Annotated in this window: 58 protein-coding genes, 1 other RNA gene and 1 riboswitch (1 of these 60 only partly in view); of the genes, 29 read left to right on the top strand and 30 right to left on the bottom strand. The window is 60.2% G+C overall.

Annotated features, from left to right (window positions below; all coding sequences use genetic code 11):
* From ispH to TM5383_RS00275, 4 genes are all read left to right on the top strand, one after another.
* A protein-coding gene (ispH, locus tag TM5383_RS00290; RefSeq protein ID WP_058317051.1) for a 4-hydroxy-3-methylbut-2-enyl diphosphate reductase crosses the window boundary here: on the top strand, positions 1-811 show its 3' portion. It extends 140 nt beyond the left edge of the window; the window shows 811 of its 951 coding nt (coding positions 141-951); the start codon falls outside the window, past its left edge; its stop codon occupies positions 809-811.
* Between the two features lie 91 nt (positions 812-902).
* A complete protein-coding gene (locus TM5383_RS00285) occupies positions 903-1,349 on the top strand; it encodes a DUF3429 domain-containing protein (RefSeq protein ID WP_076400105.1) in 447 nt (148 codons plus the stop codon).
* Positions 1,350-1,380: 31 nt separating this feature from the next.
* Positions 1,381-1,833, top strand: coding sequence for a ribonuclease HI (rnhA, locus tag TM5383_RS00280; protein ID WP_058317049.1), 453 nt, complete (start codon positions 1,381-1,383; stop codon positions 1,831-1,833).
* A gap of 16 nt (positions 1,834-1,849) precedes the next feature.
* The gene (locus TM5383_RS00275; RefSeq protein WP_058317246.1) at positions 1,850-2,473 is read left to right on the top strand and encodes a trimeric intracellular cation channel family protein; all 624 of its coding nucleotides are present in this window, start codon (positions 1,850-1,852) and stop codon (positions 2,471-2,473) included.
* A gap of 10 nt (positions 2,474-2,483) precedes the next feature.
* Here TM5383_RS00275 and TM5383_RS00270 read toward each other — a convergent pair whose 3' ends face one another.
* Genes TM5383_RS00270 through def (TM5383_RS00245) form a run of 6 tightly spaced genes read right to left on the bottom strand, consistent with a single transcriptional unit; the run spans position 2,484 to position 5,434 of the window.
* Positions 2,484-2,717 carry a GlsB/YeaQ/YmgE family stress response membrane protein gene (locus TM5383_RS00270; RefSeq protein WP_058317048.1) on the bottom strand — a complete coding sequence of 78 codons (234 nt, stop codon included), beginning with the start codon at positions 2,715-2,717 and terminating at the stop codon, positions 2,484-2,486.
* A 12-nt stretch (positions 2,718-2,729) separates the two neighbouring features.
* The gene (locus TM5383_RS00265; RefSeq protein WP_058317047.1) at positions 2,730-2,966 is read right to left on the bottom strand and encodes a hypothetical protein; all 237 of its coding nucleotides are present in this window, start codon (positions 2,964-2,966) and stop codon (positions 2,730-2,732) included.
* A gap of 16 nt (positions 2,967-2,982) precedes the next feature.
* Positions 2,983-3,888 (bottom strand): methionyl-tRNA formyltransferase, encoded by a 906-nt coding sequence (gene fmt, locus TM5383_RS00260; RefSeq protein ID WP_058317046.1) that lies wholly within the window; start codon positions 3,886-3,888, stop codon positions 2,983-2,985.
* A gap of 36 nt (positions 3,889-3,924) precedes the next feature.
* Entirely contained in the window at positions 3,925-4,419 is a 495-nt protein-coding gene (def, locus tag TM5383_RS00255; protein ID WP_058317045.1) for a peptide deformylase, read from the bottom strand.
* Complete coding sequence (gene def / locus TM5383_RS00250) at positions 4,416-4,916, bottom strand: peptide deformylase (RefSeq protein ID WP_058317044.1); 501 nt, start codon at positions 4,914-4,916, stop codon at positions 4,416-4,418. Before def (TM5383_RS00250) ends, def (TM5383_RS00255) begins: the two co-directional genes overlap by 4 nt.
* A 2-nt stretch (positions 4,917-4,918) precedes the next feature.
* Positions 4,919-5,434, bottom strand: a complete 516-nt coding sequence (def, locus tag TM5383_RS00245) for a peptide deformylase (protein WP_058317245.1) — start codon at positions 5,432-5,434, stop codon at positions 4,919-4,921.
* Between the two features lie 253 nt (positions 5,435-5,687).
* Here def (TM5383_RS00245) and TM5383_RS00240 point away from each other — a divergent pair, with 253 nt between their 5' ends.
* A complete protein-coding gene (locus TM5383_RS00240) occupies positions 5,688-6,857 on the top strand; it encodes a MalY/PatB family protein (protein ID WP_058317043.1) in 1,170 nt (389 codons plus the stop codon).
* A gap of 35 nt (positions 6,858-6,892) precedes the next feature.
* Here TM5383_RS00240 and TM5383_RS00235 read toward each other — a convergent pair whose 3' ends face one another.
* Positions 6,893-7,816 (bottom strand): AraC family transcriptional regulator, encoded by a 924-nt coding sequence (locus TM5383_RS00235; protein WP_058317042.1) that lies wholly within the window; start codon positions 7,814-7,816, stop codon positions 6,893-6,895.
* Between the two features lie 110 nt (positions 7,817-7,926).
* On the opposite strand from TM5383_RS00235, the gene TM5383_RS00230 reads away from it, so the two are divergent.
* On the top strand, positions 7,927-8,778 hold the full coding sequence (locus TM5383_RS00230; protein ID WP_058317041.1) for a cysteine hydrolase family protein: 852 nt from the start codon (positions 7,927-7,929) through the stop codon (positions 8,776-8,778).
* A gap of 178 nt (positions 8,779-8,956) precedes the next feature.
* On the opposite strand, the gene TM5383_RS00225 is transcribed toward TM5383_RS00230, so the two are convergent.
* The 8 genes from TM5383_RS00225 to TM5383_RS00190 all read right to left on the bottom strand — a co-directional run bounded on the left by TM5383_RS00225 (position 8,957) and on the right by TM5383_RS00190 (position 16,242).
* Positions 8,957-9,313, bottom strand: coding sequence for a hypothetical protein (locus TM5383_RS00225; RefSeq protein WP_058317040.1), 357 nt, complete (start codon positions 9,311-9,313; stop codon positions 8,957-8,959).
* A gap of 109 nt (positions 9,314-9,422) precedes the next feature.
* Positions 9,423-10,214 carry a precorrin-4 C(11)-methyltransferase gene (cobM, locus tag TM5383_RS00220; RefSeq protein ID WP_058317039.1) on the bottom strand — a complete coding sequence of 264 codons (792 nt, stop codon included), beginning with the start codon at positions 10,212-10,214 and terminating at the stop codon, positions 9,423-9,425.
* Between the two features lie 34 nt (positions 10,215-10,248).
* Positions 10,249-12,102, bottom strand: coding sequence for a precorrin-3B C(17)-methyltransferase (cobJ, locus tag TM5383_RS00215; RefSeq protein WP_058317038.1), 1,854 nt, complete (start codon positions 12,100-12,102; stop codon positions 10,249-10,251).
* Entirely contained in the window at positions 12,093-12,806 is a 714-nt protein-coding gene (gene cobI, locus TM5383_RS00210) for a precorrin-2 C(20)-methyltransferase (protein ID WP_058317037.1), read from the bottom strand. Before cobI ends, cobJ begins: the two co-directional genes overlap by 10 nt.
* Entirely contained in the window at positions 12,803-14,017 is a 1,215-nt protein-coding gene (locus TM5383_RS00205; protein WP_058317036.1) for a bifunctional cobalt-precorrin-7 (C(5))-methyltransferase/cobalt-precorrin-6B (C(15))-methyltransferase, read from the bottom strand. The genes cobI and TM5383_RS00205 overlap by 4 nt, the downstream gene beginning before the upstream one ends.
* Positions 14,017-14,655, bottom strand: a complete 639-nt coding sequence (locus tag TM5383_RS00200) for a precorrin-8X methylmutase (protein ID WP_058317035.1) — start codon at positions 14,653-14,655, stop codon at positions 14,017-14,019. The genes TM5383_RS00205 and TM5383_RS00200 overlap by 1 nt, the downstream gene beginning before the upstream one ends.
* A gap of 74 nt (positions 14,656-14,729) precedes the next feature.
* Positions 14,730-16,004, bottom strand: coding sequence for a sirohydrochlorin chelatase (locus tag TM5383_RS00195; RefSeq protein ID WP_058317034.1), 1,275 nt, complete (start codon positions 16,002-16,004; stop codon positions 14,730-14,732).
* Between the two features lie 4 nt (positions 16,005-16,008).
* On the bottom strand, positions 16,009-16,242 hold the full coding sequence (locus tag TM5383_RS00190) for a DUF6732 family protein (protein WP_058317033.1): 234 nt from the start codon (positions 16,240-16,242) through the stop codon (positions 16,009-16,011).
* A 373-nt stretch (positions 16,243-16,615) separates the two neighbouring features.
* On the opposite strand from TM5383_RS00190, the gene TM5383_RS00185 reads away from it, so the two are divergent.
* The 5 genes from TM5383_RS00185 (at position 16,616) to TM5383_RS00165 (ending at position 21,128) form a co-directional block, all read left to right on the top strand.
* Complete coding sequence (locus tag TM5383_RS00185) at positions 16,616-17,599, top strand: glutathione S-transferase family protein (protein WP_058317032.1); 984 nt, start codon at positions 16,616-16,618, stop codon at positions 17,597-17,599.
* Between the two features lie 61 nt (positions 17,600-17,660).
* On the top strand, positions 17,661-18,041 hold the full coding sequence (locus TM5383_RS00180; protein ID WP_058317031.1) for a DUF1636 family protein: 381 nt from the start codon (positions 17,661-17,663) through the stop codon (positions 18,039-18,041).
* Positions 18,042-18,980, top strand: coding sequence for a threonine-phosphate decarboxylase (locus TM5383_RS00175; protein ID WP_058317030.1), 939 nt, complete (start codon positions 18,042-18,044; stop codon positions 18,978-18,980).
* Positions 18,977-19,885: an adenosylcobinamide-phosphate synthase CbiB gene (cbiB, locus tag TM5383_RS00170; protein WP_058317029.1), complete on the top strand. Its 909-nt coding sequence runs from the start codon at positions 18,977-18,979 to the stop codon at positions 19,883-19,885. Before TM5383_RS00175 ends, cbiB begins: the two co-directional genes overlap by 4 nt.
* 67 nt (positions 19,886-19,952) lie before the next feature.
* Positions 19,953-21,128: a lytic murein transglycosylase gene (locus TM5383_RS00165; protein WP_058317028.1), complete on the top strand. Its 1,176-nt coding sequence runs from the start codon at positions 19,953-19,955 to the stop codon at positions 21,126-21,128.
* A gap of 73 nt (positions 21,129-21,201) precedes the next feature.
* Here the strand turns inward: TM5383_RS00165 and TM5383_RS00160 are convergent, their stop codons facing one another.
* Positions 21,202-22,416 (bottom strand): TsoY family (seleno)protein, encoded by a 1,215-nt coding sequence (locus TM5383_RS00160; RefSeq protein ID WP_058317027.1) that lies wholly within the window; start codon positions 22,414-22,416, stop codon positions 21,202-21,204.
* 608 nt (positions 22,417-23,024) lie between these two features.
* Positions 23,025-26,726, bottom strand: a complete 3,702-nt coding sequence (gene cobN / locus TM5383_RS00150) for a cobaltochelatase subunit CobN (protein ID WP_058317025.1) — start codon at positions 26,724-26,726, stop codon at positions 23,025-23,027.
* Positions 26,727-26,798: 72 nt separating this feature from the next.
* Here cobN and TM5383_RS16790 point away from each other — a divergent pair, with 72 nt between their 5' ends.
* Positions 26,799-26,969 (top strand): hypothetical protein, encoded by a 171-nt coding sequence (locus TM5383_RS16790; RefSeq protein ID WP_197407344.1) that lies wholly within the window; start codon positions 26,799-26,801, stop codon positions 26,967-26,969.
* Between the two features lie 57 nt (positions 26,970-27,026).
* Here TM5383_RS16790 and TM5383_RS00145 read toward each other — a convergent pair whose 3' ends face one another.
* Both TM5383_RS00145 and cobW read right to left on the bottom strand, forming a co-directional pair.
* Positions 27,027-27,494, bottom strand: a complete 468-nt coding sequence (locus TM5383_RS00145; RefSeq protein ID WP_058317024.1) for a GNAT family N-acetyltransferase — start codon at positions 27,492-27,494, stop codon at positions 27,027-27,029.
* Complete coding sequence (gene cobW, locus TM5383_RS00140; protein ID WP_058317023.1) at positions 27,491-28,585, bottom strand: cobalamin biosynthesis protein CobW; 1,095 nt, start codon at positions 28,583-28,585, stop codon at positions 27,491-27,493. Before cobW ends, TM5383_RS00145 begins: the two co-directional genes overlap by 4 nt.
* A 175-nt stretch (positions 28,586-28,760) precedes the next feature.
* A riboswitch (cobalamin riboswitch) is annotated at positions 28,761-28,976 on the bottom strand.
* A gap of 218 nt (positions 28,977-29,194) precedes the next feature.
* Here cobW and TM5383_RS00135 point away from each other — a divergent pair.
* The 4 genes from TM5383_RS00135 to TM5383_RS00120 all read left to right on the top strand — a co-directional run bounded on the left by TM5383_RS00135 (position 29,195) and on the right by TM5383_RS00120 (position 34,715).
* Positions 29,195-32,650, top strand: a complete 3,456-nt coding sequence (locus TM5383_RS00135) for a chromosome segregation SMC family protein (protein ID WP_058317022.1) — start codon at positions 29,195-29,197, stop codon at positions 32,648-32,650.
* 93 nt (positions 32,651-32,743) lie between these two features.
* Positions 32,744-33,121, top strand: coding sequence for a hypothetical protein (locus TM5383_RS00130; protein WP_058317021.1), 378 nt, complete (start codon positions 32,744-32,746; stop codon positions 33,119-33,121).
* A gap of 98 nt (positions 33,122-33,219) precedes the next feature.
* Positions 33,220-33,828 (top strand): cob(I)yrinic acid a,c-diamide adenosyltransferase, encoded by a 609-nt coding sequence (cobO, locus tag TM5383_RS00125; protein WP_058317020.1) that lies wholly within the window; start codon positions 33,220-33,222, stop codon positions 33,826-33,828.
* Between the two features lie 119 nt (positions 33,829-33,947).
* Positions 33,948-34,715, top strand: coding sequence for a FadR/GntR family transcriptional regulator (locus TM5383_RS00120; protein WP_058317019.1), 768 nt, complete (start codon positions 33,948-33,950; stop codon positions 34,713-34,715).
* A 58-nt stretch (positions 34,716-34,773) separates the two neighbouring features.
* Here TM5383_RS00120 and TM5383_RS00115 read toward each other — a convergent pair whose 3' ends face one another.
* Positions 34,774-35,241: an SRPBCC family protein gene (locus tag TM5383_RS00115; protein WP_058317018.1), complete on the bottom strand. Its 468-nt coding sequence runs from the start codon at positions 35,239-35,241 to the stop codon at positions 34,774-34,776.
* Positions 35,242-35,295: 54 nt separating this feature from the next.
* Positions 35,296-36,258 carry an NAD(+) diphosphatase gene (gene nudC, locus TM5383_RS00110; RefSeq protein ID WP_058317017.1) on the bottom strand — a complete coding sequence of 321 codons (963 nt, stop codon included), beginning with the start codon at positions 36,256-36,258 and terminating at the stop codon, positions 35,296-35,298.
* A gap of 244 nt (positions 36,259-36,502) precedes the next feature.
* On the opposite strand from nudC, the gene TM5383_RS00105 reads away from it, so the two are divergent.
* The 3 genes from TM5383_RS00105 to rsgA all read left to right on the top strand — a co-directional run bounded on the left by TM5383_RS00105 (position 36,503) and on the right by rsgA (position 39,778).
* Positions 36,503-38,332 (top strand): bifunctional metallophosphatase/5'-nucleotidase, encoded by a 1,830-nt coding sequence (locus TM5383_RS00105; RefSeq protein WP_058317016.1) that lies wholly within the window; start codon positions 36,503-36,505, stop codon positions 38,330-38,332.
* Positions 38,333-38,423: 91 nt separating this feature from the next.
* Positions 38,424-38,522, top strand: an RNA gene (ffs, locus tag TM5383_RS16470) — signal recognition particle sRNA small type.
* Between the two features lie 119 nt (positions 38,523-38,641).
* On the top strand, positions 38,642-39,778 hold the full coding sequence (rsgA, locus tag TM5383_RS00100; protein ID WP_231724971.1) for a ribosome small subunit-dependent GTPase A: 1,137 nt from the start codon (positions 38,642-38,644) through the stop codon (positions 39,776-39,778).
* 3 nt (positions 39,779-39,781) lie between these two features.
* Here the strand turns inward: rsgA and TM5383_RS00095 are convergent, their stop codons facing one another.
* Positions 39,782-40,282, bottom strand: a complete 501-nt coding sequence (locus tag TM5383_RS00095) for a phosphatase domain-containing protein (protein WP_058317015.1) — start codon at positions 40,280-40,282, stop codon at positions 39,782-39,784.
* Between the two features lie 213 nt (positions 40,283-40,495).
* On the opposite strand from TM5383_RS00095, the gene TM5383_RS00090 reads away from it, so the two are divergent.
* From TM5383_RS00090 to recR, 4 genes are all read left to right on the top strand, one after another.
* Positions 40,496-42,298, top strand: coding sequence for a DNA polymerase III subunit gamma/tau (locus TM5383_RS00090; protein ID WP_058317014.1), 1,803 nt, complete (start codon positions 40,496-40,498; stop codon positions 42,296-42,298).
* A gap of 7 nt (positions 42,299-42,305) precedes the next feature.
* A complete protein-coding gene (locus TM5383_RS00085) occupies positions 42,306-43,154 on the top strand; it encodes a PhzF family phenazine biosynthesis protein (protein WP_058317013.1) in 849 nt (282 codons plus the stop codon).
* 92 nt (positions 43,155-43,246) lie between these two features.
* Positions 43,247-43,591 (top strand): YbaB/EbfC family nucleoid-associated protein, encoded by a 345-nt coding sequence (locus TM5383_RS00080; protein ID WP_058317012.1) that lies wholly within the window; start codon positions 43,247-43,249, stop codon positions 43,589-43,591.
* A 106-nt stretch (positions 43,592-43,697) separates the two neighbouring features.
* Entirely contained in the window at positions 43,698-44,297 is a 600-nt protein-coding gene (recR, locus tag TM5383_RS00075; RefSeq protein ID WP_058317011.1) for a recombination mediator RecR, read from the top strand.
* A gap of 87 nt (positions 44,298-44,384) precedes the next feature.
* Here recR and TM5383_RS00070 read toward each other — a convergent pair whose 3' ends face one another.
* Complete coding sequence (locus TM5383_RS00070; protein WP_058317010.1) at positions 44,385-45,131, bottom strand: DUF1013 domain-containing protein; 747 nt, start codon at positions 45,129-45,131, stop codon at positions 44,385-44,387.
* Between the two features lie 215 nt (positions 45,132-45,346).
* On the opposite strand from TM5383_RS00070, the gene TM5383_RS00065 reads away from it, so the two are divergent.
* Entirely contained in the window at positions 45,347-45,934 is a 588-nt protein-coding gene (locus TM5383_RS00065; protein WP_231724984.1) for a ribonuclease T2 family protein, read from the top strand.
* A gap of 60 nt (positions 45,935-45,994) precedes the next feature.
* Here the strand turns inward: TM5383_RS00065 and TM5383_RS00060 are convergent, their stop codons facing one another.
* Both TM5383_RS00060 and TM5383_RS00055 read right to left on the bottom strand, forming a co-directional pair.
* Positions 45,995-46,975: an NAD(P)H-quinone oxidoreductase gene (locus TM5383_RS00060; RefSeq protein WP_058317008.1), complete on the bottom strand. Its 981-nt coding sequence runs from the start codon at positions 46,973-46,975 to the stop codon at positions 45,995-45,997.
* Between the two features lie 43 nt (positions 46,976-47,018).
* Complete coding sequence (locus TM5383_RS00055; RefSeq protein ID WP_058317007.1) at positions 47,019-47,702, bottom strand: COQ9 family protein; 684 nt, start codon at positions 47,700-47,702, stop codon at positions 47,019-47,021.
* A gap of 129 nt (positions 47,703-47,831) precedes the next feature.
* On the opposite strand from TM5383_RS00055, the gene rpsU reads away from it, so the two are divergent.
* A complete protein-coding gene (rpsU, locus tag TM5383_RS00050; RefSeq protein WP_043871123.1) occupies positions 47,832-48,038 on the top strand; it encodes a 30S ribosomal protein S21 in 207 nt (68 codons plus the stop codon).
* Positions 48,039-48,135: 97 nt separating this feature from the next.
* Here rpsU and TM5383_RS00045 read toward each other — a convergent pair whose 3' ends face one another.
* Positions 48,136-48,594, bottom strand: a complete 459-nt coding sequence (locus TM5383_RS00045; protein ID WP_058317006.1) for an Lrp/AsnC family transcriptional regulator — start codon at positions 48,592-48,594, stop codon at positions 48,136-48,138.
* Between the two features lie 144 nt (positions 48,595-48,738).
* On the opposite strand from TM5383_RS00045, the gene ald reads away from it, so the two are divergent.
* On the top strand, positions 48,739-49,854 hold the full coding sequence (ald, locus tag TM5383_RS00040) for an alanine dehydrogenase (protein WP_058317005.1): 1,116 nt from the start codon (positions 48,739-48,741) through the stop codon (positions 49,852-49,854).
* A 28-nt stretch (positions 49,855-49,882) separates the two neighbouring features.
* On the opposite strand, the gene TM5383_RS00035 is transcribed toward ald, so the two are convergent.
* Positions 49,883-50,614 (bottom strand): helix-turn-helix transcriptional regulator, encoded by a 732-nt coding sequence (locus TM5383_RS00035; RefSeq protein WP_058317004.1) that lies wholly within the window; start codon positions 50,612-50,614, stop codon positions 49,883-49,885.
* A 123-nt stretch (positions 50,615-50,737) separates the two neighbouring features.
* Here TM5383_RS00035 and TM5383_RS00030 point away from each other — a divergent pair, with 123 nt between their 5' ends.
* Together TM5383_RS00030 and TM5383_RS00025 are read left to right on the top strand one after the other, a co-directional pair.
* The gene (locus tag TM5383_RS00030; protein ID WP_058317003.1) at positions 50,738-51,274 is read left to right on the top strand and encodes a peroxiredoxin-like family protein; all 537 of its coding nucleotides are present in this window, start codon (positions 50,738-50,740) and stop codon (positions 51,272-51,274) included.
* 210 nt (positions 51,275-51,484) lie between these two features.
* On the top strand, positions 51,485-52,180 hold the full coding sequence (locus TM5383_RS00025) for a glutathione S-transferase N-terminal domain-containing protein (protein WP_058317002.1): 696 nt from the start codon (positions 51,485-51,487) through the stop codon (positions 52,178-52,180).
* Positions 52,181-52,252: 72 nt separating this feature from the next.
* On the opposite strand, the gene TM5383_RS00020 is transcribed toward TM5383_RS00025, so the two are convergent.
* Positions 52,253-53,134, bottom strand: a complete 882-nt coding sequence (locus TM5383_RS00020; RefSeq protein ID WP_058317001.1) for a heparin lyase I family protein — start codon at positions 53,132-53,134, stop codon at positions 52,253-52,255.
* Between the two features lie 150 nt (positions 53,135-53,284).
* Between TM5383_RS00020 and TM5383_RS00015 the strand changes: the two genes are divergently transcribed.
* The gene (locus TM5383_RS00015; protein WP_082645348.1) at positions 53,285-54,280 is read left to right on the top strand and encodes a glucokinase; all 996 of its coding nucleotides are present in this window, start codon (positions 53,285-53,287) and stop codon (positions 54,278-54,280) included.
* A 92-nt stretch (positions 54,281-54,372) separates the two neighbouring features.
* Here TM5383_RS00015 and TM5383_RS00010 read toward each other — a convergent pair whose 3' ends face one another.
* Positions 54,373-54,618 (bottom strand): hypothetical protein, encoded by a 246-nt coding sequence (locus tag TM5383_RS00010; protein ID WP_058316999.1) that lies wholly within the window; start codon positions 54,616-54,618, stop codon positions 54,373-54,375.
* A gap of 97 nt (positions 54,619-54,715) precedes the next feature.
* On the bottom strand, positions 54,716-54,961 hold the full coding sequence (locus tag TM5383_RS00005) for a hypothetical protein (RefSeq protein WP_058316998.1): 246 nt from the start codon (positions 54,959-54,961) through the stop codon (positions 54,716-54,718).
* Positions 54,962-55,083 lie beyond the last annotated feature (122 nt).

The raw sequence follows: 55,083 nt of genomic DNA, 5'->3' as shown, positions 1-55,083 counted from the left end.
CAAATTTGTCGTCGACAGCCTGAAGGCACAGGGCGCGGTCTTTGTCGAAGAGCTGACAGATTGCCCCGATGACCGGCCAGTGATTTTCTCTGCGCATGGCGTACCAAAATCCGTACCTGCCGCCGCCGAAGCGCGTGAAATGATCTATGTCGATGCCACCTGCCCGCTGGTATCCAAGGTCCACATCGAGGCAGAGCGCCATTCTGAAAACGGTCTGCAAATCATCATGATCGGTCACGACGGCCACCCTGAAACCATCGGCACCATGGGGCAGTTGCCCGATGGTGAGGTTCTGTTGGTCGAAACAGTCGAAGATGTCGCCACCGTAGACGTGCGCGATCCTGAACAGCTGGCTTTTGTGACCCAAACCACGCTGTCAGTGGACGACACCAAGGATATCGTTGCCGCGCTAGAGGCGCGCTTCCCCGCGATCCAAGGTCCGCACAAAGAAGACATCTGCTACGCCACCACAAACCGTCAGGAATCGGTGAAAGCCATTTCCGCCCACATCGATGCGCTGCTGGTTGTTGGCGCGCCAAACTCATCAAACTCGCGTCGTTTGGTTGAGGTGGGCGCGCGCAACGGCTGCGCCTATGCGCAACTGGTGCAACGTGACACCGATATCGACTGGCGCGCGCTGGACGGGATCACATCCATCGGCATCACCGCCGGCGCATCCGCCCCGGAGGTTCTGGTGAACGAAGTCATCGACGCCATCAAAGCCCGCTATGAGGTCACCGTCAAAGAGGTGGAAACCGCCAAGGAGAACGTGGAATTCAAAGTGCCACGGGTTCTGCGCGTTCCGGGATAAAGTCGTCAACGCCTACAGATCAAGCGTGACCAACGCCCGTGACGCGCTAGCTAGGCTGGGCAAGGTTCCAACAGCTACCGAGACTTGCCCAATGCCTGCGCCCACCTCCATACCTCGCCCTGCCCTTGTACTTGGACTAGCGGGCACTTTACCCTTTCTCTTTGCGGCACTGGGTCCAGTGGACGCTCAAACAGCGCTGCAACTGTCACAAAGCTACGGTCTGGTGATCCTGTGTTTCATGGCAGGCACACACTGGGGATTTGCCGCGCGGGCAGCTGTCTGGTGGGGTTATGCCCTCAGCGTTCTACCTGCGCTGGCAGCATTTTTCCTGCTGACGGATCATGCAATGGCCCCCATCGCGATTGGGGCGGTTGCGCGCCACTGGATCCTCACCGCGCTCTTTGCCGCACTGTTGCCGATAGACGCCCTATTGCAACGATCAGCACTCGCACCCCCGTGGTGGTTACGTTTGCGGCTCATGATCAGCGCCGTTGTTCTGGCGGCTCTGATCCTCATCGGCCTTGGCCAAACCCCTTGACGCCCCGCGCCAGCGCTGGCACTGCGCGGGTATGGCTGAACTCTTTGCGTATACCGATGGAGCGTGCTCCGGCAATCCCGGCCCCGGCGGCTGGGGTGTGTTGCTGCGGGCAATGGATGGGGACACCGTGCTGAAAGAGCGCGAGTTGAAAGGGGGCGAGGCGGCTACCACCAACAACCAGATGGAACTGATGGCGGCAATCTCGGCGCTTGAAGCGTTGGAGCGCCCCTCGACCCTGACCGTTGTGACCGACAGCGCCTATGTGAAAAACGGTGTCACCGGCTGGATCTTCGGCTGGAAGCGGAACGGCTGGAAAACCTCGAACAAGAAGCCGGTGAAAAACGTCGAGCTGTGGCAACGGCTGGATGCCGCGCAAAGCCGCCACACCGTCACATGGCAATGGGTCAAAGGCCACGCGGGCCACCCCGAAAACGAACGCGCTGATGAGCTGGCCCGCGCCGGCATGGCGCCGTTCAAAGACTGATCCGATGCCAGAGGCACTGACCCTTCAGGTGCTGCTGGACACCGCGTCTGTGCTGATCTTTGCGCTTACCGGCGCATTGGTGGCATCGCGAGCGCAGCTGGATCTGATCGGTTTTTTGTTCATCGCGGCCCTCACCGCATTGGGCGGCGGCACTTTGCGCGATGTGTTGTTGGACCGCAACCCGCTGTTCTGGATCGGCGCGCCGTGGTTTCTGGGCGTTGCGGTGTTTGCCGCCACCTTGGTGTTTTTCACGGCCCACCTGCTGGAGAGCCGCTATCGCGCGCTGCTGTGGCTGGACAGCCTAGCCCTCGCTGTTGCGGTGCCTGCGGGTGCGGCTGTGGCGCTGGATCTGGGCAGTCATTGGGCCATTGTGGTGGTCATGGGCGTGGCAACCGGCACCTTTGGCGGGCTGATGCGCGATGTGGTCTGCAACGAAGTGCCGCTAATCCTGAAACAGGGAGAGCTGTATGTGACAGCTGCCGCCCTTGGGGCATTGGCCACAATCATTGTAACTATGGTGGGCTTTGGCGGTGGTCCTGCCCTGATCGCTGGCGGTGTGGCAACATGGGCACTGCGTGCTGGATCGCTGCATTTCGGCTGGGCGCTGCCCGTCTACAAAAGCCGGCCACCCCGTCAGTAAGCGCGCCGTGCTAACGGCGAAACTGTTGGTAGATCCAGATCAGCAGCATCGCGCCCAGAACGGCGCCGATCAGTCCCGCCGCCATGCCAGACACCACCAACAGAAAGCGCAGCACCAGCCCGCCAATCAACGCCCCCGCAATGCCAATCCCTATGGTGGCCATCAACGATGCCTCGACCCGCATCACCCGCGTGGCGATCAGGCCAGCGGCCGCACCGACGATGATCAGAAACAAAACAGGCATCGCGATCCCCTCTTACTTGCGCCAGCGCGTTGGCACGATGATCAGCGCCCCGATAGAGGCAAGGATCGCATCCACGCCCGGCGGGCCGAAGCTGATGCCGAACATGATCCGCACGAAGTAAAACAGGAACGCGCCGCCGACACAGATGATGATCGACGGCAGAATACCGTTGTGAGTGAAGCCGGTTTTTTCCACCAGATAGCCAAGGATACCCGCGATCACCACGGTGCCGATCAGGGTTGGAAACATGGCACGTGCCCTCCGGTTACAGCTGTGTGCCCTTGGGCAGCGGTAGACCGCGCAGGAACACCTCGGCATCTTGGGCCGCTTTGCCCGCACGTTGCAAGCGCAACAGTTGCACCGCACCCTCACCGCAAGCCACAGTCAGCGCATCATCCAGCACAGTGCCTGCCGCGCCGCTGCCATCCGCCAGACGCGAAGCCAGCAGTTTGATCCGCTGCCCCTCATATTCCACAAACGCACCCGGGAAGGGCGATAGGCCACGAATTTTGCGATCTACCTCAGCCGCAGGCGCGGACCAGTCAATCGCCGCCTCGGCCTTGTCGATCTTGCTGGCGTAGGTCACGCCCTCCTCCGGCTGAACCTCAGGCGTCAGATCAGGCAGACGCGACAGGGCCTCAACAATCAGGCTAGAGCCCATGACGGACAGGCGGTCATGCAATTGCGCGGTGGTTTCTTCGGCCTCAATCGCGGTGGCGTCACGCAGCAACACAGGACCAGTGTCCAGACCCGCCTCCATCTGCATGATGCAGATGCCGGTTTCTGCGTCACCGGACATGATCGCCCGATGGATCGGCGCCGCCCCGCGCCAGCGCGGCAGGAGGGAGGCGTGGATATTCAGACAGCCCCGCGCAGGCGCATCCAGAATGGCCTGCGGCAGCAGCAGGCCATAGGCGACAACGACCGCCACATCGGCGTTGAGGGCAGCAAATTCTGCCTGTTCCTCAGCACCTTTCAGCGACACAGGATGGCGCACGTCCAAACCCAGCTCCAACGCACGGGCGTGAACGGGGGTTGGACGCTCTTTTTTGCCGCGGCCTGCCTGACGCGGGGGTTGGCAGTAGACGGCTGCAATGTCATGGCCCGCCTCAACCAGCGCATCCAGAACCGGAACCGAAAACTCCGGCGTTCCCATAAAGACGACCCGCATTACCCCTGCTCCCTTATCTGTCTCAACCTGTCTGGCTTAGCGTGCTTTGCGCGACTTGCGGATCAGCATGTCGCGTTTGGTTTTGCTAAGATGATCGAAATACATCTTGCCGTTGATGTGGTCGATCTGGTGCTGCACCGAGGTCGCCCAAAGGCCGACAAAATCTCGCTCTTCCATCTCACCCTGTTCGTTCATGAAGCGCACCGTCACCGTACGCGGGCGCGAGATTTTGGCAGATACGCCCACCAAGTTCGGGCTGGCCTCATCATGCTCGCGCGGCTGGACGGAGGCATGCAGGATCTCTGGGTTAGCCATACGGACGGGCTGATTGCCCTCCTCCGTCGCGTCCACCACAATCAAGCGCAGCATTTCACCAATCTGGTTCGCGCCCATACCGACACCGGGCATCGCGTACATCGTATCGATCAGATCATCCCAGACCTGACGCACGTGATCGGTGATTTCAGCCACAGGTTCCGCCGCAGTGCGCAGGCGTTTGTCGGGCCAGGGAATACATTTGCGCACGGTCATTGCTGCGCCTCCTTATATGCGGCTTCCAGCCGGGTGCGGTCATCGGGCGACAAGTGGTCAAAAATCACCTTGCCGTTCAGGTGGTCTAGTTCATGCTGGGCGCATTTTGCTTCAAAGCCTGTCATCTCACGTCGGTGGTGCTGTCCGTCGAGGTCAAGCCATGTCATCACAACCGAGGCCGGGCGGGACACGTCCATCGGCACATCGGGGATAGACAAACAGCCCTCAACACCGCCCACCAAGTTATCAGAGGCCGAGACTATCTCAGGATTGATCAGAACCTGCGGCGCGCGCACGCCCTCTTTCCAATCGCAATCCATCACGAAAATCCGCTGCATCACACCCACCTGCGGACCGGCCAGACCACGGCCCGGCGCGGCATACATCGTGTCCAGCATATCAGCGGCCAGCCCCCGCAAATCCGCACCCTCTGGCACCGGATCGCAAACCTGCTGCAATCGCGGGTCAGGCCAGTGCAGAACCTCGAGCACCGCCATGATCAGCCACGCGCCAGTTCGCGTTTCAGCTTCTGCATCTTGCGGGTGATCATCTGCCGTTTCAGCGGCTTCAGATAGTCGATGAACAGCTTGCCATCGAGGTGGTCAATTTCATGCTGCACACAGGTCGCCCAGAGATCGCGGAAGGTGTCTTCCTGCTCTGCCCCGTCGCGGTCCATCCAACGCACGGTCACCTCTGCAGGGCGGATCACCTCGGCAAACTGATCGGGGATCGACAGGCAGCCCTCGTCATAAGAGGACATTTCATCTGAACGCGCGATGATTTCAGGATTGAACATCACCAGCGGCTGATCTGCCTCTTCCTGTGCGGTGCAATCCAGCGTGATCACCCGATGCAGCACACCGATCTGCGGCGCGGCTAGACCGATGCCTGGCGCGTCATACATGGTTTCCAGCATGTCGTCCGCCAGCACACGCAATTCATCACTCATATCCGCAACGGGATCACAAAGCTTTTTCAGGCGCGGGTCGGGGTGGATCAGGATCTTACGTTTCATGGTGTGGATGTAGGCCAAGGCGACTTGCGGCGCAATGGTCCCTGCATGCCACAACAACGCGTTTTCCCGTGTTTTTACGGAGAATTCGCCCCCACTTGTGCGATTACTGCCAGTTCCGGCGCCGCCTGTGCGCCAATCCACAAGAAAGCGGGCATTGCGCGCTTGTTCCCGCCCCCGTCTTGGCCCTAGGCTCCGCCCTCAGAACCGCTGAGAACCTAAATTGCAGCGACAAGATACTCCGAAGGGAACATTCATGAATTTCGACGAAATCCACAACCGCGTTGGCACCCATTCCGTCAAGTGGGACATGATGGAAATGCTCTATGGCGTTTCGCCTGAGGACGGGCTGTCCATGTGGGTGGCGGATATGGATTTCCAAGCGGCCGAACCAATCCAGAACGCGCTGAAGGCAATGTTGGATCACGGCATTTTCGGCTACTACGGCGACGATGCCAGCTATCGTGCGGCGATCTGTTGGTGGATGGAAAACCGCCACGGCTGGACGGTCGATCCGGCGTCAATCTTCACCACTCATGGTCTGGTGAACGGCACAGGCGTCTGTGTTGATGCCTTTACCCAAGAAGGCGATGGCGTGGTGCTGATGGCACCGGTTTACCACGCCTTCGCCCGCGTCATCACCGCCGCTGGCCGCCGCGTGGTCGAATGCGATCTGCGCAATGACAATGGCCGCTACGAAATGGATTTCGACGCCTGGGATCAGCAGATGGACGGTTCGGAAAAGATGCTGATCCTGTGTTCGCCGCATAACCCCGGTGGCCGCGTCTGGACCCGCGAAGAGCTGGAAGGCGTTCTGGCCTTTGCCAAGCGTCATGACCTCATTCTGGTGTCTGATGAGATCCACCATGATCTGGTGTTCCCCGGTGCCACACACATTCCGATGGCCAATATCGACGGTGCAGAGGAGCGGCTGGTGATGATGACTTCGCCCTCCAAAACCTTCAACATCGCAGGCACCCATTGTGGTCAGGTGATCATTCCCGACACCAAACTGCGCGCCAAATTTGCGAGCCGTATGGCCGCCCTAGGCCTGTCCCCTAACGCCTTCGGCCTGCACGCGACCGAAGCCGCCTATTCCCCCGAGGGGGCCAAATGGGCCGATGCGGTGCTGGACTATATCGACGGCAATCGCAAACTGTTCGACGAAGGGATCAACGCCATTCCCGGCCTTGCCTCTATGCCGATGGAGGCCACCTATCTGGCCTGGGTCGATTTTTCCGGCACCGGTATGTCGATGGGCGAGTTCACCAAACGGGTGGAGAAAGACGCCAAGATCGCCGTCAACCACGGCCCGACGTTCGGCTCCGGCGGTGATAACTTCTTGCGCTTCAACCTCGCCACCCCCCGCGCCCATGTGGAGGAAGCGGTGAAGCGCATGCAGGCCGCCTTTGGCGATCTGCAATGATATGACAGTTGGGCGCCCTGCCGTTCGCAGGGCGTCTACCCACCGCGATGCAGTTGGCGGAAGGCACGCGGTGACAGGTCTGTGTTGGCCTCAAAACTGCGGGTAAACGCACTGCGGGAGGCAAAGCCGACCATTTCCGCAATCCGTTTCACCGGCAGATCCGTATCGCGCAATAACCCCGCCGCCTGGCGCATCCGCAGGGCCCGCAGCAGGTCCATTGGACCAGACCCGTAGGCCTCGGTAAAGCGTTTGGCAAAGGCGGAGCGGCTCATGAACACGCTTTCAGCCAAGCTCTCAACCGAATGGTTGGCGCCGGGTTCATCCAGCATCGCCCGCAGAGCGTTCCACAACATCGGATCCGCCAGTGCCGCCATCCATTCCAGCTGCCGTCCTGTTGCCAGACGTTTGCGCAGCATCTCGATCACGCATTGGGTCAGTAGGGCGCGGATCATCGCGCGGCTGCCCATCTTGGGGTTTGAAATCTCACACAATAGCCCCTGCAACGCACCCTGCATGGCACTGGTTTCACCGATCCGTTCCACCAATGGTTCACGGATCAGGTCGATCACATCACTGACACCACGCAGCCCCACGCGGATGCGCCCACATAGCGCGGTCATCTGATCGCCCCCTGCCGGACCTTCGCCTGCCATCAACCGTGCCAGATGCAACTGCGCCGGCTGGCATTCCGGCACCGGATCGCGGGAGGTGCCGTAGCTGCGCAAGGAATGGTGCTGCAACGCAGGGATCAGCACCAGTGATCCCCGCGCCACCCGCAACGGCGGTTGATTGCCAAAGGCAATTTCCCCCTCACCAGACAGGATATAATGCAATGTAGCCGACGCATCCTGCGACAGGCCAATGTTGCATTCGCCCTTCAGCTCGCACAGGGCGAAGGGATCGGTGGTGATCTCAAGATCATTGAACAGATTGTCGTAACGCATATCGGCTTGTAGCATCTGCTGGACGGTTGGGCACCTTTTTCACATCAAGGGCACGCCATACGGACGAAAAGGCACATCACCTCCCGTACCTCTATGAACACTGTAACTCATTGGAGGAATGACTGATGTGCAATTGCCATGATCACGACCCGAAAAAGGCAAACCAGCCCGCCCACGGCATGACCCGCCGCGCTGCCCTGCGTGGGGGCTTTGCCGCCACCACCGCTGCAGCGGCCGCAACCTTTGCCAGCGCGCAAGGCGCCGCAGCAATGGACAAGAGCCCCTACGCGGAGCCAGCAGAACCTGCCCTGCCCCCGTCGGACATGAAACTGGACCTTAGCCGCGCGGCACTGGTGGTGATCGATCCGCAAATCGACTTCCTCCACCCCAAAGGCGTGACCTGGGGTGTCATCGGCCCGAGCGTCGAAGAGCACAACACCGTGCAGAACATCGAAACCCTGTTCAAATCGGCCAAGCAGCACGACATCACCACCGCCGTGTCGCCGCACTACTACTACCCCACCGACCATTCGTGGAAGTTTGAGGGCGCACTGGAAAAGCTGATGCACAAAATCGGCATGTTCAACCGCGCGGGCCCGCTGGATCTGGACGGGTTCGAAGGATCGGGTGCCGACTGGATGCCGCAGTACAAACAGTACATCGAAGATGGCAAAACCATCGTCACCTCGCCGCACAAGGTCTATGGCAACGACACCAACGACCTCAGCCTGCAGCTGCGCAAACGTGGTGTGGATCAGGTGATTCTGGCCGGCATGTCCGCGAACCTCTGCGTAGAATCGCACATGCGTGAACTGCTGGAAGACGGGTTCGAGGTTGCCGTGGTCAAAGACGCCACTGCCGCCGCCAAAGTGCCCGAAGGCGACGGTTACCTCGCCGCGCTGATCAACTTCCGCTACATGGCCAACGCGGTCTGGAGCACCGAAGAAGCGGTTGCACAGATCAACGCTGCGGCCTGATCGCAACACACAGCATCCCGATCCGCGGCAGCACCCACTCCGCCGCCGCGGACTTTGGATGTCGGTCTGGTTTGGCCGCGCGCGGCCACTGTGAACCTGTCTCCCCAGACAATCCACCAGAACGACAAAGCGGGCCTTAGGGCCCGCTTTTCAAATCACAGTTGATAGACCCCGCCACTTAGAGGCGCGGCGCCTCGATCAAACCGCTGACCTCAATTTCTTCTTCCACAAAATCAGACGGCTGTTTGCCACTGATCGCAGTCAGCCGTTTGAATTCATAGCACATCTGGCCCGCCTCTTCGGCACAGGCGAGGATCAAACACTGATAGAGGTGTTCGCCACGATCATAGAGGTCAACATACCCGCGCAGGTGGGGTGCAGTTTCCGCATCCAGCGCAAATCCAGTGTCCCAAAACCGCAGCACACGATAGGTCTGACCGTCTGCTTCCACCAGCATTTTGCTTTTGCGCTTCTGATCTTTTTTGCGTGCGGCATCCAGACCAGCCTGAACCTCTTTGGGCACATATGTTGTCATGTCGCGTTCTCCTCTTGTCCTCTAGGGTGACCATTTCGCCCCCTAGAGGTCAAGTAAAGCTTTGACGACGCAGCATTTCATGCCGCGTGGTCAAGCGTCGGATCATACCTTACTGGTCGATCGGCTCTTCCAGTACAGCGCCTTCGACGGGGCGCAGAACATGCGGCATGGACGGATCGTAGAGCGCGGAATCTTTGAAATCACGCACATTACCCAATGCAGGCCCCACCAGAATCAGCGCGGTGCGGGTGATCTTTTCCGCGCGCACTTTCTTGCGGATGTCGCTCAGCGTGCCTTTTATGAACATCTCATCCGGCCAGCCGACGCGGTAGCCGACCACAACCGGACAATCCTCGCCGTAGTAAGGCACCAATTGGCGCTCAATCTCACGCAGGTTGCGGATGCCAAGGTGGATCGCCAGCGTCGCACCGGTGCGTGCAAAGTTTTCCAGCGTCTCACCCTCGGGCATCGAGGTGGATTTCATCGATACACGGGTCAGGATGATCGACTGCGCCACTTCTGGGATGGTCAGCTCTTGGCCCAGAGCCGCGGCCATCGCCGCGTAGGCTGGCACGCCGGGGATCACCTCATAGGCGATGCCATCTGCCTTCAGGCGGCGGATCTGTTCGGCGATCGCACCATAGAGCGACGGATCGCCCGAATGCACCCGCGCCACATCTTCACCGCGTTCATGCGCAGCAACAATTTCAGCATGGGTATCGTCCAGCGTCATTGGCGCAGTGTCCAACACGCGCGCGCCTTCGGGCGCACAGGCCACCACCTCTGGCGGCACCAGAGAGCCTGCGTAGAGGCACACAGGACACTCACCGATCACCCGTTCGGCCTTCTTGGTCAGCAGTTCAGGGTCCCCCGGACCCGCCCCGATAAAGTAAACGGTCATGCGCCGCGCCCCTCTTTCAATGTTCCCCAAATACTCATTTCGCTGCCTTGCCAGACAGATCGCCGTCGATTTTGCGCGCGTAGCCACGCGGCGTGAACATGCGCGGGCCTTCGCCCAGTTCCGCCAGACGCGAGTTGCTGGAGCCGATCAGAACCACGGTCAGCATGTCAACCTCATCCACCTCCAGCTGGTCCAGACGGCGGTAGCGCACATATTCCTCTGGACGGCCCAGCGACGATGCCAGCATCACTGGCGTATCGGCCGGACGGTGTTGCAGCAGGATATCGCGCGCCTCTGCCAGCAGGGTGCGGCGGGTTTTCGACACCGGATTGTAGAAGGCGATGACAAAATCGCCCTCGGCAGCCGCTTTCAGGCGGCGCAGAATATCATCGCGCGGGGTCAGCAGATCCGACAGCGAGATGGTGCAGAAGTCGTGACCCAAAGGCGCGCCCGCACGGGCCGCAGCGCCTTGCAGCGCAGACACACCCGGCGAACAGACAACCTCAACCCGATGCGCGGCGTCGGATACACCATGTTCATCCGGCCCACGGTCCAACAGTTCAAAGACCAGCGCGCCCATCGCGTAGATGCCTGCATCACCGGAACAAACCAGCGCGACGTTCTTACCCTTCGCCGCCTGTTCCAGCGCGTAACGGCAACGCGCCTCTTCGCCGCCCAGCGGGAAGTCGGAACGTTCTTTGCCAGCCGCCAGCGGGCCCAGCAGATCAATGTAGAGGCCATAGCCCACCAGCTCTTCAGCCTCCGCCACCAGACGCGACACCTCGGGCGTGCGCCATGCGGATTGGCCGGGGCCGATGCCAACGACAGACAGGCGACCACGGGCGCGGCCCGCGATATCCAGCACCGGTGAAACAGCCATCGCCAGCGCGGCGGTGCCCATTGCGGTTTTACGCTTCGGCTCTGTCAGGGTGACGGCAGCGCCGCCTGCGGCCAGCGCGGCGTTTTCGGCCACACCGTGGGTGCCAATTTCGGCAAAAACCACGTCGGACGAGGTTGCACAGCGCGGCGTTTCCGCGTCCAACTCTGCCGCGGTGAACAGGCGCAGCGGCACGTTGAATTTCGCCGCCAGCGCGTTCATCGCGGGCTCATCTGCCTTCAGATCTGCCGTGGCAATCGCCGCCAGCGCACCGCTTGCAACACCGGCGTCAGACAGCAGCTCTGCCACCAGACCATCCAGCTCCTCCGCCGGACAGTTGCGCGAACAGCCGACGCCCAGAACCGCATGTTGCGGGTGGAAGACCAGCGTGGTTTCATCCGTCACTTCAACGGGCGCAACAGTGGCGTGAATGGTCACACCATCACCCTTGGGCAGGCCGGACAGCCAATCAGCAGCCTCTGCCGCCTCACCCACAACAGATGCACCTGCACCGGACAACAGCGCAGCCATTGCCGCCTTGGCATTGTCAGGGTTGGCCAGAACCCAGCCTTGGGGCGGTTCATCCAGCGCAACACCCATTGCCACGTCGCCAGCGGTGGTAACAGCGGCGGTGGCGTTCAGCGCCTCAGCGATCTGACCGGCCAGACGGTTGGCACCGCGATGACCACCCAGCAGCGGCACCACAACAGACCCGTCATCGGAAACCGACACAACGGGGGGCTCTGCACGTTTGTCACTCAGCATCGGGGCCACGGCGCGGATCAGGATGCCCGAGGCACAGACGCCCACAACGGGAACGCCAGCGGTGAACAGATCACGCGCGTGATCCAATGCGTTCGGGAAGAAGGCATCGGCCTCTGCCACCCGGCCCTCGCGGCCATGCAATTCAGCACCCAGCAGATCGGCAACCTTGCGCGCCACCGCTTCGCCCGAGGCGCTCAACGCCAGTACAACCGGCTTTACGTTTTCATTTCCGGCGGTCACAGCCATGGGTCGCCCCCTTTTACGAGTAGGATCATAGAGAAATACGGCGCCTTCTCCGGCGCCTCGCTCAGCGGGCAAACCACCTCTTCGGGCAGGCTTGCACGCTCGATATACTTGGCTTTGTCAGTCAGGCCGAGGTCCGCAATCACCGCGCGAATCTTGTCCAGATGGCGGCCGACCTTCATGATTGCCACGCTTTCCGCACCTTCGATGCGTGCGCGCAGCTCCGCCTCGGGCAAGGGGCCCGGCAGGACGGTCAGCCGTTCGTTGCGCGCCACCAGCGGCACACCGGCACGGGCGGCACATGTGGTGATCGACGTGACGCCCGGCACCACCTCGACCTCAAACTGTTCAGACAGGCGGGCAAAGAGGTACATGAACGAGCCGTAGAAAAACGGATCGCCCTCACACAGGCAGATCACGTCCTGACCACCTGCCAGCGCCTCGGCAATTTCAGCCGCGCCTTGGTCATAGGCGGCCTGTGCAGGGCCGCGTTCTACGGTCATCGGCACGTCCATCACGATCTCACGCGCGCCTGCGGGGATCACATCCGCCGCGATGGCGCGGGCGAAACTGTCGCCGCCTGCCAATGCAGGGTAGGCCACCACCGCTGCGTTTGAAATCAGGCGATGGGCGCGCAGGGTCATCAGGTCGGGATCCCCCGGCCCCAGACCGACGCCATAGAGTTTACCGCTAGGTTTTGCAGTCATCGTTTGATCAGACTCCATTGTGTGACGGTGCGCAGGGGTTTCCAACCACTCAAGGGGCCGATCGCCTCGGCACGCTGGACTGAAATTTTGACCAGCTCACCGCCAAATTCTTTCTGCAAGGCAACAAGCGTTGTCTCGCTTTCAATTGTGACCGCATTGGCAACCAAACGGCCAAGGGGACGCAGGGCATTCCACGCATGTTCAAAGGTTTCACGGCTGAGGCCGCCACCGATGAACACCGCATCGGGCGCAGGCAAGCCGTCCAGTGCGTCGGGCACCTTGCCCTCCACCAATTGCAGCTTGGGCACGCCCAGCGCCAATGCGTTTGCCGCCGCTAGGGCGCGGCGATCTGCACGCGGTTCGATACCGATGGCGCGGGCATAAGCCGCAGCGCGCATCCATTCCACCGCCACCGATCCACAGCCAGTACCGATGTCCCACAACAGCGCCCCGCGCATCGGCATCAGCTTGGCCAATGTGGCGGCGCGCACCTCTTGCTTGGTCATGGTGCCGTCGTTTTGGAACAGCTCATCCGCCAGTCCGGGAACACGTGGCAGCAGCGCCGCATCGGGTGCGGCAACGCATTCAACCGCCAATGTGTTGAACGGCGGCACGTCGTGATCCCACGCCTCTGCCACACCTTCAAAGCGTGCCTCATCCGCGCCGCCCATATTGGACAGCACCGTCATCCGCGATTTTCCGAAACCGCGATCTGTTAGGAAGGCCGCGATCTTGGTCGGTGTTTCGGACCCCGTTGTCAGGATCAACAAACGCGCCGATGGCTGAATAAAGGCGATCATCTGTTCGACCGGACGGCCATGCACCGTCAGGGTTTCCAGATCCGCCATCGACCAGCCCAGCCGTGCCGCAGCCAGCTGAAACGCCCCCACCTGCGGGTGATAGACCAGTTCGGCCGGATCCATCTGGCGGCCAATGCTGGCACCGACCGAGAACCAAAGGGGATCGCCAGTGGCCAGAACCACCACACGTTTGCCTTTCAGCCCCTTCAACATGCCAATCAGCGCATTGAAAGGTGAAGGCCACGCCAGACGTTCGGCGGTTACAGCGGCGGACAATTCGTGGTGACGCTCACCGCCCACGATCACCTCCGCCGCCTCAACAACGGCGCGGGTGGCGGGCATCAGCCCGTCCATGCCATCCTCGCCAATGCCGACGATATGCAGCCAGGGATCGACCTTGGGGGCTGTCATCAGGCCTTCTCCTCGGGCAGGCCAGCGGCCAGCGCGTTGACGGCGGCAGAGGCGATTGCGGACCCGCCACGACGCCCGCGCAGGGCAACGAAATCACAGCCACGCGGGTTGGCGGCCAGTTCTGCCTTGCTCTCTGCCGCGCCGACGAAGCCGACGGGGAAGCCAAGGATCGCCGCAGGTTTGGGCGCGCCCTGATCCAGCAGTTCCAGCAGGTGGAACAGCGCGGTGGGGGCGTTGCCGATGGCGACAACAGCGCCGTCCAGATGATCCGCCCACAGCTCGACCGCAGCGGCGGAACGGGTGTTACCAATCTCTGCCGCCAAAGGCGGGGTGCGAGGATCGTTTAGGGTGACGATGACCTCATTCTCCGCAGGCAGGTAGCGACGGATGATGCCCGCGCCGACCATTTCGCAATCACACAGGATCGGTTTGCCCGCCTTCAATGCCGCGTTGCCCGCTGCATAGACATCAGGGGAAAAAGCTAGGCGGTCGGCAACCTCAACCATGCCGCAGGCGTGGATCAGCCGGATGGCAAGTCGCTGCATGCCTGGATCAAACCGGTCCAGTTTCGCCTCACGGCGCACGGTGGCAAAGCTTTCGGCGTAGATGGCCGAGGGGTCTTTTTCATAGGGTCGCATCTGGCCAACCTCTGTACGTGTGGCCGCCGGTGAATGCCTCCGGCGGGAGTATTTTCAGGAACATTGAAAGACGGTTAGCCTTTGCGACGCGCACTTTCTGGACCAAGCGGGTGTTTGGCGTGCGGATATTCCGCGTGCACGTGGTCATGATCATGGTGGTGGTGATGCCCATGGTCATGGCTGTGATCGTGGCTGTGCCCGTGATCGTGGTCATGATGGTGGTGATCATGCGAATGGTCGTGGTGATGATGGTGATGCCCCATATCCAGACGGCATTCGCCGGTGCAGAACAGATCACACAGCTTACAATCCGACACGTTTGAGCCGGGCGCAGAGGCGCCTTGCCCCTCAACATGGTGGTGATGGCTTTCCTGTACCGATCCAACCTCGGCCTCAAAGCCCAGAACCTGAACGCGGTATTTGCACATCACACAGGTCGGCGGCGGCACAGAGGCCAGCGCGGGATGCGCGGTGCCTTCGGCGGCTTTGGCGCGGTCTTCGGCGGTGATGACAACCTTGCCGTCCTCCATCGCCAGTTCCTGCGTGCGGAACAGGCAGGTGCCACAGTTCGGCGGCGGTACAGCGCCCGCCTGTTCGGTGATCCGTTCGGCAAAGGTCGCCAGAACCTGTTCGTGATCGTTCAGGTAGCCTGCCTTCACAAACTGGATTTCGGGGTGATCGGCGGCAACCTTATCGGTGAAGCCATAGATCCGGTCGATCAGAATGCCGGTGAACAGGAAGTAGGGGAAGACGATGACACGTTTATAGCCCAGCTTGCTGGTGTGGCGCAGGCAGGGTTCCACCAATGGGAAGGTCACGCCGGAATAGCCGACCTCAAGCCAGCCAAAGCCCATGCCCTCTTGCAACAGGCGGGCGATTTTCGAGACGTTGGCGTTGGCATCGGGGTCCGACGCACCACGGCCAATCACCACAAGGCAGGTGTCATGCAGCGCGACCTCACCATGGTCTGCGTTGGCCTTCTCCACCGCTTCCTGAATGCGGGCACCGGCGGCAGCGACCATTTTGGGGTCAACGCCCAGCTCACGGCCATAGGACACCTCAATGCCATGCTTGGCAGCATAGGTGTTCAGCACGGTGGGAATATCGTTTTTCGAGTGCATCGCCGCAAACAGCATGCCCGGCACCGCCAGGATACGATCGCAGCCAGCTTCGCGCAGTTTGTCCAGACCGTCACGGATCACCGGGTTGGCGAATTCCAGATAGCCATATTCCACCAGCCAATCCTGCGGCAACAGGGCGGGCAGTTTTTCAGCGAGGACAGAAAATTCATCCACTGCGGCTTGGCTGCGCGACCCGTGGCCGCAGATCATTACACCAGTTTTGCTCATGACTTCAGGCTTCCTGCAATTCTTCGTCGTGGGTCGCGTCTTCGTCCGAGGCGGCATCGGCTGCCTCTGTGTCTGTCTTTTTGCCCTTCAGGCCCGCGATCAGGGCAATCACCCCCGCCGCGCCCAAAGCGCCCAGCGCAATCCAGTGATCATGGCCCGCCACATCCCCCAAATGGCCGATGTGCGCCTGCGCTGTTGTTGCCCAAAACAGGGCTGCAATTGAATAGATGGCTTTCATACCGTTCCCCCAGTTCAACCTCATCAAATAGAGAGAATGCCCGGGTTCGGGCATCTGACGACGTTTGCTCCTGATCCCCGATATGGGTCGACCGCACAAACACACCTCTCTGGCCCCCTCCTCTTGGGGACTCGTCTGGGCGTTGGTATAAGGCCGACACCCCAATGCCGCAATGCAGTTCGCGGCACTGATGCCTCCAAAGCCGACGCAAAAATGACGGACTGCGACCTCACGGCGAAATTTTGCATGCCGACGCATACACTCCTCCCCTCCAAGAGCTGTGCGCTACTGCAGGAGACTTGCGCTCGCAGGCGTGTACTCTTGCCGCAACTGCACCGCTACAGTCGCCAGAACCAATGGAAAGGACCGCAACATGGGCAAACTGATCGACGGTGTCTGGCACGACGTCTGGTATGACACCAAATCCTCTGGCGGGGCGTTCAAACGGTCAGAAGCCGCGTTCCGCAACTGGATTACCGCTGATGGTTCTGCCGGACCGTCTGGCGAAGGCGGGTTCGAGGCCGAAAGCGGTCGCTACCACCTTTATGTGTCTTATGCCTGCCCATGGGCGCACCGCGCACTGATCTTTCGCGCACTCAAGGGCTTGAGCGATCATATCACCGTATCTGCCGTGCATCCCGACATGCTGTCAGACGGCTGGCATTTCGGCACCGACTTTGACGACGCAACAGGTGATACGCTCTATGGGCTGCCGTTCATGCGCGATGTCTACCTGAAGGCCCTGCCGGATATGTCGGGTCGCGTCACGGTGCCGGTCCTGTGGGACAAGCAGCGCGAAACCATCGTGTCGAACGAAAGTTCCGAGATCATCCGCATGCTGAACAGTGCCTTTGACGGCATCACCGGCAATACGGACGACTACTGGCCCGCCGATCAGCGGGGTGCGATCGAAGAAGTGAACGCGCGCATCTACGACACGCTGAACAATGGCGTCTACAAAGCGGGCTTTGCCACGACGCAATCTGCCTATGACGCCGCGATCCATCCGCTGTTTGACACGCTGGATTGGTTGGAACAGCGCCTCAGCACCTCGCGCTATCTGATGGGGGACAAGCAGACAGAGGCCGACTGGCGCCTGTTCACCACGCTGATCCGGTTTGATCCGGTCTATCACCTGCATTTCAAATGCAACCGCGCGCGGATCATCGACTACCCCAACCTCTGGGCCTATACCCGCGATCTATACCAGACAAAAGGCGTGGCCGAGACGGTGAAAATGGATCACATCGTGCGCCACTATCATTACAGCCACGAAAGCATCAATCCGCATCGCATCCTGCCGATCAATCCGGTGTTGGACTATCTGGCACCACACGGACGTGACCCGATGGCGTGATTGCCCACTTGTGCCAGCGTCGATTTTCGGCTTTCTCTGCCCCCGATAGAGGAGCGCGCGAATGACAACTTGGATTACGGTGTGTGACACCTGCAAAACCGAAGACTGGGAGGCCTCGGGCCGCGAACAAAAAGACGGCGAAGTGCTGGCCGAACTGGTTGAGGCCTGCGCCAGTGACCGCGCAGATGTGAAAACCCGCCGCGTGTCCTGCCTGATGGGCTGCAATCACGGCTGCAACGTCGCCATTCAGGGCGAGGGCAAGCTGGCCTACACATTGGGCCGTTTTGACCCTGCCGAAGAGGCGGCAGAAGCGATCGTTGAATACGCCGCCCTACACGCCGAAAGCAAATCCGGTCAGGTGCCGTTCCGCCAGTGGCCGCAGGGGGTGAAGGGGCATTTTGTCACCCGCCATCCACCGCTGCCGACAGATGAGGCGGAATAAATGATCCAAGAGGCCCGCGATCACGGCGGCGGCGTGGATGCTGCCGCCAAAACATACGGTGGCGTCCGGTCGGATTGGCTGGACCTTTCGACAGGCATCAATCCGGTGCCCTACCCTATCGGCGTGATCGAGGCCGACGCCTGGAACGCCCTGCCTGACAAGGGCGCACAGCAAGCGTTGATCGCAGCGGCGCGGCAGTTCTGGAACGTGCCCGAAGACGCCGCAGTTTTGGCCGCGCCTGGTGCCTCCTCCCTGATCGCGCGCATTCCGGCGTTGCGCCCTGCGGGCCGCGTGGACATCCCTACGCCCACCTACAACGAACACGCTGCCGCCTTTGCCGCGGCTGGGTGGAAAATGGGGGCGGAAGGCGCCAGCGCCCGCGTGATCGTCCATCCAAACAACCCCACTGGCCATCTATACCATACGGAGCCGTATTGTTCTGATCTGCATATCATTGACGAAAGCTTCTGCGATGTAACGCCAGATGCGACGCTGATCGATCGCGCAACCAACGAAGGCGCCATCATCCTGAAAAGCTTTGGTAAATTCTGGGGTCTCGCTGGTCTGCGCCTCGGGTTTGCCATTGGCGACCCAGCCTTGATTTCGCAGCTTGAACAGATGCTGGGTCCGTGGCCCGTAGCCGGCCCCGCCCTGCGCATCGGCACGGCCGCGCTGCAAGATTACGCATGGGCCGATACCATCCGCGTGCGCCTGCAATCCGACAGTGACCGACTGGATCAGATGATGGCCCGCGCAGGTGCCACGTTACACGGCGGCACCACCCTGTTTCGCCTCTACGAGGTCGATGATGCCGCCCTGTGGCAGGACCGTTTTGCACGCGCCAAAATCTGGACCCGCATCTTCCCCTATTCGCGTAATTTCATCCGTCTGGGCCTACCTGCGCCTGACCAATGGCACCGGCTGGAGGCCGCGCTATGACCCTGTTCCTTGCCATGTTGCTGGACGCCGCCCTTGGCGAACCCAAAGCGATCTACAATCGCATCCCCCACCCCGCCGTTTTGATGGGACGGCTGATCGGTTGGGCCGACAATCGGTTCAACGATGATGAGGACGGCTATGAACGCCGCCGCGAAAAGGGTGTGCTGACCATGGCCGCACTTGGCCTTGGTGCGCTGGTGCTGGGTTGGATCCTGGCCAGCTTTGGGCCCATCGTCGAAATCCTCGTTCTGGCGGCGCTGCTGGCGCAACGCTCGCTGGTGGATCATGTGCGCGACGTGGGCAATGCCCTGCGTCTGTCGGTCGGCGATGGCCGCCTGATGGTCGCCCGTATTGTCGGGCGCGACACATCCGAAATGGACGGCCCGGCGATCAGCCGCGCCGCGATTGAGAGCGCGGCGGAAAACTTCTCCGACGGGGTGATTGCGCCGATTTTCTGGTATGCGATCCTCGGACTGCCGGGATTGCTGCTCTATAAAATTACCAACACCGCCGACAGCATGATCGGCTATCGCACCGAGCGGCATGAGGATTTCGGCTGGGCTGCGGCCAAGTTTGACGATCTGCTAAACCTGATTCCTGCCCGCCTGACTGCTGTGCTGATCGCCCTGACCCACCGCGTTTACCAAGGCTGGCCGCTACTGGTGCAGGACGCACGCCGCCACAGATCCCCCAACGCCGGCTGGCCGGAAGCCGCAATGGCCCGCGCACTGGATGTGGCCCTCGCCGGTCCGCGTTCCTACGAGGGGGAGATGCAGGATTTCGCTTACGTGAACGTCGAGGGCAGCCATGACGCAAGCCCGAACCATGTAGATGCCGCTTGCACCGCTCTGTGGCGCGTGTGGGGCGTTGTCCTCGCACTGGCGTTGATCGGCGCAGCGATCTGAGTCATTTCTAACCCAGACGGCGCCGAAGATGTTAGGCGCCATATAACCGATTAAACACGAGGCATTTATGAAACGCGCCCTTACGACACTTGCACTGATTGCAGGTCTATCCGCTCCCGCATACGCCAGCGAATGTGGCGGCAATTTCAACGCTTTTGTCAAAGACCTACGCAAAGAGGCGCAGGCCAACGGATATGACGCTGGCCTAACCAAACGCTTCTTCGCCAATGTGCGACAGGATCAGAACGTGCTGGCCGCCGACCGCCGCCAAGGCGTGTTCCAGATGGATTTCACCAGCTTTTCCCGCCGCCTAATATCGCAGGGCCGGATCAACACCGGCAAACGCAAGGCACAGGAATACAGCGCCGTTTTCGATCGGATTGAGCGTGACTATGGCGTGTCGCGCGGTGTCCTCTTGGCCTTTTGGGCGTTTGAAACGGATTACGGCGGATTTCAGGGCGACATCAACACGCTGAACGCGCTGGTCACGTTGGCCCATGACTGCCGCCGCCCTGAACTGTTCCGCCCGCAGGTCTTTGCCGCGCTGGAATTGTACCGTCAGGGCAATTTCGACCCGCAACGCACCACCGGTGCATGGGCGGGGGAAATCGGCATGGTGCAGATGCTGCCCGCCGACATTCTGGAAAACGGCGTCGATGGTGACGGCGATGGCAAGGTGTCGCTGAAAACCTCCGCCACTGATGCGCTGATGTCGGGCGGCAAGATGCTGCAACACCTCGGCTGGCGCGCGGGGGAACCGTGGCTGCAAGAGGTGCAGGTGCCTGCCGATATGGACTGGTCCCTCAGCGGCACAGCGCAGGCGCTGCCGATCAGCAAATGGCAGGCGATGGGCGTGCGCCCACGATCGGGCGCGTGGGACGGCAAGGGGCTGAAGGCCAAGCTGATCCTGCCACAGGGGCGCAAAGGCCCAGCCTTTGTCGCCTATCCGAACTTCGACGTTTATTTCGAATGGAATCAGAGCTTTACCTACGTTCTGACCGCCGCCTATTTCGGCACCCGACTGATGGGTGGCCCGGTGTTTGATGCGGGCAATCCCGAACCCGGTCTGGAAGGGGCTGACATGAAGGCACTGCAGCGCAAATTGGCGGCACGTGGACATGACGTCGGCAAGATCGACGGCATCCTTGGCGCAGGCACCCGCGCCGCAACGCAGGCGGAACAGAAACGTCTGGGTCTGCCAGCGGACGCATGGCCAACGCGAGCTTTGCTTAACGCACTCTGATAGGTTCAGGTATCTCCAATGGAAAACGGCCCCAGACGGGGCCGTTTTTTTGCGCTGTATCTAGCGATCCGCCTTATTCAGCAGGAACGGCTTGCGGCGTTTCCTGACCGCGGAAATGCTGGCGATTCAAACGTAGAACCAGCGCGATCATCGCAAACTGTGCAGCCAACGCCAATGCGGTCACCGCCCAGTAAGTCAGGCTGAACTTGTCCACCGCGCCTGCGGCCACCAGCCCTTTGTTTAGGAAGAAGTGGATCATCACCGACAGCGCCACACCGGGACAGATCAGCGCATAAGAACCGGGCGAGGTCTGGCGACCAAAGACATAGTCCTTGAAATACCCCTGACGCAGCAGCACAACCATGCCCAGACCAAGGAAGGTCAACTGAACGCTCAGCATACGGGCAAAGAACATCATCCCGTCGGCGGCATCACCGTGCGACCCGAAAGTCGTGTGCAGGCCGTGACTTTGGCGGAAGGACAGGATGCCCAAAACCGTCATCAGCGGCACGATAACCATCAAGGTTGGCCCAGCCTCCTTGGCAGTGCCGTGTTGCAGCATGGCACTGACAGCGGTGATCGCGGCGAACAGCGCATAGATCACTGCCACAACAGCGAAGAAGGTCGAAAGCAGCAGCGCAATGATCACGATCATCTGATTGTGGCTCATCGCGGCAGGGGCGGACATACCAACGCCAACCATCGACAGGGCGAAAGCAGGCATCAACTGCGCGAAGGAGTTGTGGCCAGCCAGACTAAACTGGCCTGCAGCCCCAAAAACACGGCCCAGATAGCGGCCCATCAGACGCAGCGCCCAGATGCCGATCAACGAAAAAGCCAGCAGCGCCATCGGGAACAGATATTCCACCACGGACCACAGGTTCGGCACAAAGACCATTCCGACAATGAACAATGCGTTCACGGTCATTGCCATGGCCAGCGGTGCAGCCAGCAGCGTTGCCTCGGCGTTCGACGAGGTCAGCGTTTTGTACCCTTCGGTCATTTGGAATTGGCGCAGTGCGCTCAGGTTCCACAGCAAGGTTTTAATGTTGAGGAACGCAAAAAATGCAATTCCCAGGACAGCGATCACAATTGCTGCCTGCAGCATCAAGGTCCCAGTTTGAAAGGCACGGGCGATGTCCGCGAACAGCGGGACCGGTTGATCGGGATGAGGCACCCAGAACATCAGGTACATAAAGAACGTGACAGACAACCCACCGGCGCCCAAAGAGGCGAGAAAGTAAAGCGGGTTGTAGCTGTCGGCGGGGCGTTTCAATTGCGATGCCATAATGGCCTCCAATACATTCCAATTACCGAATATATACAATATTCAGAAATCAGAATGCAACAGGATGCTTTGGGGCAGCCCACCGCCCACCGTGCCTGCCATTAACCCGCTGTTAACCGATATCGGATAGCATTCGATTTATGCGTTATATCACAGCAATTTACCTCACTCTGGCTTGCACCCTTTCCGCGTGTGACATGGCGGGGCATGGATTTCGCGGCCTCACTGCGACCCGCATTCAAATCGGCGAAATGCACTTCACCATGCGTGCCGCGGGCGATCAGGTAGAGGCGATTCGCACCAATACCATGGCGCGTCCGCGCATGGATCGGGTCAGTTTCCTAGCTGGCAGCGCAATAGAAGCAATGACCGGATGCCGGGTACACAAAATTGGCGGTGACGTGGCCGTAGCGCTGGCTGAATTGAAATGCCCCCGCGGCAGGGATCTCTCTGCACTTGCGCTAGGGGGAACCTATCGCTGCCTCCCACAGGGGGAACAGGGATCATCATCGCTATGCCTCAAGTTGGACTAACACCTATCCAACTCGCAGCAGTACATATGCCTAGATCGCGGGTGCGACCCTGAAGAGGGCCACACCCGAACTGATTTAGCTGCCGCCAAGCAATCCGTCGATAAACGCGCGGGCCGAATTTGACCGCGGAACCCAAAGGCCGCGATCCATCGCTTCTTTCAAACGTTCGGCAATCTCGCGCAGGGCGGGGGCGTTGTGATCAGCGATAAATTCGCGGGTATCGTCATCCTCGAGGAAGGCGGCGTGCACCATGTCGAAGTGGTGGTGTTTCACCACACCCGTCGTAGCGGCAAAGGCAAACAGGTAGTCGACCGTCGCCGCGATCTCGAACGCGCCTTTGTAGCCGTGGCGCTTCACGCCATCGATCCATTTGGGATTCACCACACGCGACCGTAGAACGCGGCCGATTTCCTCATCCAAAGTGCGGATCACGGGGCGTTCGGGACGGGAATGGTCGTTATGATAAATCGGACGCGCCTCGCCTTGCAGCGTCTTCACCGCCGCGGCTGCGCCACCTTCAAACTGGTAGTAGTCGTCACTGTCCAGCAGATCGTGTTCGCGGTTGTCCTGGTTCTGAACGATCGCTTCTGTCTGGCTGAGGCGCTGTTCAAATCCGGCGCGGTCGCGTTGACCCTCCCCACCGGCACCATAGGAATAGCCGCCCCATTCCAGATAGGCCTCGGCAAAATCAGCGGTGTCGTTCCAGATGCGTTCATCAATCAACGCTTGCAGACCCGCGCCATAGGCGCCGGGTTTGGAGCCAAAGACACGCGCCGTCCCTTCGCCCGCCCGCGCACGAGCGGCGGCGGGGTTCTGATCATCGCTTTCATCCAGCGCCTGAACCGCGCGTGCAGCACTGTCCACCAACGCAATCAGCTGCGGGAAGGCATCGCGGAAGAAGCCAGAGATGCGCAGCGTCACATCCACACGCGGACGGCCCAGCACCCCTTCGGGCAGGATCTCAAACCCCGTCACACGACGGTTGGCACTGTCCCATTTCGGTTTGACCCCCATCAGGGCCAACGCCTGCGCGATGTCGTCGCCGCCGGTGCGCATGTTGGCGGTGCCCCAGGCAGTGACCAGCATGCTGCGCGGCCAGTCGCCGTGGTCTTGCAGGTGTTTTTCGATCAACAGGTTCGCAGATTTCCACCCCAGCGCCCACGCGGTCGGCGTCGGCACTGCGCGGCTGTCGACGGAATAGAAATTGCGCCCTGTCGGCAGCGTGTCCAGCCGCCCGCGCGTCGGTGCGCCAGAGGGGCCGGGGGGCAGGAAGCGGCCGCCCAGCACCTTGAGGAAACCGTCACGTTCGGCCGGACCACAGGCGTCCAGCGTTGGAATGATCACATCGCGCAGATGGGCCAGAATCTCTGCCGACTGTTCGCCGGGCGCATCAGCACCAGTGCCAACCAGCGTGATCGCCAGTAGCTCCAACCGTTCTACCGTGTCGCCGGTGCTGCGCCATGTTGTTTCGTCCAGTGCGGCCAAAAGGTCGGGGCGTGCCCCCGTCCACGGCGCAGCCATGTCACAATCGAGCGGATCAAACGCCAACCCCAGATCGGTTGCCAAGGCGCGGATCAGCGAGTTTTCCGCACCCTTGCCCTGCCCGCGCGGCACACGGGCCAGCGCAATGGCCAAATCGCGGGCCTGCACGCCCTCTGGCGAGGTGCCGAAAATGTGGAGGCCATCGCGAATCTGCGCCTCTTTCAGATCGCAGAGGTAGGCGTCGAGCTTGGCCAGATCGCTCTCTTCATCCTCGCCCTTCAGGCCCGCATCCTCGCCAATGCCGGTGGCAGAGGTCAGCGATAGGATTTCACGGCGCAGATGTTCGATGCGACGGGGATCAACGCCCGCTGCTTCGTAATACTCATCCACCAGCGCCTCCAGATCCTTCATCGGGCCATAGCTTTCGGCGCGGGTCAGGGGCGGCGTCAGGTGGTCGATGATCACCGCTTGGGCACGACGTTTGGCCTGCGTGCCTTCGCCCGGATCATTGACGATGAAGGGATAAAGGTGCGGCGTGGGGCCAAAAACCACCTCGGGCCAGCAGGTCGACGACAGCGCCAGCGCCTTGCCCGGCAGCCATTCCATATTGCCGTGCTTGCCCATATGCGCGATCGCATGGGCGCCAAAGACGTGACGCAGGTAGAAATAGAAGGCCAGATAGTTGTGCGGCGGCACCAGATCGGGCGAATGGTAGGTATCCGTCGGATCGATGTTATAGCCACGCGCAGGCTGCACCCCGATCAGCGCATTGCCGAAGGGGAAGATCGACAGGGCGAAGCCTGTGTCGGCCGTGAAGAACGGATCGTCCTCCGGCTGGCCCCAGCGCGCCTCCATCGGTTCGCGCACGTCCCACGGCAGGGCATCATAGAACCGTTTGTAGTCGGCCAAGGAAAGCGTCACACCACCTTCCCGCGCGGCGCGGTCGGTCAACCAGTTGGTCGGGCCGGCCATAATCGTCTGCATCAGCGCATCACTGTCAGCGGGCGCATCCGTCACCGCGTAGCCTGCCTGATCCAGCGTTTGCAGCATGTTGACCGCAGCGGCGGGCGTGTCGAGGCCAACGCCATTGGCCAGACGGCCGTCCTTGTTAGGATAGTTCGCCAGAACCATCGCGACTTTGCGATCCGCGATAGGCGCATGACGCAGACGGGCCCAGTTCGCGGCGAGGGAGGCGACAAATTCGATCCGGTCGCCTTGGGCGCGATAGGTGGCGATGGGGCATTCGGTGGCCTCATCAAAATAGGCCTCATCCTTGAAGCTGATGGCGCGGGACAGCACGCGGCCGTCCACCTCTGGCAGGGCGACGTTCATTGCGATGTCACGCGCCGACAGGCCGGTCAGTCCTTCGGCCCAAGACTGTTCGTTGCTTCCTGCCAGCACGACTTGAAATACGGGCGCCTCATCGGCGGCGGGCATGACCAGCGGGTTGTCGGGGCTGGTGTCGCCCGCGTGCGGACTGCCGACGGCAAAGGATGTGGCGTTCAGGATGACCGAGGGTGGCGCTGCGGAGAACAGGGTTTCCAGCGTGGCGACCGACACCGGATCCTTGAGCGAGGCAACAAAAACCGGCAGCGGGTTCAGCCCCTGACGCAGCAGGGATTTCACCATGCGATTGATCGGGTTCAGACCCGCACCCTGCACCAAAGCGCGGTAGAAGATCAGCGGAACCACCGGCTGCCCCTCACGCCACGCTGTTTGCGCAGCAGAGAGATCCGCAACGCCCGCGCCCGGCCAATAGACACCCGCCCGCAACAGCGGCGCGGCAGCCTGCGGCGCCTCGCCCTCATGATCCGCCAGCATCCAACGGGCATAGGACAGAAAGTTCAGCGCATTGTCCGGCCCGCCCTCAACCATATAGGCCCACAGCGCATCGTAATCGGCGGCGGACACAGTCGACAGCTCGCGCAGTTCTGCGTCGGGTTTGTCATCGCCCGGTAGCGCCACGAAAGGCACGCCCGCCTCTGCCAGACGCGCGGCGTATTGCTGGAACCCGTATTTCCAGTAGCCCGCACCACCAAGGATCCGCGCGATCACCAGTTTCGACTTGGTCGCGCAATTGTCCAGATGCAGGTCCACCGACATTGGGTGCTGCAGGTGGGTCAGGTTCGCCAGACGCAGTTCCGGCGCGTCCTCCAGATCCTGACGCGCCTGACTCAGCGACGCCAGTTCTGTATCGGCGGCGGAAATGAATACCACTTCGGCCGGTGTCTGGCCCAGATCCACAGGTTCCTGCCCATCATCAATAGAGCCGGGGGTCGCAGCGAGAAGATGCATCTAGCAGTCCTTTGCTTGAGCTTTGTGGTAGAGTGCGGCATGAGCCGTCAGAACCAGTGAAAGAGGGATAAGATGGATTACAGCAGAATGGGCGGGGTGAAGCCCACATATGGCAAAAACAAGCCCCGCAACAAGAACGATAACCGCAACAACGACAAGGGCACCGACAAGGCTGCGCTGCTGGCCCGGATGAAGAAGGCCGCCGAAGAGGGCAAAGCGCCTGAGAAAGAGCATAAGGGCTGAGTGTTCAGCCCCTATGATATTCAACGCAAGTGTTGCTGAGGCAGGCGCGCCCATGCCTCAGGCAACCACCGCCGGCACCAGCGGTTTTGTCATAAACAGGCTGGCGGGATGTTCGGGGTAGTCCCCGAACGGGCCGCAAACGCTGTAGCCCAGACGTTTGTATAGCGCGACCGCCGGAACCAGTTTGTCACCGGTTTCCAGTTTGACAGATGTGTGCCCCAGCGCGATGGCGCGACTTTCCAGCGTGTCCATCAGATGTTGGGCCAATTGCTTGCCGCGTGCTTCGGGCGTGACGAACAGGCGTTTGACCTCGCCATAGTCGCCACAATTTACCAATGCCACACACCCCAATGCCGCGCCGCCCTCACGGGCGACGAGGAAGGTGATTTTGTCATCCACCAGTTCCTCTGGATCGAGGGTGAAGCATTCGTCAGCCGAATAGACCGCGCGCAGGGCCGCGTCGGACCCGGCCAGCAGGGCGCGCCCGTCATCGGTCAGCGGTGATTCCTGCGCGATTTCGATCATGCCTGCAGCGCCTTTTCAATTGCGGCGCGGTCCAGGCCGGATTCACCAATCACCACCAGACGGGTCTGGCGCGGCGCACTGCCGAAGGGTTGGTCGAAATAGGTATCGATGCGCGGGCCAACAGCCTGCAGGGTCAGACGCATGGGTTTGCCTTCGACCGCGGCGAAACCTTTCAGGCGCAAGATGCCGTGGTCGCGGATGACGGACACCACCTGATCAGCAAACGCCTTGGGGTCGGCCACTTCGGCGCGTTCCACAACGAAACTTTCAAAGGCGTCGTGGTCATGATCGTGGTGGTGATGGTGATCATGGTCGTGATCATCATGATGGTCATCGTCGTGGTGATGATTGTCATCATGGTGGTGATGGTGGTGGCTTTCGTGGCGGGCGTCCATGTCGCCCTCTGCCCCCACGCCTTGGCCCAACAGCACATCCACCGGCAACGCACCCATCGACGCTTTGACAACCTGCACGCCAGAGCGGCTTTCGGATTTCAGCTTGGCGGTCAGCTCGGATGCCTCATCCTCACTCAGCAGGTCGGATTTGTTGACCACGATCATGTCGGCACAGGTGACCTGATCGGCAAACAGTTCCGACAGCGGCGTTTCATGATCTAGGTTTTCGTCCATCTTGCGCTGCGCATCCACCGCGGCGACGTTGTGGGCGAACTGACCGTCATGCACGGCACGGCCGTCCACCACGGTCACAACGCCATCGACGGTCACGCGGGTCGAAATTTCGGGCCAGTTAAAGGCGCGGACCAGCGGCTGCGGCAGCGCAAGGCCAGAGGTTTCGATGACGATGTGGTCCGGCTTCTGATCACGGTCCAGCAGCTTTTCCAGCGTTGGGATGAAATCTTCGGCCACGGTGCAGCAGATGCAACCGTTCGACAGTTCCATGATATCATCTTCGGTGCAGGTTTCATCGCCGCAGCCCTTCAGGATATCGCCATCCACGCCCAGGTCGCCGAATTCGTTGATGATCAGCGCAATGCGTTTGCCGTTGGCATTGGCCAGCATGTTGCGGATCAGGGTGGTTTTCCCGGCGCCCAGGAAACCTGTGACAACGGTGGCGGGGATCTTGGCGGGCATATTTCTGTTCCCTCTCTTTGGGCGGCAATGACTGCGGAACCTGCGGCGTGCAGACCGGTTTTCGGCTATGTAATCAGTGCGGGGGTGCGGCGCCAGAGGTTGGTCGCCCAAAGCGGTCGCGCAGACGTGCGACCTTCGGGCGTCTTCCCTCGTCACCCGTCATCCCCGACGGATCAGGTTATATCTGCGCATGGCAGGTCTCCTGGCTGGCGGATCAACACCGCTGTCGCCTTCCCAAGCGGATGCTCAGTGGCAGTGTGACAGTGGCTCACCGCGGACAGTCGCGGGGGCGGCTGTGGTCGCAGGCTCCGACTTGGATCGCCCGTTCCACATTCCCTCTTCGTCCTGCACGCGACAGCGGCGCACAGAAACCATACGAGGCATTTGATCGCGTGAATGCGCCCCAGAGGTCAAGCGTGTTTGCGCAACGTCGGGGACTAAAAACGACGTCCATTCGCAGGGGTTTTCCCGCAAAACCGCAATATTTTGTGGATAACTGGCAGGATAAGTCGAAATACAGGGGCATTGCGTTGACTCACGCCTTCGTGACCACTCAGGATCAATGATCATTGGAATCATATTTAGGCCACCGCAGGGATACCGCGCCACTTGCTGTTTTCGAAACTCAGACTGACCGGCTTCAAAAGCTTCGTCGATCCGACCGATCTGTTGATCAAGGACGGGTTGACCGGTGTGGTTGGGCCGAACGGTTGTGGCAAGTCGAACCTGCTGGAGGCGCTGCGCTGGGTGATGGGTGAAACCCGCCCCAAGGCCATGCGCGGCGGCGGGATGGAGGATGTGATTTTCGCCGGCGCCTCGTCCCGTCCGGCGCGAAACTATGCAGAGGTCAGCCTTGTCATCGACAACTCGCAACGCTTGGCGCCTGCGGGGTTTAACGATGACGACCAGCTGGAAATCGTCCGCCGGATCACCCGCGATGTGGGATCTGCCTATAAGGTGAACACCAAGGACGTGCGCGCCCGTGACGTGCAGATGCTGTTCGCCGATGCCTCCACCGGGGCGCATTCGCCTGCACTGGTTCGGCAGGGGCAAATTTCGGAACTGATCAACGCCAAACCAAAGGCGCGGCGGCGCATTCTGGAAGAGGCGGCGGGCATTTCTGGCCTTTATCAGCGGCGCCATGAGGCGGAACTGAAACTGAAGGGCGCGGAGCAGAATCTGGCCCGCGTCGATGACGTGGTGGATCAACTGGCCAGCCAACTGGCGACGCTGGACCGTCAGGCCCGACAGGCGGCCCGCTATCGGACCATTGGTGAGGAACTGCGCAAGGCAGAAGGTCTGCTTCTCTACCGTCGCTGGCGCGAAGCGGATGAAGCGCGATTGGCGGCTGAGGAAGAGCTGCGGTCCCGCGTGACCGCCGCTGCACAGGCTGAGGCCGAGGCGCGCAAAATCGCCAAGATGCGCGAAGAACTGGACGCAGGCCTGCCCCCTTTGCGGGAGGAAGAGGCGATTGCCGCCGCGATCCTGCAACGCCTTATGGTGCAGCGTGACACGCTAAAGGATCAGGAAGCCCAAGCGCTGCAATCTATTGAGACGCTGAAAAACCGCATCCTGCAGATGGCTAAGGATATCGAGCGTGAGGCGGGCCTGAACCGTGACGCTGGCGAAACGATCGAACGTCTGGAGTGGGAAGCGCGGGAGTTGCAAAAGGCCAGCGAAGGTCATGAGGACAAGCTAGAGATCGCGTCAGAGATGGCGCAAGAGGCCGCTGCCATCCTGCAAGAGCGTGAGGCAGAGATGTCGCAACAAACCGAAGATGTTGCGCGCCTGTCCGCCCGTCACCAATCGGCGCAGCGCCTGCTGGATGATGTGCGCCGCACGCTGGCGCGGTCCGAGGCGGAGGCGATGAAAGCCCGCGATGCCGTCACCGCCGCACAGCAGGCGTCGGAGCAGGCAGAGGCGAATTTCGCCACCGCTGAGGAAGAGGCAGAGATCGCGCAGGCCACGGCTGAGAACGCCGAAGAGACCCTACTGGAGGCAGAGACCGCCCGCGCCGAAACCCAAGCGCGCGAAGCGGATGTGCGCGCCGAACGGTCTGAGGCAGAGGGTGAGCTGAACGCACTACGGGCAGAGGTCACGGCGCTGGCGAAGCTGCTGGAGCGTGACACGGCAGAGGGTGGCCAGATCCTTGACCGTCTGCAGGTGGAAATGGGCTTTGAAAAGGCACTGGGCGCGGCCCTTGCCGATGATCTGCGCGCCCCGCAGGTAGAGGGGGATGGCCCCTCTGGCTGGACGGAATTGCCGGATTATGAGGTGGTGCAGCCTCTGCCCGACGGAGTGCCTGCGCTGTCCAACCATGTCTCGGTCCCTGATGTTCTGGCCCGCCGGATGGATCAAATCGGTTTGATCGAACCAGAGGATGCGCCGCGTCTGCAACCCCTATTGCAGCCTGGTCAGCGCCTTGTGTCGATGGAGGGTGACCTGTGGCGTTGGGACGGCTACCGCGCCTGGGCCGAGGATGCGCCGTCGGCAGCCGCGCTGCGCCTGCAACAGCTGAACCGACTGGAAGAATTGAAGCAGCAATCCGAACACGCCAACAGTCGTGCCGACGCCGCCCGTGCCGCCCATGAAGCGCTGACACAGCGTTTGGCCGACCTGACCAACGCCGATCAGGCCGCGCGTCAGGCGCGCCGTGATGCGGATCGTCTGGTGAATGAAGCCTCCCGCAAACTGTCGCGGGCAGAGGCGGATATGACATTGGCGGGCTCAAAACTCGAAAGCCTCGGCATGGCGGTGGAACGCCATGAGGATGAGGCGATGGAAGCGCGCGAGCGTGTGGTTGAGGCCGAAGAGGCGATGGAGGATCTGGACGATCTAACAGAGGCCCGCGCCGCGATCGAGGATCTGAAGCTGACGGTTGAGGCCGCGCGGATGACCATGATGACCAAACGCTCCGCCCATGATGAGGTGCGCCGCGAGGGTGAAGCGCGTTTGCGTCGGACCCAAGAGGTGACCAAAGAAATCTCTGGTTGGAAACACCGGCTGGAAACCGCCTCCAAGCGCAGCACCGAATTGGCAGAGCGCAAGGAAGAAAGCGAAGAAGAACTGGCCGAAGCCATGGCCATGCCCGAAGAGATCGCGGAAAAGCGCGAGGAGTTGGGCGAGGCGATTGAAACTGCAGAGGATCGTCGCAAACAAGCCGCAGATGTGTTGGCAGAGGCGGAAAATGCCCTGCGACTGGCCGAACAGGGCGAGCGCGACGCGGAACGCGCCGCATCGGATGCCCGCGAAGCCCGCGCAGGGTCAGAGGCCCGCGCAGAGGCCGCCCGCGAAACCGTTGCCCTGACCGTTGAACGTATTGATGAGGTGATGCAGGTCACGCCGCAGGCGCTGCTGCAAACGCTGGATGTAAACCCCGACGACATGGCCGATGCCGAGGCATTGGAACAGGACGTAAACCGCCTGAAACGCCAGCGCGACGCCCTCGGCGCGGTCAACCTGCGCGCGGAGGAAGATGCCAAGGAAGTGCGCGAAGAGCACGGGTCGCTGGTCGATGAAAAAGCCGATCTCGAAGAGGCGATCAAAGCGCTGCGGTCGGGCATTGCCAACCTCAACAAAGAGGGGCGCGAACGGCTACTGACAGCGTTTGAACAGGTAAACTCCAACTTCTCACTGCTGTTCACCCACCTTTTTGGCGGCGGCGAGGCCAATCTGGAACTGATCGAAAGCGACGATCCGCTGGACGCGGGGCTAGAAATCATGTGCCAACCGCCGGGCAAGAAACTGTCGACGCTGTCGCTGCTGTCTGGTGGGGAACAGACGCTAACCGCGATGGCGCTGATCTTTGCCGTGTTCCTCGCCAACCCTGCGCCGATCTGTGTGCTGGACGAGGTGGACGCGCCGCTGGATGATGCGAACGTGACGCGCTTCTGTGATTTGCTGGATGAAATGTGCCGCCGCACCGACACCCGCTTCCTGATCATCACCCACCACGCGGTCACTATGGCACGGATGGATCGCCTGTTCGGCGTCACCATGCAGGAACAGGGCGTCAGCCAATTGGTGAGTGTTGATCTGAAGAAAGCCGAAGCGCTGGTCGCCTAATCGATCCTGCATCGCCATCACCCCGACGTCACCGTATTGTGACCCTATTTCGCCTCAACTCGTGTCAGGATCATTGGGAACAGGAGGTGGAGAATGCAGATATTGAACACAGTGAAATGGGCCGCTGTGGCCGCGCTGATGGCAGGCCCGATACTAGCGCAGGACCAGGTCTGGCCTGACCGCGACAGCGATACGTTGCTCAGCCAATCCGACCTACAGGACAGGCTCACAGGCCGCACGCTGGTGTTTTTTGACGGCGGCACCTCTGCTTATAAACGTGATGGCACCTATCAATGGACCTATGCCGGTGGCGGCGATTGGCACGGCATGTGGCGCACGATGGAGGGCAGTGTGGTCTGCGTCGATTTCATCACCGAGGTGACGCGCTGCGACCGCATCGTGGAAAGCAGCGACCGGTTGGTTGTGCTGACGGCGGATGGCCAACGCTTTCCGGTGAAAACCACCGAATGACCTACCGGGGGTAGCGCAGCTTTGGCTCTTGCGCCCCTGCGCCAAACACACCACACTCCACCGCGAACAGTAAATACACGCGACAGGAGATCGAGCTGATGACTGCCGACAGCGACCGTCACGCAATGAAAATGGCCAAGAAAAAGGCCGCCCGTGACAAGATCATGGCCACCAAGACCGACGAAAAAGGTCTGATCATCGTCAACACAGGCAAGGGCAAGGGCAAAAGTTCTGCCGCGTTTGGCATGATCTTCCGCTGCATTGCCCACGACATGAAATGCGCCGTGGTGCAGTTCATCAAAGGCGGGATGAGCACTGGCGAACGTGATCTGATTCTGGGCAAGTTTTCCGACACCTGTTCCTTCCACACCATGGGCGAAGGGTTCACCTGGGAAACGCAGGACCGTGACCGCGACGTGGAAATGGCGCAGGCCGCGTGGGAAAAGGCCAAAGAGCTGATCCGCGATGACAGCCACAAGATGGTGTTGCTGGACGAAATCAACATCGCGCTGCGCTATGACTACATCGACGTAAACGAGGTGGTGAAATTCCTTGAGGAAGAAAAACCGCACATGACCCACGTGGTCCTGACCGGTCGCAACGCCAAAGAAGAACTGATCGAAGCCGCCGATCTGGTGACTGAGATGGAGCTGGTCAAACACCCCTTCCGCGCAGGTATCAAGGCACAGATCGGGGTGGAGTTTTAAGCGCTCCCGAACGAACAAACCCAAGGTGCGCACCACATCCGATGCGCACCTGACCAATCCCCTGCTTGTCAGCCACCAATGCTGGTCATATAAATTGACCAATTGCTAAAAGGTGACAGATGCCCTTCCAGAAAGTTCAGCCCGAAAAACTCTCCACCGCGGTGACGCGGCAGATCGAACTGTTGATCCTGCGTGGCATCCTGCGCCCGGGCGAACGACTGCCTGCTGAGCGCGAGTTGGCCGACCGATTGGGCGTGTCACGCCCATCGCTGCGCGAGGCGATTTCGGACCTGCAGGACAAGGGCTTGCTGACCTCTAAGGCGGGATCCGGGATCTATGTTGCGGACGTGCTGGGATCGGCATTTTCTGATGCACTGGTCAAGCTGTTTGCCAACCATGATGAGGCGGTGTTTGACTACATCTCTTTCCGCCGTGACATGGAAGGACTGGCCGCCGAACGCGCGGCGCGACTGGCATCAGACACCGATTTGAAAGTGATCCAAACCATTTTCAACAAAATGGAAGGTGCCCATTCCAAACGCAATCCGGATGACGAAGCGCAACTGGATGCGGACTTCCATCTGTCGATCATCGAAGCCAGCCATAACGTGATCATGCTGCACATGATGCGGTCGATGTATCAGCTGCTGCGTGAAGGCGTTTTTTATAACCGCAAGATGATGTTCAAACAGCGCACTACCCGTGACACCCTGCTGACCCAGCACCGCGCAATCAACAATGCACTACAGTCCCGCGATGCCGAAGGCGCACGTCGCGCGGTTGAGGCGCATTTGGATTACGTCCGTACCACGCTGCAGGATCTGAACAAAAGCGAACGCAACGAACGGGTCGCTCAGCAGCGGTTCCAGCACGAACAATCGCGCTAAACTAAAAAAGGCGGCAAAACTGCCGCCTCTCCTCTCTGTTGCATTACCTGCCAAACCATCATGCGATGGCGCGGAAACGCTCTTCCAGATCGGTCGCCATCCCTGCGACGCGGGTGTGGAACCCCTTGTTCAGCTTGGTGCGTGCAAGCTTCATCGATTGCAGCAGCAAACGTGCCGACAGTGTGTGTGCTTCCAGCACCAATTCCAGCGATAGACGGGTGCGATCACGCGACATCGCCACCAGTTCGATGTCAACACGGCCACCCAGACCCTGCCCATCCATTTTGAACCGCAGGACATTCGGCGCATCGAATTCGGTCAGCGTCAAACGCCCTTCGCGCAGTTTGCCACGGTAGTCAAAGGTGACATCCCATTCCATCCCCTCACCAGTGGCAGGCAACATATCACGGCGTTCAACCTCGATCCCACGGCGCAGCGCAGCGCGTTCGAATGTCTCAAACTCTGTCATCATGGCAAAGACGTGGTCAATCGGTACATTCACATCTTCTTTGGCAGAAAAAATCATTAAATTGCCTACTGTTCGCTTGTGTTTCGACGTGTCGCGGGACGAAGTTTCCGATCAATCCATGCGATCTGCAAGCCAGTTTCGCAACATAAAATGTGCAATTGCACCTTCTCGCGCTGGTTTCAGATGCGGATGACGTCCTGCGAATGCCTGCATGATCTCTTCTCTGCTGAACCAACAGGCATCCTCGATCTCGTTAGGGTCGATCGTGATCTCTTCACTCAGCGCTTCGCCCGCACATCCCATCATCAGAGAATTCGGAAAAGCCCAGGGCTGACTGGCCACATATTGGACCACCCCAACCTTTACCGCAGCCTCTTCCCAAACTTCGCGGCGCACGGCCGCTTCGATGGTTTCGCCCGGTTCGACAAACCCCGCTAGCAGCGAATACATCCCCTCTGGCCAGCCCGGTGACCGGCCCATCAGCACCTGATTGCCGCGCGTGATCAGCATAATGACAACCGGATCAGTGCGGGGGAAATGATAGGCGCCGCAACTATCGCAATTGCGCTGCCACCCTGCCTGCACCACATGACTGGGAGCACCGCAACGCGCACAGAAACCATGGCTGCGGTGCCAGTTGAAAAGAGCAAGCGCTGTCGCCACCAATTCCGCATCACGCGACGACAGAGCTGACATGACCATGCGCAACTCAACAAACAGCGCATCCGGCAGTTCGGGGTGCTGTTGGCGTGAACGATCCGCAAATGCATCAATCGCAGCATCTTCGGCGCCAATGGGGTGCCAACTGGAGATATCCTGCGCAAAAATCGCCGCGCCGCCTTCTTCGATGCCCAAAAAGATCGGGGCCTCTTCGGCCATGTGCAAAGCGGGATGATCCAAAGGCAGCCGCAACACCTGAGCGTCCCCATCAGGGTCTAAAACCAACGGTTTGCCACGCCACAAAACAATTGTGCGGCTGGTTACAGCACGCAGCAGTGCATCGACCTCACCACGTTGTGCCGCCGCACGATCTAGTCCGGAACCACCAAAGGTCACTGTCTCTGCTAGTTTCACCCGTTTCCCCCCTAGGCCCCCTATTCGTCGCATAGCCGACCCTATGCGCAGTCACACCGAAGGGAAAGAAACAAAGCGCGGTCAAGGCCACTCCGCTCTAGGGCGAGTGGGCTTTTGCAAATACACCTAGACTTTCTTGCGCCCACCACATTACTACTAATGGTGGTATTTTAGGATTAAATCATTGACCCCGACCCCCACGCCCTCCGCCGCACCCGCGTCGGACAAATCTTATGATGCTTTAATGCCGCCAACCGGCGAGATCCGGATTTTGCACACTGCAGACTTGCATGGGCAATTGCACGGATATGACTATGACCAAGACCGCGATGGCAACAATCGCGGTTTGGCGCATCTTGCCCATCTGATCCATCGTCAACGCGATGAGGTGGACTGTTGTTTGCTGTTTGACAGCGGTGATTTCCTCTTTGGCAATCCGATCAGCGCCCCTCGTGCCGCAGATCAAATCGCGCGTGCCCAACAACCACTGGGGCGACACCCGATTATCGGCATGATGAACCGACTGGGTTTCGACGCTGCGGCGTTGGGGAATCATGAATTTGATCACGGCCTTGGGGCGCTTCCTGCGGCTTTGCATCAAATGACGTTTCCGCTGCTCCTCAGCAATTTGATCTGCGCCGAGGGCGCGGCAAAACCGCTGCGCCACCTGCCTGATCAATTGATGCTACGGCGTACCGTGCGATGCAGCGACGGAACGACCAGAGAGGTGAAGATTGGCGTTCTGGGACTAACTCCGGAACACACACCGCAATGGTCGCTGCCCAGACATCAAGAATGCCTGAAACTCGCCCCGATCGCAGAAGCCGCACAAAGCACAGCGCAACAGCTACGTCAGGCGGGGGCTGATGTGATTGTCGCTTTGACACATTCAGGAATAGGGGTTGGGTCAACCACAATCGGCCCACCAGACACCTCGGCGTTGGATGTGGCGCAAACGGCCGATGTCGACGTCCTATTGTGCGGCCATCAGCATCATCTCTTTCCTGATGTGGGTCGGACAGATCGCGCCCGCTATGCACACATCAACTACACACGCGGACGTCTGGCCGGACGGCCTGCCACCATGCCCGGCGCCTATGGCAGCCATTTGGGCCAAATCGACCTGACACTACAAAAGACTGAGGCAGGCTGGCGCATTCAATCATCAAACTGCGCATTGCTTGCAGCGCAGGAGTTTGCCGCCGAATACCAACACCTGATTGCGCCCTATCATCAGGCAGCGCGCCAAAGATCTGCCCCAGCGATTGCCATCACAGATGCACCGCTACACACCCACTTTGGCCGTTTCCACAACGATGCCAGCGTTCAACTGGTTGCCCGTGCATTGGCCCATGCCGCACAGCCCCTACTGCAAGGGCGCCCCGAAGCTGAGTTGCCGCTGATTGCGGCCGCGTCCTGTTTCAAATCCGGTGGTCTGGCCGGTGATGAGCATTTCCTGAACATCCCCGCAGGCGCCCTGAAACATCATCATCTAGATCAACTGTACCCGTTTCGCGATCAGCTGTGCCTGGCGAAGTTAACGGGCCGCGAATTGCGTCTTTGGATCGAAAGTAGCGCCCAGAATTTCAACACCATAAAGCCGGGCATTCCCGATCAGCCGTTGCTGGATTTTACCCGACCAGGTCACATGTTTGACCACTTTTGGGGGCTTAACTACTGTTTCGACCTGACCTTGCCACCGATGGGCGGGCGAGTGCAGGAAATCACTTGGCAAGGCATGCCGCTCGCCGACAATCAGACGGTAATCGTCGCCAGCAACAGCTTCCGCATGGGTGGCGCGGGCGGTGTTACACATCTGGGCCCCGACCATTGGCTGGCTACGTCGGATCAGAACATCACTGACATAGTGGCCAATTATATCGCCAAAGATCCATCGCGGACCCAACATCTTCGTCCCGAACCAATCTGGCAGTTCTGCCGTATTGGCGCCACGTCTGTCACCGTCCCCAATCTGGTCACGTGCCTGCCATATGTGCACGAAATCTCCCATCTCAAACCCGAATTGAAGGCCTCCCAGCCGCCGGGCACTCTGACACTGAAACTGCATATCTAGCTAAGACAGATGCAAGGAAAGCTGTTCCCAGCTGTTGACTGAACGAAATACAAGCTCTTGCAACAGGCGTCTGCCTGACCTATATCGCCCTTGAGAGGTTGGCGCGGGCGAGCGCCTCGCCAACCCGGTCAGATCCGGAAGGAAGCAGCCGTAACGAGCCCCGCTTGGGTCGTTGTCCAGCCTCTCACCTACTTCCCCCAAACGCAGTGAATTTGGCATACGCCGCAGCGCGGCCGTGCATTTGCTTGCGCTTGCGGGCAAAACACGCATGCTGCGCAGCACTGACCGATGCGCAACCAAGAGGTTCCCGTGAGCGTCCATAACCTTGCAGATCTGGGGTGGAGCCCGTTTTTCGCCGATCAAATCGAGGCGGAGGCCGATTCGGGCCAAACCGAATCCGGCCTGATCCCTGTGCGCGCCGCCACAGTACAGCGCAGTCTGGCTCGTGGACTGGGCGCGGATGGGCTGACACGGCTGGTCTTTCCAAATGACATCAGCGCCTCGGATCTAGCCGTGGGCGACTGGATCCTGATCGACCCAGAAACCCATATGATCCGCCGCGTTCTGGACCGGCATTCAAAACTCAGCCGTCGCGCGGCGGGGGTAGAGGCGAAATCGCAACTGCTGGTTGCCAATCTGGACACGCTGTTCATTACCACCTCCTGCAACGAAGATTTCAATCCCGCCCGTATCGAACGCTATCTGGTGCTGGCACTGGATGCAGATGTGACGCCGGTGCTGGTGCTGACCAAATCCGACCTCACCGATGAAGCTGATCGCTACCTGAAAGAAGCGCAGGGTATTTCGCCCAAGTTTGCCGACGTCTTGTGCATCAACGCCACCGCCACCGATGGTGTCGCCACGCTGGAACGCTGGTGCGGCGCGGGTCAGACGGTGGCCTTTGTCGGGTCCTCCGGCGTGGGAAAATCGACGCTGATCAATTCGCTGACAGAGGCGGCGCAGGCCACCGCTGGTATCCGTGAAACCGATGCCAAGGGGCGGCACACCACAACCTCCCGCTCGCTGCATTTTGCCAATGCGGGCGGCATGGTGATCGACATGCCGGGAATGCGGGAACTGGGTCTGCACGACGTGGCCAGCGGCATTGCCGAACTGTTCGATGATATCACCGACCTAGCCGCCGCCTGCAAGTTTCGCAATTGCGCCCATGTGTCAGAACCCGGCTGCGCCGTTCTGGCCGCAATGGATGCGGGCGAAATATCAGAGGCACGGCTGGACCGCTGGCGCAAACTGCATGCCGAGGATCAGCTAAATTCCCAAACCATGGGGCAGACGCGGCGGCGCGCCAAGGAGATCACCCGCCAGCACAAAGCAACGCTAGAGGCGCAATATCGGATGAAGGGCAAACGCCAGCCAACCGAAGGCAACAGCAAAGGCAGCAAAAGCAAGGGTGGCAAAGGACGCGGCAAGGGGCGCAACCGCTAAGGCTTAACCACCGCGCAACAGCCGCCCGGTTTTGGCCCAATGCATCTGCGCCTCTGTCTCGATCGCGCAGGGCCGTGCCTGCCGCAGCCGCGCCAACGCCTGATCAGGGGCTTCCCCCGCCTCGATCATCAATCGCAGCATCACCATGCCGGATCGGCCACAGCCGCCCATGCAATGCACCAGCACACGTCCACCACCGCGCAAGGCGGCCAATGCGGCATCGCGCACCTCTGGCCATTGTTCGATGAACGCCTCATCCGGCACGCCGTAGTCTGTGATCGGCAAATGTGCCCAGCGGCTGCCCGCGTCCGAGATATCAGCGCCTAATGTGGTCGCGCCCTCGGCCAGAAATTCCACCTCGGTGACGAGGGAAATCAGCATCGACGGTTTCCATTCTTTCAGATGCGCCAGATCCGCAGCATAGGCCCCACCCCGCCCCGGCAACGGGCAGAGCGCAAGAATGCCGCCGCCCACGGTCAGGGCATGCACAACAAAATCAGACATTGGCGTTGCCTCCCATCGGGCCGAAACGCGGGCGAAGAAACTGGATAATCAATAAGGCTATGATGGGGCGCATTGGAAAACGGTGCAAGCCTCTGTGATCGACCCCGCACCTAGCCTATCCGGTAGACGCGCCAGCGCCCTTGGCCTACCCTAAGCGGCAGACGAATCCGCGCGTCCAATGCGACCGCCGCAAGCCACCCGTGAAAGGCCGACATGAGCGACACCAATACCCCCGCCTATCAGGTGCTGGCCCGCAAATACCGTCCGGAAACCTTTGCCGATCTGGTGGGACAGGATGCGATGGTGCGCACGCTGAAAAATGCGTTTGAGGCGGACCGGATCGCGCAGGCCTTTGTGATGACGGGCATTCGCGGCATCGGCAAAACCACCACCGCGCGGATCATTGCCAAGGGGATGAACTGTATCGGCCCCGACGGCACCGGCGGACCGACCACCGAACCCTGTGGCCAGTGCGAACATTGCACCGCGATCATGGAAGGTCGCCATGTTGATGTAATGGAAATGGACGCCGCATCGCGCACCGGTGTGAATGACATCCGCGAAATCATCGACTCGGTCCATTATCGCGCGGCCTCGGCCCGCTATAAAATCTACATCATCGATGAGGTTCACATGCTTTCGACCAGCGCCTTCAACGCGCTGCTCAAAACGCTGGAAGAACCGCCAGCGCATGTGAAGTTCATCTTTGCCACCACCGAAATTCGCAAGGTACCGGTCACCGTCCTCAGCCGTTGTCAGCGCTTTGACCTGCGCCGGATTGAACCGGAACAGATGATCGGGCTCTTACGCAAAATCGCTGGCGCTGAAAACGCGCAGATCAGCGATGACGCGCTGGCCTTGATCACCCGCGCCGCCGAAGGGTCTGCGCGTGACGCAACCTCGCTACTGGATCAGGCGATCAGCCACGGGGCGGGTGAAACCAGCGCCGATCAGGTGCGTGCCATGCTGGGTCTGGCCGATCGCGGCCGGGTTCTGGACCTTTATGATATGATCATGAAGGGCGACGCGGCAGCCGCTCTGACCGAATTGGGATCGCAATACGCCGATGGTGCAGACCCAATGGCGGTGCTGCGCGATCTGGCAGAGATCACCCATTGGATTTCCGTGGTGAAAATCACGCCCGAAGCAGCAGAAGATCCCACCGTCAGCCCAGATGAACGCGCACGTGGGCAAGCGATGGCAGAGGCACTGCCGATGCGATCCATGACCCGCATGTGGCAGATGTTGCTGAAAGCACTGGATGAAGTCGCCAGCGCCCCCAACGCGATGATGGCCGCCGAAATGGCTGTGATCCGCCTGACCCATGTGGCCGACCTGCCCAGCCCAGAGGAATTGGTCAAACGGCTGAAGGATGCCACACCTCCGCCAATGCCAGGCGGTGGCGCCCCGATGGGTCCGAGCGGTGGTGGTGGCAGTTATGCACCGCAGGCACAGGGCGGCATGGGTGGCGGCATGACCAATGCCCAAGGTGCGCCCATGGGTGGCGCCCCGATGGGTGGTGGCCCGATGGGCAGTGGGGGACCGCAGGCGGCTTTGGCGCAGGACGTGCAAAACGCGCTGGCCCGCTACCCGACCTTTGAACATGTGGTCGAACTGATCCGCGAACGCCGCGATATGAAGCTGCTGGTGCAGGTGGAAACCTATATGCGACTGGCCAACTATCAGCCGGGCCGCATTGCCTATCAGCCCACATCAGACGCCCCGCAGGATCTGGCCAGCCGTTTGGGCCAAGCGCTACAAAGCTGGACCGGCAGCCGCTGGGTGATCACATTGGTCAATGAAGGCGGCGCTGAGACCATCGATGAAAAACGCAACGCCAAGCTAAACGCCCTCAAGGCCGAGGCAGAGGCACACCCGATGATGCAGGCCATCCGCGCGTCCTTCCCCCAGTCGCGCATCACCAAGATCCGCACCCCCGAAGAACTGGCCGCCCAAGCGCAAGAAGACGCGCTGCAAGAGGTTGAGGACGAATGGGATCCCTTCGAGGAGGAGTGAGCCTGTGATGTCCCCACGTCCACGCCCACGCCGTTTTCTGCAGGTCGATGTGTTCTGCGATCAGCCGGCCAAGGGCAATGGGCTGGCGGTCGTGGTGGATGCCGATGGGCTCAGCACCCAGCAGATGCAGGATTTCGCCGCTTGGACCAATCTTGCGGAAACCACCTTTCTGCTGCCCCCCGAGGATCCCGCAGCGGATTACCGCGTGAGGATTTTTACCCCCGCCAAAGAAATGCGCTTTGCCGGTCATCCGACACTGGGCAGCGCGATCAGCTGGCTGCATTGTGGCGGTGTGCCGCGCGATGCCGGGCGGTTAATGCAGGAATGCGATATCGGTTTGGTTGAGGTGGACCTAAGCGCCAAACACCCCGCCTTTGTCGCCCCACCAACCGAAATCATCCCGATGCCAGAAGCAGAGCGCGACCGTTTGATCGCGGCGATGCAGATTGATCCCGCTTGGGTCAAAAACACCATTTGCCTCAACAACGGGCCAGCGTGGAACCTGTTTGAACTGCACGACGCCGGGCAGGTGTTGGCGGTAAACGCCAGCCTGACCCATTCGCCCGATCACGCGGGCCTGTCACTCATCGGTGCTCATCCCACGAACGCACCCTGTGCCTATGAGGTCCGCAACATCGCCCCCTCCAGCGGGATGGTAGAGGATCCGATCACCGGATCCCTCAACGCCGCCATTGCGCACTGGCTGGCCGCCACGGATCGCCTGCCCGACCAGATGACCGTGGCGCAGGGTACCGCGATCAACCGCCCCGGACGGGTCAGCTACCGCAAACGGGGCGATGAGGTGCTGATTGGTGGTGCGGTCAACGTGCTGATTGATGGTCAGGTCACGCTCTAACAGCGACTTTGACTGCGCTTGCTGCAACCCAGCACTTGCCGCAACGTCCACCAGTCCGTATCTAGGGGCCAACAACTTCTCAGGAGATACCCATGCTCAAAGGTCTCGGCGGTCTTGGCGATATGGCCAAGATGATGAAAAAAGCACAGGAAATGCAGGGCAAAATGGCCGACCTGCAAGAGGAACTGGCAAACATGACCGTTATCGGCGAATCCGGCGCCGGTCTGGTCAAGGCCAGCTGCACCGCCAAAGGTATTCTGAACGGTCTGGACATCGATCCGTCGATCTTCCACCCCGATGAAAAAGAAGTGGTGGAGGACCTGATCCTTGCCGCGATCAAGGACGCACAGACCAAGGCAACCGCCAAGGCGCAGGAAGAAATGTCCAAACTGACCGAAGGTCTGGGCCTGCCTGCGGACGTCAAACTGCCGTTCTGATCCCAGCACCATAGGTTACCGAAGGGTCCGCAGGCGCGGGCCCTTTTTCGTATCCGCCCCACGCATTGCCCTGTTCAACGGCCAGCGCCCAGCGTATCGTCCCCCTATGACTGACCACGCCCCCAAAGACATCGACACGCTGATTGAGCTGCTGGCAAAACTGCCTGGCCTTGGCCCCCGTTCGGCGCGGCGCGCAGTGCTGCACATGATCCGCAAACGGTCGATCCTGCTGACCCCGCTGGCCGATCAAATGCAGCGGGTCGCCGAAACCGCGCGCGAATGCCTGAACTGCGGCAATGTCGGCACGGCGGACGTTTGCGATATCTGCGCCAATGAGGCGCGCGGCAATGGCATCCTCTGCGTGGTAGAGGATGTAGCCGATCTGTGGGCGATGGAACGGGCGGCTGTGTTCAAGGGCCGCTATCACGTTCTGGGCGGCACCCTGTCGGCGCTGGACGCTGTTGGGCCAGAGGAATTGCGCATCCCGCAATTGGTGGACCGCGTGACGTCTGAAAACGTAACCGAAGTTATTCTGGCGCTGAACGCCACAATCGACGGCCAAACCACCGCCCATTACATCGCGGATCAGCTGGAAGGGCGGGTCACGCTAACCTCGCTGGCGCAGGGTGTGCCGATTGGGGGCGAGCTGGACTATCTGGACGAAGGCACGATCACCGCGGCGTTGAACGCACGACGCCAGATCTAATCCCCCACACCTGATAGCAGGCATAGAAAAACCCCGGGGCGACGTGCCACCGGGGTTTTCAATTTTTTATGCCAAAGGGGCGCAGCCTTAGGGCTGTTCGTCGTCGTCCGAGCCGCCCGGCAGGTTGAAGAAGCTATCCGCGTCGATAATCTCTTCTTCTTTCTCTTCGGGCTCATCCCCGCCGAGGCTGAAGGTTTCCAGACCTTCGATCGCGGTCGGGATTTTCGGCGCCTCTTCTTCCATGGCCAGCGACTGTTCGGTGCTGACCAGCTTGCGGCGTTCATCATCGCTCATCACGCCGCCTTCGGCAGCTTTCTTGGCGACGGCTTTCTGAACGGCAGCGTCCAGTTCGGACTGCTTACACAGGCCCAGCGCCACCGGATCAACCGGCTGAATGTTGGCGATGTTCCAGTGGGTGCGTTCACGAATCGCCTGAATGGTCGGCTTGGTGGTGCCCACCAGCTTAGCGATCTGCGAATCTGCCAGTTCGGGGTGGAATTTCACCAACCAGTAGATCGACGCCGGACGGTCCTGACGCTTGGACAGCGGGGTGTAACGCGGACCACGGCGCTTTTCCTCGCCCACGGCGGCGGCGTTAAACTTCAGCTTCAGTTTGTGCAGCGGGTTCTTTTCGGCTGCATCAATCTCTTCTTGCGTCAGCTGGTTGTTGGTGACGGGATCAAACCCCTTCACGCCGGGGGCAACATCGCCATCAGCGATGCCTTGAATTTCCAGCTCGTGCATGCCGACAAAATCGGCGATCTGCTTGAAGCTGATCGTGGTGTTGTCGATCAGCCAGACAGCGGTGGCTTTGGCCATAATCGGCTTGGACATTGCATGTCTCCTTAACTTACAACTTCCCCGGCGCCTGAAAGCAGGCTGTCCCGATTTTCGGAACGGATCACCTTTTTGGGGGAACTTGGCCCCTGTATAGTCTTTTGCAAGTGATAAGGAAAGAGAGAATGCGTTTTGCCCTGCTGCGCCGAACTGTCGCCGCTCTATGCGGTCTGACCACCGCCCTCGCGGTCGGCCTAAGCGCCCCCGCTGTCATGGCCGATGGCGAACGGTCGGGGGAGTTTGACTATTACGTCATGGCACTCAGCTGGTCGCCCACATGGTGCGCGCTGGAGGGCGATGCGCGCCAGTCGCCACAATGTGACGATGCTGCCGACTTCGGTTGGGTTCTGCACGGGGTCTGGCCACAGTTTCATCGCGGCTGGCCCGCCTATTGCCCCACGGTGGAACGCCATCCCAGCCGCCAAATGACCGCAGAGATGGCCGATATCATGGGCACCCCCGGTCTGGCCTGGCATCAATGGAAAAAGCACGGCACCTGCAGCGGCCTGTCCGCCCGCGCCTACTACGATCTGTCGCGGGAGGCCTATGGCCGCGTGACCCGCCCAGAAGTGTTCCGCAAGTTGGAAAAGTCGGTGAAGCTACCCGCCCGCGTGGTCGAAGAGGCGTTCCTGAAGGCAAACCCCGCCTTTGAACCGGATATGGTCACCGTGACCTGCCGATCCGGCCGTATCCAAGAGGTGCGGGTGTGCCTGTCCAAGGATCTGGATCCGGTGCCCTGTGGACAGGATGTGGTGCGCGACTGCCAGATGAAAGACGCGCTGCTGGATCCGGTACGCTAAGGAACATGCACAAGCGTATGGAAGGCGCGCCAGTCGCGCCCTCCATGATTTCAGGGTCGATCAGACCTTCAGAACGATTTTGCCGATATGGGCGTTGCTTTCCATATGGGCATGGGCAGCGCTGGCATCCTCAAGCGCATATTCGCTATCCATCACCGGCGCGATACGGCCCGCAGACAGCAACGGCCAAACGTTTTCGCGCAGCTCCGCCGCAATACCAGCCTTGGCCAGATCGCTTTGCGGGCGCAGGGTAGAGCCAGTGATCGTCAGACGGCGCAGCATGACCTGAGCGAAGTTCAACTCAACCTTCGGCCCTTGCAGAAACGCGATCTGCACCAAACGCCCCTCATCCGCCAGTGAACGGATGTTGCGCGGGATATAAAGGCCACCCACCATGTCGAGGATCAAGTTCGCACCGCCTTCGGCGCGCATGATGTCGACGAAATCCTCGTCGCGGTAAACAATGGTCCGCTCTGCCCCCAAGGCGGCACAGGCAGCGGCCTTTTCCTGCGTGCCCACGGTGGTGAACACACGGGCGCCTAGCGCACTGGCCAGTTGGATCGCGGTCGTGCCGATGCCAGAAGCACCGCCATGCACAAGGAAGCGTTCCCCCGCCTTAAGCCCGCCACGCTGGAACACATTGGACCATACGGTGAAGAATGTTTCCGGCAGACACGCGGCCTGTTTCAGGCTCATCCCCTCTGGCACGGGCAGACAGTGGGCGGCAGGTGTCGCCACATATTCCGCGTAGCCACCACCGGGCAGCAGGGCACAGACCTGATCGCCGATCGACAGGTCGCTAACACCCTCGCCCAGCGCCACAACCTCGCCCGATGCCTCCAGCCCCGGCAGATCGCTGGCAGTGGGCGGCGGCGCATAAAGGCCCGCGCGTTGCAGCGCATCGGGGCGGTTCACACCGGCATAGGCTACCTTGATCACCACCTCACCAGGGGCGGCAATGGGCATGGGCCGATTACAGGTTTTCAACACATCCGGCCCACCGGCCTCGGTAATTTCGACAGCGCGCATTGTATCAGCCATGCTGTCCTCCCTTGTTGTTTGTTTTTTGGAATTCTTAAGGCTGTCAGCTGCTATGACGCCCGGGCAAATCAGACCGCGCTGCAGATGGGGCACTGATTCGATCAAGGATCGACAACGGCCCCTTCAACACACCGGACAGCAATTTATTATCACGCACGCCTGCCTTCAGTTTTTCGAACTGCATGACATTGTCGATACGGCGATCCAGAAACTCCCACGTCGCGGCGTGATCCTCACTCTCATCGCCCAACCAATAGAGCAGTGTGGTCGTGTAGACCCCCGACAGGGTGGCGCGTTTGGTGTACCAGTTCACATCATCCGACGTGTCGCCCAATGCGGTCCAGATCTGATCAACAGTGCCCCAGACCAGCCGCGTGCCCTCTGCCGCGTATTGCGGCAGGGCAAATAAGGTCATGCCACGACGGACAAGCTCTTTATCCTCAACAGCTTCCAGCCGGAACCGCACAGCCGCTGCAATGCGATCACGGAACCGCATGTCCGCCAGATCGGCCTCTGCCAGACGGGCCAGCATAGCCGCATCGCCTGCCTGATGATAAGCCACCGCCAGATCAACAGCCCCGCGCGGGCACAGGGCATTGGCCACCACAGGATTCACATCCACATCCGCCAGCGTTGCGTCCCAGGTTGCATCACTCCACCCGTCAAACGGCACATGCATCAGTGCTGCTTCCAACAGGTCAGCCTTTACATCGCGGGTCTCAGTCATGCTGTCATCCTTTCGCAAAGCACCACATTGGTAATGGGCGTGGGCACCCTAGACAGATAGCGCGTTCCTTGCTAAAGGACCACCTCCTGCAACTTCATGCAACTTAACTAGAAAGGTGGTGAAAACCACATGCAGGTTTCTGTTCGTGACAACAACGTCGATCAGGCGCTCCGCGCTCTGAAGAAAAAGCTCCAGCGCGAAGGTGTCTTCCGCGAAATGAAGCTCAAGCAGCATTTCGAGAAGCCGTCCGTCAAAAAAGCGCGCGAGAAAGCTGAAGCCGTACGTCGTGCCCGCAAACTGGCACGCAAGAAAGCCCAGCGCGAGGGTCTGCTCTAAGATCTTCTCTCAAAGGCTTTGAGCTTTTGAACGGATAAGTTAGAACCCCCGGTCGTTCGCGCCCGGGGGTTTTTATTTAAATCAGACTGTCGTGCGATCACACCGGCAGCGCCGTGGTTTTGAACACCGTCCGCAGGGCAAAGCTGGACTGCATCTGCGCCACGCCGGGCAGACGCGCCAGATGCTGGCGGTGGATGCGCGCGAAATCTTCGGTGCTTTCGGCAACCACCTTCAACAGATAATCCGCTGACCCTGCCATCAGGTGACATTCCAGCACATCAGGAATACGCGCCACCGCTTTTTCAAAGGCCTCTAGCACCTCATCCGCCTGCCCCTGCAGGGTGATTTCTACAAACACCGTGGTCGACACCCCAATCTTGCGCGGGTCCAGAAGCGCGACGTAGTCACGGATATACCCGTCCGCCTCCAGCCGCTGCACCCGACGGTGACAGGCCGAGGCCGAGAGGTTCACCGCCTCGGACAAGTCCGCGTTCGACATACGCCCCTTGCGCTGAAGCACGGTTAGAATACGGCGATCTGTCGCATCGAGTGTCATTTGCGCAAAATCCTTCGGTAAATTTACCAATTCTTCGTAGATACTTTCTGACCCAACGTCAAACACACCAGTGTTTCGAACCGATTTGCACAAAAAACAGGCAAAATAAAAACTAGGAAATCGCTGCCATTGAGGAGATGCGCAATGAAAATCGGATGCCCCAAAGAGATCAAACCACAGGAATTCCGCGTCGGTATGACGCCCAACGCCGCGCGTGAAGCGGTCGCCGCAGGTCATCAGGTGATGATCGAAGCGGGTGCAGGCCTTGGTGCGGGTTTCACCGACGCGGACTATACTGCGGCAGGCGCGGCAATCGTGGACACGGCAGAGGAAATCTTTGCCACTGCTGAGATGATCGTGAAGGTCAAAGAACCCCAAGCGGTCGAGCGTAAAATGCTGCGCGAAGGCCAACTGCTGTTCACCTACCTGCACCTTGCGCCCGATCCCGACCAAACCCATGACCTGATTGCTTCGGGCTGTACGGCGATTGCCTATGAAACCGTAACCGATCGCAACGGCGGTCTGCCGCTGCTGGCCCCGATGTCCGAAGTTGCGGGCAAATTGGCACCGCAGGTGGGCGCATGGACCCTGCAAAAGGCCAACGGCGGCCGTGGCGTTCTGATGGGTGGCGTGCCCGGTGTGTCGCCTGCCAATGTGGTGATCATCGGCGGCGGTGTTGTTGGCACGCAGGCTGCCCGTGTGGCCGCTGGCATGGGCGCAGATGTGACCGTTCAGGACATGTCGCTGCCGCGTCTGCGCTATCTGGACGATGCTTTCCGGTCCGAGTTCAAGACCGCCTACGCGTCCAAGGGCAACACCGCGGAACTGGTCCGTCAGGCCGATATGGTTGTCGGCGCAGTGCTGATCCCCGGTGCCGCTGCGCCGAAATTGATCAGCCGCGAACAACTGGGCGAAATGAAGCCGGGTGCGGCACTGGTGGATGTGGCGATTGACCAAGGCGGCTGCTTTGAAACCTCACGCGCGACGACCCATGCGGATCCGATCTATGACGTGGATGGTATCATGCACTACTGCGTTGCCAACATGCCGGGCGCGGTTGCGCGCACGTCGACCATCGCGCTGGGGAATGCGACCATGCCCTTCATGATGGCGCTGGCCAACAAAGGCTGGAAACAGGCCTGCGCGGACGACGAACACCTGCTGAACGGCCTGAACGTCCACGCGGGCAAACTGACCTACTACGCGGTCGGCAAGGCACTGGGGATCGACGTGACCTCGCCTCAGCTGCTGATCAAGTAAACCCAAAGGCCCTTCGCGGCGGCCTGTATTAGGCTGCCGCGCGGGGCTGACGCATCGCGACCGGATTAACCCCAAAGCGTGCGCGAAACGCGCGACTGAACCCTTCGCTAGATCCGTAGCCATAACGCCGCGCCACCTGTTCCACCCTATCGCCGCGCACCAGATCCTGATGGGCGACCGTCAATCGCCAATGCCGCAGATAGGCCATAGGGGTCATGCCAACGGCCGCGGCGAACAGTTCTGAAAACCGACTAAGTGACAATCCAGCCTCTTGGGCCAGGTCCGCGTTTGTCCAACCGTGGCCAGGGCGATCATGGATAGCAACAAGCGCCCGCGCCACACGCAGATCGGACAGCCCTGCCAGCACTCCCGGTTCTGTGCTGCCGCGACTGATCTGATGGCGTAATAAGCGTACCATCAGAACTTCTCCCAGACGACGTTGCACCGTAGGGCCACCACAATGGTTGCCCTCAATTTCGGCCTGCAGAAATGCGATCAACCCTACCAGTTCAGGACTGTCTTTTAACGGCATCTCCACCGCCGCTGGCAGCGCCTGCATCAATGGGTTGGCAATCCCACCCCAGCTGACGCGCGCCGCAAACACCACCCTATCCCCACAGCGCCCGTCAGGTTGCCCCCGCAGGACCACATGACAAGGCTGGCCCACCTCATCCCCCAAGATCAGCAGATTCGCTGCCTCGGGCGCAGCAGGTTCAATATCCATCTCGAACCGTTCCATCAGAGCGTTAAGACGATCCATAACTGCGGCCTTTCGGTGTTTAAATCGGTTTATTCGGATTTTTCCGATGCAAAATTGCACGATACAGGTATCCAACGTCAATCCCTGTTGCCCACCACTCACGGGCCAGAAAGGAAAACACTCATGCTGATGCCCCGCCAGAAAACGCCGAACCTTTCCCTGCCCACGCTGGACCACGGTGATTTTGACCTGTCCAGCCAGACCACCGAGCGTGGCACGCTTGTCTGCTTTTATCGCGGCCTGCACTGCCCGCTGTGTGCGAACTACCTGACCGAGCTAGAGAAACTGGCCGATAAGTTCGCAGAGCGCGGCATTGATTGCGTTGCTGTCAGCTCTGACGGTGAAGAGCGCACCCGCACGATGGCAGACAAGATCAAAAGCACCAAGATCAAATTCGCCTACGATCTGCCGCTGACCGTTGCCAAAGAATGGGGTCTCTACATCTCCACGTCGCGCGGCAAAACCTCCATCGGCATCGAAGAGCCTGCACTGTTCTCCGAGCCTGGTCTGTTCCTGGTCAGCGAACAGCAGACCCTGTTCTACGGTTCCGTTCAGACCATGCCATTTGTACGCCCCCATTTCTCGGAACTGTTGGGCGCGGTGGACTTCGCCATCGCCAACAACTACCCCGCCCGCGGCGAGTACACTGGCGCCGTCTAAGCAGACATCACACCAAAATGCAGATGCGCCGACTAAAACAGTGGGCGCATTTGGCGTTTGAACGATTGTTCCACCTTTTCAGCTTCTTGTGGAATATTGACCAACATCCATTGGCGCACAGAGAGGATGCGTCTTTTGCACAGCTTGCCCTCTTTTGCTTTGCGGCAAAGCCCCTATCTTCCTCTCAACGATATTTATTGGAGCGCTAACATGACCTTCCCCGCCGACTATCCGATCAACAACCGCTGGCCCGCCAAAGATCCGTCTGTGATACAGCTCTACTCCTTCCCGACCCCGAACGGCATCAAAGTGTCGCTGATGCTGGAAGAAAGCGGTCTGGCCTATGAGCCGCACACCGTGACGCTGGCCGATTCTGATGTACGCAGCCCGGAATTCCTGTCGCTGAGCCCCAACAACAAGATCCCTGCACTGATCGATCCCACCGTGGACGGTGAGCCGGTCACCGTGTTCGAATCCGGTGCGATCCTGATCTATCTGGCGGAAAAATCGGGCAAGTTCCTGTCCACCGATCCTGCCAAACGCGCCGAAACCCTGCAGTGGCTGATGTGGCAAATGGGTGGCCTTGGCCCGATGTTTGGCCAGCTGGGCTACTTCACCAAATTCGCAGGTGCACAGATCGAAGATCCCCGTCCCCGTGAACGCTTCCTGAACGAAGGCAAGCGCCTGCTGAACGTGCTAAACGGCGCGCTGGAAGGCAAGGATTGGGTTGTTGGCGACTATTCCATCGCAGACATGGCCATCGGCCCGTGGCTGAACGCGCTGGAAATGTACGGCACCAAAGACGCTCTTGGTTTTGCCGAGTTCACCAACGTTGTCGCCTATCTGGACCGTTTCAACGCCCGTCCCGCCGTGCAGCGTGCCAAAAACATCCCGCCGCGCCCCTAAACGCCGCGCCAAACCAATTCGGGTGGGCGCCAAGCCCACCCGTTCCCAAATGTCGATGCTCCCCACAGGGGGTCAATCTACTGGCGGCACACCACGTTGTTCCAACAAACGGACATCAACATCCTGCCGCGATGTGCCAAACCGCATTTCATCATAATAAATCACATGCGTGGGCAACTGCACGCCCCAGTCATAGATAAACGGCGTCTGCGACGGGCTGCGCGCATCCTTGCTCTGTTCTTGCACAGCGACTGCCTGCGGGATCCGCCCATGCTGCGCCAGGTACCGGCTCACGTAGCTGCTATAGACGCCATATTTCAGCCCCAGCTTTAGCGGTCTATCGCGCAGCTCGGCAGGTACAAACGGGGTGTCACGGCTGCACAGCACCTGCCCATCCTTATAAAGCTCAAAGAACGGGCCCTGCCCTTCTGAACTGTAGTTTGCATAAATCGTCAAATCCACCCAACGCCCCACCCAATCCGTCAATGCGCCCAGTCGACATTTCTGTTGATCCGGAAAGTTCAGATAGGATTTGTCATTAAACGTCAGCGACCACATCGGGGATCCCCAACCTTCGGCCTTGACCTGTCCCAGCACTGTATTTGCCCGCCCAAGGCTGACAAAATCTGCAGGGATCAGCATCGAATAGCCATACCACACGCCTTGATCTGGAACCGATATGACATTCTTGGGGGTTTCTTTCATTTCCACCCGTCCACGATCCGAAGAGCAGTCATCCCAGTTCCGCGACGCCCCGCAATCGCCGTGCCGTATCTCAAACCGCTGAGCGATCTTTCCACGACGGGTTGGGGTGTCCACCTCTGCAAAACGATACGGCGCAGAATGCGACAGGGCCTCGATCTGCACGTGTGACAGAATGGAACCCGCATCGCCCCCCTCAGCCTGCGCCCCTGCAGCCAACCCACAAAAGACCACAGCCAACCAATTTCGCATTCCTCAACACTCCAACATCGGCACACTATACCAAAACATAGACACCGCTTCCTTCTATCGACAATGCTAATTACCCTTACCAGACAGAACAAACTTGTTCACAAACCGCCAAAATGGTAGCGCAAACATAAAGCCCTGCCCCTACTATGCATGAAAGATACCGCAATGCCTGATTACAGCTATATTGTTGCAGACATCGGCGGCACCAACGTCCGGCTGGCCGCCTATCATGGTGATCACAAAACAGATCAGGCACAGTACTCCACCAAGAGCGATGGCGCCCTGCTGAACCTCATCAAGGAATTTGCGTCTGCCCAAACCACACGGCCAGAAATCATCGTTGTCGCTGCAGCTGGCCCCGTTGCCGACAATCGTGTCACCCTGACCAATGCGCAGCAAACACTTTGCGGCGCCGATCTACGCACTGCCACCGGCGCGGCAGAGGCTTACATTATTAACGACTTCGCTGCCGCGGCTTGGGCGACCCATGCACCGGCGCCTAACGACCTCATCCACCTTCAGGGGCCGGCAACACCGCCCGACGGTACACGCCTTGTGATTGGTCCCGGCACGGGCCTTGGGGTCGGTGCATTGGCTTTTACAGCTGATGGGTATACTTCGATCCCCGGCGAAGGCGGCCACATCGGTATAGGCCCGCGCTACGCTTCTGAGGTTGCGATTTTCGATGCCCTACGCACCCTCTGGCCCGAGGTATTTTTCAAAGACACCCTTGTGGCCGAGGCCGAAGCCCTACTCAGCGGCACTGGCCTACCCTATCTCTATCAAGCGGTGGCCATCACCCATGGCAGCATCGGCACCGCACCTGATGCGCCGACATTGATGGCAACAGCGCGAGATGACACCGATCCTTTTGCCACCCAGACCATTGCACTTTTCAAATCCCACCTCGCTCAGGCCAGTGGCGATTTTGCTCTCACTTTTGGTGCTGGGGCAGTGTTTCTGGTGGGCGGGGTCGCAATGAAAAATCCCTGGCTCTTTGACAGCGATTTTGTGAATGACGTCCGCGCCGGTGGCCGCTTTAGCGACAAACGGGGACAGTTGGGCCTCTACTTGTTGAATTCCGGCAATTTCGGCCTCGACGGCGCGCGCGCTTTCGCCCGTCAACGGCTGGCACAGCGCAACTGACATCGTCCAGCATCACCCACAAAAAAAGCCAGTCCCATGGGGGCTGGCTTTCCGTGAGTGATGGGATCGCAAGGGATCCTGGGGGGTATTGCTTACTTGGTCAGAACGTGGCGCACGCTGTTCTGGATCTGGGCAAAGGACGCGTCGTCGTCTTCCAGGTTCTCGATGACCGAAGCGGCTTTCTTGACGGCGTCGGCATCAACCAGGCTCAGGTCGATGTTCGGGGCAAATGCGCGGATCTGGGCGGCGTCGTAGCCCGATACGTCAGAGGTCATTGCAGAAGCAGCACCGGTCAGGGCGATCAGGGCGGCGGCGGATGCGGTTACGATACGGTTCATGTTGTTAACTCCTAAGTCAGTTTTGTGTGGCACGATGGGGAGGATGGTGCCTTTGGGAAGGAGCGAGGCCGTTGTGGCCTCTCAGCCCCCGAGGGATTTACTTGGTCAGAACGTGGCGCACGCTGTTCTGGATCTGGGCGAACGACGCGTCGTCGTCTTCCAGGTTCTCGATGACCGAAGCGGCTTTCTTGACGGCGTCGGCGTCAACCAGGCTCAGGTCGATGTTCGGGGCGAAGGCGCGGATCTGAGCGGCGTCGTAGCCCGACACGTCAGCGGTCATTGCGGAAGCAGCACCGGTCAGGGCGATCAGGGCGGCGGCGGATGCGGTTACGATACGGTTCATGCTTTTAACTCCTAAGTCAGGTTTGCGGGGTCGATCGGGGAGGTGATCGTTGGTGTGTGTCAGTGTGTTGGACTGTGTGTTTGTCCGTTTGACACCAAACAAACTGGGGGCGGATCGGGGTG

The sequence above is a fragment of the Thalassovita mediterranea genome, from assembly GCF_001458435.1.
Classification (GTDB): Bacteria; Pseudomonadota; Alphaproteobacteria; order Rhodobacterales; family Rhodobacteraceae; genus Thalassobius; species Thalassobius mediterraneus.
This window is presented reverse-complemented; position numbering and strand designations above follow the sequence as displayed.

Excerpts from the sequence above, each read along its gene's own strand:
- ald (WP_058317005.1), top strand. The coding sequence starts at position 48,739 with ATGAAAATCGGATGCCCCAAAGAGATCAAACCACAGGAATTCCGCGTC.
- TM5383_RS00120 (WP_058317019.1), top strand. The coding sequence starts at position 33,948 with ATGCCCTTCCAGAAAGTTCAGCCCGAAAAACTCTCCACCGCGGTGACG.
- TM5383_RS00265 (WP_058317047.1), bottom strand. The coding sequence starts at position 2,966 with ATGTTTCCAACCCTGATCGGCACCGTGGTGATCGCGGGTATCCTTGGC.
- cobM (WP_058317039.1), bottom strand. The coding sequence starts at position 10,214 with ATGACCGTTTACTTTATCGGGGCGGGTCCGGGGGACCCTGAACTGCTG.
- TM5383_RS00285 (WP_076400105.1), top strand. The coding sequence starts at position 903 with ATGCCTGCGCCCACCTCCATACCTCGCCCTGCCCTTGTACTTGGACTA.
- TM5383_RS00045 (WP_058317006.1), bottom strand. The coding sequence starts at position 48,594 with ATGACACTCGATGCGACAGATCGCCGTATTCTAACCGTGCTTCAGCGC.
- TM5383_RS00030 (WP_058317003.1), top strand. The coding sequence starts at position 50,738 with ATGCTGATGCCCCGCCAGAAAACGCCGAACCTTTCCCTGCCCACGCTG.
- TM5383_RS00080 (WP_058317012.1), top strand. The coding sequence starts at position 43,247 with ATGCTCAAAGGTCTCGGCGGTCTTGGCGATATGGCCAAGATGATGAAA.
- TM5383_RS00085 (WP_058317013.1), top strand. The coding sequence starts at position 42,306 with ATGTCCCCACGTCCACGCCCACGCCGTTTTCTGCAGGTCGATGTGTTC.
- TM5383_RS00165 (WP_058317028.1), top strand. The coding sequence starts at position 19,953 with ATGAAACGCGCCCTTACGACACTTGCACTGATTGCAGGTCTATCCGCT.
- TM5383_RS00205 (WP_058317036.1), bottom strand. The coding sequence starts at position 14,017 with ATGACAGCCCCCAAGGTCGATCCCTGGCTGCATATCGTCGGCATTGGC.
- TM5383_RS00235 (WP_058317042.1), bottom strand. The coding sequence starts at position 7,816 with ATGCTACAAGCCGATATGCGTTACGACAATCTGTTCAATGATCTTGAG.
- cobW (WP_058317023.1), bottom strand. The coding sequence starts at position 28,585 with ATGCCCGCCAAGATCCCCGCCACCGTTGTCACAGGTTTCCTGGGCGCC.
- TM5383_RS00095 (WP_058317015.1), bottom strand. The coding sequence starts at position 40,282 with ATGTCTGATTTTGTTGTGCATGCCCTGACCGTGGGCGGCGGCATTCTT.
- rnhA (WP_058317049.1), top strand. The coding sequence starts at position 1,381 with ATGGCTGAACTCTTTGCGTATACCGATGGAGCGTGCTCCGGCAATCCC.
- def (WP_058317245.1), bottom strand. The coding sequence starts at position 5,434 with ATGAAACGTAAGATCCTGATCCACCCCGACCCGCGCCTGAAAAAGCTT.
- TM5383_RS00065 (WP_231724984.1), top strand. The coding sequence starts at position 45,347 with ATGGCCGATGGCGAACGGTCGGGGGAGTTTGACTATTACGTCATGGCA.
- TM5383_RS00015 (WP_082645348.1), top strand. The coding sequence starts at position 53,285 with ATGAAAGATACCGCAATGCCTGATTACAGCTATATTGTTGCAGACATC.
- TM5383_RS00020 (WP_058317001.1), bottom strand. The coding sequence starts at position 53,134 with ATGCGAAATTGGTTGGCTGTGGTCTTTTGTGGGTTGGCTGCAGGGGCG.
- TM5383_RS00185 (WP_058317032.1), top strand. The coding sequence starts at position 16,616 with ATGGGCAAACTGATCGACGGTGTCTGGCACGACGTCTGGTATGACACC.
- TM5383_RS00200 (WP_058317035.1), bottom strand. The coding sequence starts at position 14,655 with ATGCGACCCTATGAAAAAGACCCCTCGGCCATCTACGCCGAAAGCTTT.
- recR (WP_058317011.1), top strand. The coding sequence starts at position 43,698 with ATGACTGACCACGCCCCCAAAGACATCGACACGCTGATTGAGCTGCTG.
- TM5383_RS00270 (WP_058317048.1), bottom strand. The coding sequence starts at position 2,717 with ATGCCTGTTTTGTTTCTGATCATCGTCGGTGCGGCCGCTGGCCTGATC.
- cobJ (WP_058317038.1), bottom strand. The coding sequence starts at position 12,102 with ATGGCTGTGACCGCCGGAAATGAAAACGTAAAGCCGGTTGTACTGGCG.
- TM5383_RS00195 (WP_058317034.1), bottom strand. The coding sequence starts at position 16,004 with ATGAGCAAAACTGGTGTAATGATCTGCGGCCACGGGTCGCGCAGCCAA.
- TM5383_RS16790 (WP_197407344.1), top strand. The coding sequence starts at position 26,799 with ATGGATTACAGCAGAATGGGCGGGGTGAAGCCCACATATGGCAAAAAC.
- TM5383_RS00230 (WP_058317041.1), top strand. The coding sequence starts at position 7,927 with ATGTGCAATTGCCATGATCACGACCCGAAAAAGGCAAACCAGCCCGCC.
- cobI (WP_058317037.1), bottom strand. The coding sequence starts at position 12,806 with ATGACTGCAAAACCTAGCGGTAAACTCTATGGCGTCGGTCTGGGGCCG.
- TM5383_RS00090 (WP_058317014.1), top strand. The coding sequence starts at position 40,496 with ATGAGCGACACCAATACCCCCGCCTATCAGGTGCTGGCCCGCAAATAC.
- TM5383_RS00055 (WP_058317007.1), bottom strand. The coding sequence starts at position 47,702 with ATGACTGAGACCCGCGATGTAAAGGCTGACCTGTTGGAAGCAGCACTG.
- TM5383_RS00160 (WP_058317027.1), bottom strand. The coding sequence starts at position 22,416 with ATGGCATCGCAATTGAAACGCCCCGCCGACAGCTACAACCCGCTTTAC.
- TM5383_RS00025 (WP_058317002.1), top strand. The coding sequence starts at position 51,485 with ATGACCTTCCCCGCCGACTATCCGATCAACAACCGCTGGCCCGCCAAA.
- TM5383_RS00010 (WP_058316999.1), bottom strand. The coding sequence starts at position 54,618 with ATGAACCGTATCGTAACCGCATCCGCCGCCGCCCTGATCGCCCTGACC.
- TM5383_RS00175 (WP_058317030.1), top strand. The coding sequence starts at position 18,042 with ATGATCCAAGAGGCCCGCGATCACGGCGGCGGCGTGGATGCTGCCGCC.
- TM5383_RS00105 (WP_058317016.1), top strand. The coding sequence starts at position 36,503 with ATGCCGCCAACCGGCGAGATCCGGATTTTGCACACTGCAGACTTGCAT.
- cobN (WP_058317025.1), bottom strand. The coding sequence starts at position 26,726 with ATGCATCTTCTCGCTGCGACCCCCGGCTCTATTGATGATGGGCAGGAA.
- TM5383_RS00130 (WP_058317021.1), top strand. The coding sequence starts at position 32,744 with ATGCAGATATTGAACACAGTGAAATGGGCCGCTGTGGCCGCGCTGATG.
- cbiB (WP_058317029.1), top strand. The coding sequence starts at position 18,977 with ATGACCCTGTTCCTTGCCATGTTGCTGGACGCCGCCCTTGGCGAACCC.
- TM5383_RS00190 (WP_058317033.1), bottom strand. The coding sequence starts at position 16,242 with ATGAAAGCCATCTATTCAATTGCAGCCCTGTTTTGGGCAACAACAGCG.
- TM5383_RS00180 (WP_058317031.1), top strand. The coding sequence starts at position 17,661 with ATGACAACTTGGATTACGGTGTGTGACACCTGCAAAACCGAAGACTGG.
- TM5383_RS00035 (WP_058317004.1), bottom strand. The coding sequence starts at position 50,614 with ATGGATCGTCTTAACGCTCTGATGGAACGGTTCGAGATGGATATTGAA.
- def (WP_058317045.1), bottom strand. The coding sequence starts at position 4,419 with ATGACCGTGCGCAAATGTATTCCCTGGCCCGACAAACGCCTGCGCACT.
- TM5383_RS00240 (WP_058317043.1), top strand. The coding sequence starts at position 5,688 with ATGAATTTCGACGAAATCCACAACCGCGTTGGCACCCATTCCGTCAAG.
- fmt (WP_058317046.1), bottom strand. The coding sequence starts at position 3,888 with ATGCGGGTCGTCTTTATGGGAACGCCGGAGTTTTCGGTTCCGGTTCTG.
- TM5383_RS00060 (WP_058317008.1), bottom strand. The coding sequence starts at position 46,975 with ATGGCTGATACAATGCGCGCTGTCGAAATTACCGAGGCCGGTGGGCCG.
- TM5383_RS00005 (WP_058316998.1), bottom strand. The coding sequence starts at position 54,961 with ATGAACCGTATCGTAACCGCATCCGCCGCCGCCCTGATCGCCCTGACC.
- cobO (WP_058317020.1), top strand. The coding sequence starts at position 33,220 with ATGACTGCCGACAGCGACCGTCACGCAATGAAAATGGCCAAGAAAAAG.
- TM5383_RS00145 (WP_058317024.1), bottom strand. The coding sequence starts at position 27,494 with ATGATCGAAATCGCGCAGGAATCACCGCTGACCGATGACGGGCGCGCC.
- TM5383_RS00070 (WP_058317010.1), bottom strand. The coding sequence starts at position 45,131 with ATGTCCAAGCCGATTATGGCCAAAGCCACCGCTGTCTGGCTGATCGAC.
- rpsU (WP_043871123.1), top strand. The coding sequence starts at position 47,832 with ATGCAGGTTTCTGTTCGTGACAACAACGTCGATCAGGCGCTCCGCGCT.
- TM5383_RS00225 (WP_058317040.1), bottom strand. The coding sequence starts at position 9,313 with ATGACAACATATGTGCCCAAAGAGGTTCAGGCTGGTCTGGATGCCGCA.
- TM5383_RS00115 (WP_058317018.1), bottom strand. The coding sequence starts at position 35,241 with ATGATTTTTTCTGCCAAAGAAGATGTGAATGTACCGATTGACCACGTC.
- def (WP_058317044.1), bottom strand. The coding sequence starts at position 4,916 with ATGGCGGTGCTCGAGGTTCTGCACTGGCCTGACCCGCGATTGCAGCAG.